We start from the raw sequence: 57671 nt of genomic DNA, 5'->3' as shown, positions 1-57671 counted from the left end.
CGAAACCGCGCTGGTGCAGTTGGGCAATGTGGCGGAGCTGTATATCACCTTCTTTGCGCTGCTCAAGCTGGGCGTCGCTCCGGTGCTGGCGCTGTTTAGCCATCAGCGTAACGAACTCAATGCTTATGCTAAACAGATCGCACCCGCGTTACTGATCGCCGATCGCCAGCATGCGCTGTTTAGCGGGGAAGATTTTCTCAATACCTTTGTGGCTGAACACAATTCAGTGCGCGTGGTGCAACTGCGCAATGATGAAGGCGAACATAACCTGCAAATGGCGATAGACCAGCCTGCGGCTGATTTTACCGCGACGCCATCGCCTGCTGATGAAGTGGCGTACTTCCAGCTTTCTGGCGGTACCACCGGGACGCCGAAGCTTATTCCTCGTACCCATAACGATTACTACTACAGCGTGCGTCGCAGTAATGAGATCTGCCGCTTCACCGGGGAAACGCGCTATCTGTGCGCGATCCCGGCGGCGCATAACTACGCCATGAGTTCGCCTGGTTCGCTTGGCGTGTTCCTGGCTGGCGGCACCGTGGTTCTGGCGGCTGACCCGAGCGCAACCCTGTGCTTCCCGCTGATTGAACAGCATCAGGTTAACGTCACGGCGCTGGTGCCGCCGGCGGTGAGCCTGTGGCTGCAGGCGATTGCGGAGTGGGGGAGCAATGCGCAATTGGCTTCGCTGACGCTGCTGCAGGTCGGTGGGGCACGGCTTTCCGCCTCGCTTGCGGCGCGTATTCCGGCGGAGATTGGCTGCCAGTTGCAGCAGGTTTTTGGCATGGCGGAAGGGCTGGTGAACTACACCCGTCTGGACGACAGCCCTGAGCGCATCATCAATACCCAGGGCCGTCCGATGTGTCCGGATGATGAAGTCTGGGTCGCCGATGCTGATGGTAATCCCCTGGCGCAGGGCGAAACGGGCCGCCTGATGACGCGAGGTCCGTACACCTTCCGGGGTTACTTCAACAGCCCGGAGCACAATGCCAGCGCCTTTGACGCCAACGGTTTTTACTGCTCTGGCGATCTGATCGCTATCGATCAGGATGGCTATATCACCGTACAAGGACGTGAGAAAGATCAGATCAACCGGGGTGGCGAGAAGATCGCAGCAGAAGAAATTGAAAATCTGCTGTTACGCCACCCATCGGTGATCCATGCCGCTCTGGTCAGTATGGATGACGAACTGATGGGCGAGAAAAGCTGTGCATGGCTGGTGGTGAAAGAGCCGCTGCGCGCGGTGCAGGCGCGCCGTTTCCTGCGTGACCAGGGCGTAGCGGAATTCAAATTACCTGACCGTGTGGAGTGCGTTGAGTCACTCCCGCTAACCCCGGTCGGTAAAGTGGATAAAAAACAATTACGTCAGTGGCTGGCGTCACGTTCACTGGCCTGAAGGAGAAAAAGAGATGGCAATTCCTAAACTGCAGGCTTATGCACTGCCTACGGCGCTTGATGTTCCAGCCAATAAAGTCGACTGGACGTTTGAACCTGAACGCGCCGCGCTGCTGATCCACGACATGCAGGACTATTTTATCGGCTTTTGGGGGGATAACTGCCCGATGATGGCGCAAGTGGTGGCTAACATTGCCGCACTGCGTCAGTTCTGCAAAGAGCACAACATTCCGGTGTATTACACCGCGCAACCCAAAGAACAGAGCGATGAAGACCGCGCCCTGCTGAATGATATGTGGGGACCAGGCCTGACGCGTTCGCCGGAACAGCAAAAGATCGTTGATGCGCTGGCTCCCGATGAGGCGGATACCATCCTGGTGAAATGGCGTTACAGCGCATTTCATCGCTCTCCGCTGGAGCAGATGCTTAAAGATACTGGCCGAAATCAACTGATTATTACCGGTGTGTATGCCCATATTGGCTGCATGACCACTGCGACTGACGCGTTCATGCGCGATATCAAGCCGTTTATGGTCGCCGATGCGTTGGCGGACTTCAGCCGTGATGAACACCTGATGTCGCTGAAATACGTGGCGGGACGTTCCGGTCGGGTGGTGATGACCCAGGAACTTTTGCCGACGCTGGTTCCGGCGAGTAAAGAGGCGCTGCGCAGCGTGATTCTGCCGCTGTTGGATGAGTCCGAGGAGCCAATGGATGACGAAAACCTGATCGACTACGGGCTGGATTCCGTGCGCATGATGGCGCTGGCGGCACGCTGGCGTAAAGTTCATGGCGATATTGATTTCGTGATGCTGGCGAAAAACCCGACCATAGACGCCTGGTGGAAGCTACTCTCCCGCGAGGTGAACTGATGGCCGGATTTGATTTTGCCGGGAAAACCGTCTGGGTGACCGGCGCGGGTAAAGGCATTGGCTACACTACGGCACTGGCATTTGTGAAAGCCGGCGCGCAGGTGACTGGCTTCGATCGCGAATTTCTTCAGGATAACTACCCGTTTGCGACCGAAGTGCTGGATGTGGCCGATGCCGGGCAGGTGACTGAGGTGTGCCAGCGTGTCCTTAAAGCGTGCGATCGGCTGGATGTGTTGGTCAATGCCGCCGGTATTCTGCGCATGGGGGCCACTGACGCACTGAGCATTGAAGAGTGGCAGCAGACGTTTGCCGTTAACGTTGGCGGCGCGTTCAATTTGTTTCAGCAGACGATGGCGCAGTTTCGTCGCCAGCAGGGCGGGGCGATTGTCACCGTCGCCTCAGATGCGGCGCACACGCCGCGGATCGGCATGAGTGCTTATGGGGCGTCAAAAGCCGCGCTAAAAAGCCTGGCGCTCACCGTCGGACTGGAACTGGCGGGCAGCGGTGTGCGCTGTAATGTGGTGTCGCCAGGCTCGACCGATACTGACATGCAGCGCACGTTATGGGTCAGTGATGACGCGGAGGAGCAGCGTATTCGCGGGTTTGGCGAACAGTTTAAGCTTGGTATCCCGTTGGGGAAAATCGCCAGACCGCAGGAGATCGCCAACACCATTTTATTCCTCGCCTCCGACCTTGCCAGCCACATTACGCTACAGGATATCGTGGTGGATGGCGGCTCAACGCTGGGAGCATGATGATGATCTGGAAACGCCATCTCACGCTGGATGAATTAAATGCCACCAGCCACAACACCATGGTCGCGCACTTAGGCATCCTTTATACCCGACTGGGCGATGATGTGCTGGAGGCCGAAATGCCAGTTGATACCCGCACGCATCAGCCGTTTGGTTTGCTGCACGGCGGCGCGTCGGCGGCACTGGCCGAAACATTGGGTTCAATGGCGGGTTATCTGATGACCCGCGACGGGCAGTGTGTAGTCGGTACAGAACTGAACGCCACGCACCATCGGGCGGTTTCGCAGGGCAAAGTGCGCGGCGTTTGTCAGCCGCTGCATCTTGGACGGCAGAATCAAAGCTGGGAAATCGTCATCTTTGATGAGCAAGGACGACGCTGTTGTACCTGCCGATTAGGTACTGCGGTGATGGGGTGAAGTCGCCCGACAAAGTAAAATGAAATTGCAGGGTTAACAGGTAAATGAAGTGATCTAGTTAACACTGCAATGTAAAAACTCAGTGATACTTCGGGTTTGTATGGTTGTCATGTTGTTAAATTCAGAAAAGATGTTATAGAAACAAAATGTAACATCTCTCTGACCTGGACAACGGATAATCAATATGAATAAATCAGGGAAGTACCTCGTCTGGACAGTGCTCTCCGTGATGGGAGCATTTGCCCTCGGCTATATCGCATTAAACCGTGGTGAACAGATCAACGCGTTGTGGATAGTCGTGGCGTCGGTCTGTGTCTACCTTATCGCTTACCGTTTCTATGGCCTGTACATTGCGAAAAATGTGCTGGCGCTGGACCCGACGCGTATGACGCCAGCTGTGCGCCATAACGACGGTCTGGATTATGTTCCTACCGATAAAAAAGTGCTGTTCGGTCACCATTTTGCGGCGATTGCCGGGGCGGGTCCGTTAGTCGGACCGGTACTGGCGGCACAAATGGGTTATCTGCCGGGGATGATCTGGCTGCTTGCCGGGGTGGTACTCGCGGGGGCTGTGCAGGACTTCATGGTGCTGTTTGTTTCTACCCGTCGCGATGGTCGTTCCCTTGGCGAACTGGTGAAAGAAGAGATGGGCCCAACGGCGGGCGTTATTGCGCTGGTAGCCTGTTTTATGATCATGGTGATTATCCTCGCGGTACTGGCGATGATCGTCGTGAAAGCGCTGACCCACAGCCCGTGGGGAACCTACACCGTCGCGTTTACCATTCCGCTGGCGATCTTTATGGGGATCTACCTGCGTTATCTGCGTCCGGGCCGCATTGGCGAAGTGTCGGTCATCGGTCTGGTATTCCTGGTGTTTGCCATTATTTCCGGCGGTTGGGTGGCCGAAAGTCCGACCTGGGCACCGTATTTTGACTTTACCGGCGTACAACTGACGTGGATGCTGGTGGGCTACGGCTTTGTCGCTGCCGTGCTGCCGGTATGGCTGTTGCTGGCCCCACGTGATTATCTCTCTACTTTCCTGAAAATCGGCACCATTGTTGGCCTGGCGGTAGGGATTTTGATCATGCGTCCGACGCTGACCATGCCTGCACTGACCAAGTTTGTTGACGGTACTGGCCCGGTCTGGACCGGCAACCTGTTCCCGTTCCTGTTTATTACCATTGCCTGTGGTGCGGTATCTGGCTTCCACGCGCTGATCTCTTCCGGTACCACGCCGAAGATGCTGGCGAACGAAGGGCAGGCCTGTTTTATCGGCTATGGCGGAATGTTAATGGAATCCTTTGTCGCCATTATGGCGCTGGTTTCCGCGTGCATCATCGATCCGGGCGTGTACTTTGCGATGAACAGCCCGATGGCGGTGTTGGCTCCGGCGGGTACGGCGGATGTCGTGGCTTCTGCGGCGCAGGTGGTCAGCAGTTGGGGCTTTGCTATTACTCCGGACACCTTGCATCAAATCGCCAATGAAGTCGGCGAACAATCCATCATTTCCCGCGCAGGCGGTGCGCCGACGCTGGCCGTTGGGATGGCGTATATTCTGCATGGTGCGCTGGGCGGCATGATGGATGTGGCGTTCTGGTATCACTTCGCCATTCTGTTTGAAGCCCTGTTTATTCTGACGGCGGTTGACGCCGGTACACGCGCCGCACGCTTTATGCTGCAGGATCTGTTGGGCGTGGTATCACCGAGCCTGAAACGTACCGACTCACTGCCTGCGAACCTGCTGGCTACAGCGCTGTGCGTACTGGCCTGGGGTTACTTCTTACACCAGGGCGTGGTGGATCCACTGGGCGGTATCAACACCCTGTGGCCGCTGTTTGGTATCGCCAACCAGATGCTGGCCGGTATGGCATTGATGCTCTGTGCGGTGGTGCTGTTCAAGATGAAACGTCAGCGCTACGCATGGGTGGCGCTGGTGCCAACGGCCTGGCTGCTGATTTGTACTCTGACTGCGGGCTGGCAGAAAGCGTTTAGCCCGGATGCGAAAATTGGCTTTCTGGCTATCGCCAACAAGTTCCAGGCGATGATCGACAGCGGTAATATTCCGGCGCAGTACACCCAGTCGCAGCTGACGCAACTGGTGTTTAACAACCGTCTGGACGCGGGGCTCACTATTTTCTTCATGGTGGTCGTCGTGGTGCTGGGGCTGTTCTCGATTAAAACTGCGCTGGCAGCGCTGAAAGAGGACAAACCGACTTCGAAAGAAACACCGTACGAACCAATGCCTGAGAATGTCGAAGAGATCGTGGCGCAGGCGAAAGGCGCGCACTAATATTCTCTTAACCAACAAGCCCTCTCCGGTACGGGGAGGGCGTTTGTACGACAGGGAATCACTATGTTTGAAACGCTCTCCAAAGCCGGGAAGTATTTAGGGCAAACCGCCCGCTTGATGATCGGTGTGCCGGATTATGACAACTATGTTGAGCATATGCGCGTCACGCATCCGGATCAGACGCCAATGACCTACGAAGAGTTTTTCCGCGAGCGGCAGGATGCGCGCTATGGGGGCAAAGGCGGCGCGAAGTGCTGTTGATTTTTTGCCGGATGCGCTGACGCTTATCCGGCCTACAACAATGCTTTGGCCGTAGGCCTGATAAGGCGAAGCCGCCATCAGGCAACCTGCACCATAGTCACACCGTCAACGATTCTACCTTCTCAAACGCTGCGCGCAGGGTATCTGGCGTTAACGTTACCGGCAGCGCATGAATAGATTCGACCGGGCGCAGGGTATGCGCAATCACCTTATCGATCTCAGCGCGATTTGCGATATCCACGTCTAACTGGGCCAGCCTGGTGGGGAGATTGAACCGCTGATAAGCGGTGACAAGTTGCGCCAGCACATCATCTTGTCCAAGCAGCGCGCACTGCACCAGAATGCCATACGCCACTTTGGTGCCATGGAGAAACTTCTCCGTTTGCGGGAGGACGGTCAGACCGTTATGGACCGAATGAGCCGCCGCTACACGGGTGTAGCGCTCGCCCAGGCCGCCGACCATACCGCCGCCGGCTATAATCGCATCCACCACGTCGCTAAACGCCTGGGTTAGTTCACCACGCTGCTTATCTGCCAGTGCCTGCTCGCTGCTTTCCAGCAGGACGTCGCGGATGGCCAGCGCGCCGTTGATGCCCAGACGTACGGTCAGAGGTAACGTTTCTGGCTGCGGAGCCAGCACCACTGCCTCATACCATTTCGCCAGCGTATCGCCAATACCGGCCAGTAAATACTCTTCAGGCGCGTTAAGTATGATTCGTGGCTCAACCAGCACCAAAAAATTGGCATCGTCGAATATTTCGAAATGCAGCGCCTGACCGGCATCGTTGTACCAGACGGAAAGCGGCGTCCAGGCCGCGCAGGTGGCGGCGATGGTTGGGATCGCCACGAAAGGTAAATCAAGGCGGCGAGCCAGCGCTTTAGCCGTATCGAGCAGTGTACCGCCACCCACGCCAATCACGATGCTGCGATCATCTCCCGATTCTTTTGCCAGTTGAGCAACATCGGTTTCGCTGCAATGTCCCTTAAACAGCAGGCGCTTAGCTTCGGCAAGATGAAAAGCTTCTGGCAGATAAGGACGCGCCGCGGCGATAGCTCGCTCACCGTAGACCCAGACGGCGTGTGAGAGTTGATCCGGGGTGAAAAAGTCGTGCAGTCTGGAGAGGCTACCGGTGTGGGAAAAGTAGTTAGCCGGGCCGGTGACGACGCGAATCTCGGTATTACTCATGTTGTGTTGTCCTTGTGCTGTCCTGATCTGGCAGGTTATTTTTATATAGACGTCTGAACGTCTTGATTGCCAAATACTAACATCGTGCTATAGTGGCTTCAACAACAACATCACACGTCGGGATAACAATAATGAGCAATAACCCACTGATTGTGCAAAGCAAACTCCCAAATCTGGGGACCACAATATTTACGCAAATGAGCGCGCTGGCACAGCAGCATCAGGCTATTAACCTCTCGCAGGGATTTCCTGATTTTGACGGTCCACATTTCTTGCAGGAACGTCTGGCATATCATGTCGCGCATGGCGCTAACCAGTATGCGCCGATGACGGGCGTGCAGCCGCTGCGCGAAGCCATTGCCGATAAAACCGCGGAGTTGTACGGTTATAAGCCCGATGCGACAAGTGAAGTCACCGTCACGGCAGGGGCCACAGAAGCATTGTATGCAGCCATTACGGCGCTGGTGCGGCCTGGTGATGAAGTCATCTGTTTTGATCCGAGCTACGACAGCTATGCGCCTGCGGTGGCGTTATCCGGCGGCGTGGTGAAACGTATTGCGTTGCAACCGCCGTCATTTCGTGTGAACTGGCAGGAATTTGCCACGTTACTCAGCGAGCGCACCCGGTTAGTGATCCTCAATACACCGCATAACCCATCTGCTACCGTCTGGCAGCGCGCTGATTTTGATGCGTTATGGCAGGCGATTAAAGAGCGCGAGATTTTTGTTATTAGCGACGAAGTGTATGAGCATATCTGCTTTGCCGCTCATGGACATGCGAGCGTGCTGGCTCATCCGCAGCTACGGGAACGCGCTGTTGCCGTTTCATCTTTCGGTAAAACGTATCATATGACCGGCTGGAAAGTCGGCTATTGCGTTGCACCCGACGCCATTAGCGCCGAGCTACGCAAAGTCCATCAGTACCTGACGTTCTCAGTCAACACACCGGCTCAGCTGGCGCTGGCGGATATGCTGCGGGAGAGCCCAATACACTACCGCGAGCTGCCCGCGTTTTATCAGAGAAAGCGTGATGTGCTGGTGAATGCGTTACGCGACAGCCGACTGGAAATTCTGCCTTGTGAGGGGACCTATTTTCTGCTGGTCGATTACAGTGCGGTCTCAACGCTTACTGACGTTGAGTTTTGTCAGTGGTTAACTAAAGAAGTGGGGGTTGCGGCGATACCGCTGTCGGTGTTCTGCGCCGATCCTTTCCCGCATAAGCTGATCCGCCTATGTTTTGCCAAGCAAGAATCGACGCTGTTAGCAGCCGCAGAGCGTCTGGTTTCGCTGTAATTATTTTACTGTCCAGGCTTTGGAAAACCGACGGTCGGCAAATAACTCCTGCAGGCCGTTGATTTGTTTCAGTCGCAACACTTCATCGTTATCCATGCCCAGTTCTTTAGCGATTTTTTCTTCACTCCAGCCCAGTTGCGATAATTCACGCACGATTTCCGACATGGCGTGGATTTGGTGGCGTCCGCGGGCGCGGTTATGGCGGATTGTCGCCGCCATACGTTCATGGCGATCGCGTTCCAGGCAGGCGACGGGCAGATAGCCTTTTAATCGTGGTTTTAGCGATGCTTTGTTTTTTCCTAATTCATGGCGGTGAAAGCCATCGATGATTTCATACTCTTCTTCCGTTGAGTGAACCACGACAATCGGCTGGGTGAAGCCATCCGCTTCGATGGATTTCAACAGCAGCTTTTTCTCCGGCGGCGCAACGTTATTAGGATTGTAATCATTGGGCGAAATGTGATCGCTTTTAATCCATAACACGCAATCTACTGGTTCTTCACGAAATGGACTGACGCTGTGGATTGCCATTCTGAATTCATTAATGGCTTCAATTCTATCTTTTTCTGGCAAACCAGAAAGAAAGCCGAGGAGTTCCTGTGTTAATCGTTGTTGCATAACAACCCCCATTCCTGACGTTTGGTTTTCATGCGTTCAGTATATCGCTGGTAGTTTTTCGTTTTTGTGGGGCTGAACGACAGTGCTCGACACCAGTAATCATTATTCAGGAGTACTTTGCAGATCCTTCTCCATGAGGGGATATCCCTGGAACCAATATCGCCTTCCTGACTTTCCGGGATATTGTCCATGCCTTTTTTCTTATACCACTGTATATAGACAGCGATTTTGTTGCGGTAATGTTCTGCGGTCTGTTCTGGCATGCTGTGTAATAGCAGCATGGCGTATTGCTGCCAACTTAAATGCTCTGGTTTGAGTATTTTCCGATGACCGTAAAAATGGTTGTCATGACCGGCGTAAATCCCGCCACTTTTAACGCCGCTGACGCGGGCGCACATAGCCGCCCATCGCTGTGGCTCAATGACATGGTACAGCCACAATCCCTGGCGTTGTTCCGGTCCAAAGGGCTCGCAAATACGCATATATCTTGTTGGGACCCCGGCCTGATACATCAGGTTATACAAGGGATTGCACGGCATTTTTGTCTTCGCAAACCATGTCCAGATATCGGCTGTTTTCCAGTCATATAACGGATAAATATACCAGGTGTGGCCACCTGGCGCTGCCGTCGTCCACGGCTTGTCATCGGCAAAACGTTGCTTACGCGAGTTGGCGATGGCCACAAAGCGGTTATAGGACTCGTCCGCGCGAATACCGACCATCATCGCTGCGGGACGCTTTTGTGAAAACCAATCTGCGAACTCGCGAACGAAGAGCTCAAAGGTCATACCGGGCTGATAGAAAGAAAAGAAATTGGGGTCGGTAATGGCATCGGCCGGTGGCTGACGCACCCACTGTATATTCGGCTCCCAGCACTGCCATTCGGGTTGATATTGTGAAAGCGCGTTTTGTGTGGTCAGAGGTAATGCGACCCAATAAAATTCTTCGATAACATCGGAATAACTCTCGCGTAGCGCCTGGACATAATCGATGGTGCAGGAAAACTGAGCTTCCCAGTCAATAAATAAGACGCTAATTTTTTTCTGTAACTGGCGGGCAAGGGTGGCCGTAAGATGGAGCATAAGACCGGAATCTTTTCCTCCCGATAATGAAACACAAATGCGCGGCAGCGTGTTGAGCGTCCATGTAATGCGCTCCTGTGCGGCTTCAAGTACATGTTGAGTTAGCGGTATTTTATAAACAGACATATCAAATCCATAGTGAGGAGCTGTTATTCCCCGCTATGGTAAATGGTCAGCATAAGAAATGCTAATCTATATGTGTTGTAATTTTCATAAATAATTCACCATTTCAATAAATGGCTTTTATGAATTATTAACATGAATTAATTACGCTCGCCGGGAAAATAATTAACAGGCGTTTATTCGCTATCTGGTGTGATTCTTTTTATATATGAGGCAAAGGAATCGTTAGAAAGCGAAGCGCGGTTATACATCAAATACAGTTTTGCTGACGGCAATTTTATACCGATGCTAATCTCTTTGAGATTAAAGACAGGGGAGAAAAATTCGTACATAATTCTGGGTATAATACCAATGATATCAGTGTTTGATATAACGTTAACGATTGAAATCAAAGAGTCGCTACTGAAACCAATATCACGATTGGCTAAAAGTTGATTCGTTTGTGACTGATACTCTTTCATCCCCTGTTCCTCAGTGAGGAGTAATGTAAATTTTTCCTTTAATAATTGTTCTACGGTACTTGAATCATCAATTCTGGGATGGTTACTGTTACGGACTAACACCCCTTCGAGCGTTTTGACCGGCGTGCATACAATAGAGCGGTTATGTACTGGTACGATTGTGAATACCAGATCCGCTTTGCGGTAAGATAGAATATTTTCAGCAGTTTCCGCGCTCATTAGAATGTCGTGATGTTCAATCTCAATATCAATATCAGAACCTTCTCTGAGAGAATGAACCATCTCGTATAAATTTAAATTGGTTGCCATTTGCGGGCTATAAATAATAAATTTTTTCTTTAAACTGGAGTTATGCATGATGTTAATTGTTTGCTCCAGTGAGTTGAGGTTTTGTTCCAGATGATGATGAAGATTGATGCCAGTTACTGTTGGCGTGATGCCTTTTCCCGAGCGAATGAACAATGGATCGTTAAACTGAGTACGAAGTCGTTGCAATGACTGGCTCACGGCCGAAGGTGTAATAAAAAGTGTTTCTGCAGCCTTGCTGATGCTCAGGTGCTGATAGATACATTCAAAAATAACAAGTAGGTTTAGACCGAATTTTTTAAGATCGTAAAGATTAGCCATGTATACTTTCCTCTGACGGTAAAATTTGAAATAATTAAATTATGAAATAGTTTGAAATGTACTTATTTACAGGCTTTATGTTTCAGTGCTTAATGAACGATTAATTTAAACTAACATAGCACAAAACACTTTATTTTCACGAGAAAAAAAGAAGTGTGGTGAGTGATTGAAATGAGAACGATAACAATCACTCATTTTATTACCTTTATTTATTTCCCATGATAATGTTTAATTTCTCCTGATCGGGTAACCCGACTTCCTGTTGCAGCGTATTGTCTTTACTCATGTAGTAGATGGCTGGCGTCACGTTAGCACCCAAATCATCCATCAACTTTTGATTGATATTGAGTATCTTCATCTGCTCGGGCGGGAGAGAGGCAGGAATTTCCAGCTTCATTTTGCCGCCGGAGGCTTCATAGTCATGCCAGGTTTTGGCCGGATCTTTTGTCGACAAGATTGCGGCAGCTGTTGCCGGGCTTTCAGGTTTGATTACGCCCACCAGTAGCGTACGCAACTGAACTTTACCGGAATCGACCCACGGACGCGCCTGCTGCCAAAACTGTTTGCAATAAGGGCAGAAGGGATCGGCGAACACGTAGACAATCACCGGGGCCTCTTTCTTACCATCCAGAATCCATGAGGCTTTTTCCATTCGCTGCCACATCTCGCGCCCTGCTGGGGCATAGATCTCTTTTTCTATCAGTGCATTACTGAGGTTTTCACCTTTCTCATTGTACATGTAGCCTGAGATAGCATGTTTGCCGTCGGGCGTGACGTAGATAGTGACGCCCATATCCTGATATTTACCCAGATAACCTTTCATTTCGCCAGGGGCATCGAAAGGTTTCAGAATAGTAATGCCCTGTTTCTCAATGGCTTTAACAGGGGCAGGTAGCTCTTCGGCATGAACGATAGCGGGAAGTAAGGATAAGAGTAAGGTACGCTTGAACATTGATTTTCCTTATAAAATCAGAAGGAAAGGGGACTGAATTGCAAAACCTATCACAGCCATAGGTAAGATCGACAGTCTGTCGATTGCCCTTTCTTTAGTTGGGTGATGTAATCCCAATCGCTGTTACGACCTTTGTTAAGGTAATGTAGAGCGCAACACATAGCCAGTTCTGCTGGTACTGAAGTTACCTGCGGGTAGCTCGGGTAATGAGGCTCCCTGCAAAGGGGGCCTTTTTTACTTTTGTCTTTTAGGTTCGATTGAGGAAGTTGTTAGTTAACGCTTATTGATTTGATAAAGGAAACGCATTAGCCCTTGGAAGAGATTTTCGTTAACTTATCTCTCAACGAAAACACGGAGGAAGTACAGATGTCTTTGATTAATACCAAAATTAAACCTTTCAAAAACCAGGCGTTCAAAAACGGTGAGTTCATCGAAGTAACCGAGAAAGATACCGAAGGTCGCTGGAGCGTCTTCTTCTTCTATCCGGCTGACTTCACCTTCGTATGCCCGACCGAACTGGGCGACGTTGCAGACCATTATGAAGAACTGCAGAAACTGGGCGTAGACGTTTACTCTGTTTCTACCGATACCCACTTTACGCACAAAGCATGGCACAGCAGCTCTGACACCATCGCAAAAATCAAATATGCAATGATCGGCGACCCGACTGGCGCCCTGACCCGTAACTTCGACAACATGCGTGAAGATGAAGGTCTGGCTGACCGCGCAACCTTCGTTGTTGACCCGCAGGGTATCATCCAGGCAATCGAAGTTACCGCTGAAGGTATCGGCCGTGATGCGTCCGACCTGCTGCGCAAAATTAAAGCCGCACAGTATGTTGCATCCCACCCAGGTGAAGTTTGCCCGGCTAAATGGAAAGAAGGTGAAGCGACACTGGCTCCATCTTTAGACCTGGTTGGTAAAATCTAAGCTAATTTGTAGGCCGGATAAACATAGTGCATCCGGCATTCCACAGGCGCAAATTTGCGCCTGTTTCATTCCAGCACCATGACGCAAGTTGCATTAATGCAGTCCCGCGAAGTCGGCTTGCATGATGATGTTTTCAGAGAGGGAAGAAGAATGCTCGACACAAATATGAAAACCCAGCTCAGGGCTTACCTTGAGAAACTGACCAAACCTGTTGAGCTGATTGCTACGCTGGATGACAGCGCTAAATCGGCAGAAATCAAGGAACTGCTGACTGAAATTGCTGAACTGTCAGAAAAAGTTACCTTCACACAAGACAATACTCTGGCAGTGCGTAAGCCATCGTTCCTGATTACCAATCCTGGCTCTCACCAGGGGCCGCGCTTTGCGGGTTCTCCGCTGGGCCATGAATTTACCTCGCTGGTGCTCGCGCTGTTGTGGATCGGTGGTCATCCGTCAAAAGAGGCGCAGGCGTTGCTGGAGCAGATCCGCGATCTCGACGGTGATTTTGAATTTGAAACCTATTATTCACTCTCCTGCCATAACTGTCCGGACGTGGTGCAGGCGCTGAACCTGATGTCGGTACTGAACCCACGCATTAAACATACGGCGATTGACGGCGGTACGTTCCAGAATGAAATCACCGATCGTAACGTGATGGGCGTTCCGGCGGTATTTATGAACGGTAAAGAGTTCGGCCAGGGTCGCATGACGCTGACTGAGATCGTGGCGAAGGTGGACACCGGCGCAGAGAAACGTGCGGCTGAAGAGTTGAACAAGCGTGATGCTTATGACGTACTGATTGTTGGTTCTGGCCCTGCGGGAGCGGCTGCGGCGGTGTACTCTGCACGTAAAGGTATCCGCACCGGTCTGATGGGCGAACGTTTTGGCGGTCAGGTTCTGGATACCGTTGATATTGAAAACTATATCTCGGTACCGAAAACCGAAGGCCAGAAACTGGCTGGCGCGCTGAAAGCACACGTTGATGACTATGATGTTGATGTGATCGACAGCCAAAGCGCCAGCAAACTGGTTCCTGCGGCGCAGGAAGGTGGGCTGCATCAGATTGAAACGGCATCCGGCGCGGTGCTGAAAGCGCGCAGCATTATCATCGCGACCGGTGCGAAATGGCGCAACATGAATGTTCCGGGCGAAGATCAGTATCGCACCAAAGGCGTAACTTATTGCCCTCACTGTGATGGCCCACTGTTTAAAGGCAAGCGTGTGGCGGTGATTGGCGGTGGTAACTCCGGTGTTGAAGCCGCTATCGACTTGGCGGGCATCGTGGAACATGTGACGCTACTGGAGTTTGCTCCTGAAATGAAGGCCGATCAGGTGCTGCAGAATAAACTGCGTAGTCTGAAAAACGTCGACATCATTTTGAATGCGCAAACGACAGAAGTAAAAGGCGATGGCAGCAAAGTCACTGGGCTCGAGTATCGTGACCGCGTGAGCGGCGATGTTCACAGTGTAGAACTGGCAGGTATTTTTGTTCAGATTGGTCTGCTGCCGAACACCAACTGGCTGGAAGGCGCCGTTGAACGTAACCGCATGGGTGAAATTATCATTGATGCGAAGTGCGAAACCAGCGTGAAAGGTGTTTTCGCTGCAGGTGACTGCACAACCGTACCCTATAAGCAGATCATCATCGCGACAGGCGAAGGCGCGAAAGCCTCGTTAAGCTCCTTTGATTATCTGATTCGCACCACAGTAGCATAAAAAAGTAAGACTCACCTGCAATGCCAAAACCGCCAGTCATCCGCTGGCGGTTTTTTATTTCGCTAAAGCGCGCACAACACGCTGACCTGCCATGTGATCCGTCAAAATGTGTACCGCCACAACCCATGCTGGTTGCACCAGGTATAGGCTGAAAATCCTCGTTTGCAGTTGAATTTACACTGTTTCCCTTTGCAAATTGGGCGATCGCAATAAACATAAGCATCATTGCCCGCGAGTGCAAAAGTGGCTTCTGGCGGCGCGCCTGGCGGCAGATATTTAAATTGCCCCCCCTGAAAGGTGTAAATAAAGATCCACTCCAGATAGTGATCTGCCGTCATTGGATGCGCCGGATTACCTACCGTTACGGAAAGCGTATTTGATTCAAATCCCCCGGAAATGGTCATCAGCGGTTGATGCTGTTGGGCGAGCGCATCGGTAGTAGTGGCATCATTGACCCGTAACGCGACGAGTGTTTTTCCACAGCAGGTTATCGGGGATGTTGCGTCACGTATAGCCATGGTGACAAGGAACGCCCCGCACTGAGGACAACGGTAGAAGTTCGGGTTAGGGCGGATAAAAGTGGGTTTGGTACTGTTTTTAATCCGGTTTGATACCCTGCGTACGTTGCGGGAATGTTCGGGAACAGTATGAGTTAGAGACATAACGCGCTCCTTCTTACGCCGAGGTTGTTAGACCAGTCGTTTCTTGCGAGAGGGATGCCAGACGCTGGAGAATATCCTGTCGGAGAATGTATTTTTGAATTTTGCCTGAGGCCGTACGCGGTAATTTGTCTATAACAACCAGATATTCCGGGTATTTATATTTTGCGATACGCCGTTGAGCGAAAAACGCGATGATATCAGCCAGCTGAAGCGTTTTTTGTGAATGACTCAGCACGACATAAGCGCAAGAACGTTCACCCAGGCGTTTATCCGGCATGCCCACCACAGCGGCATCGTGGATATCCGGATGAAGCAGCAGAATATCTTCTATTTCGCGACTACTGATGTTTTCACCGCCACGGACAATAACGTCCTTTTTTCGGCCAGTTATTTTGATATAGCCGTCTTTATCCATCCGGCAATAGTCGCCGCTGTAATACCACCCGTCGTCGTCAAGTACCTGGTCGGTCAGTTCCGGTTCATCAAGATAGCCGACAAAAACATTGGGGCCGCGAGAGGCTTCTTCGCCCTCATTATTTTCCGCCAGAGTCATCTTCTTCTGGTCGACCACTCTGATTTCAACGCCTGCAGCGGCTCTGCCATCCGTGTTCATTTGATGAGTCAGAGAGTCATGCGGTCGCACTATCGCATGGGGAGCACTTTCTGTACTTCCGTATACGCCAAGGAGTTGAATCCCTGCCTGGTGACATTCCTGCAGAAGTTTTCCTGGGATTGTGGTTCCCCCGCACAGAAAGAAGCGAAGAGAAGAGAGACTGCTGCGCTGTGCTTTGGAAGCATACAGCAGATCGCACACGAACGGTGTTGCCCCCATGATGCAGGTGCAGCGCTCTTGCGCCAGTAATGCCAGGCACTCTTGCGGAGAAAATATGTCCATCAACACGCTGCTGGCGCCCGTTAAAAAAGGGGCGGTCACGCCATGCAGAAATCCTGTTGCATGGGCTAGTGGAGCGGGCATGAGAATCGAATCCGTCCAGTTTATATTGAGCGCTGCGCAGAAGGTTCGTTCACTGGCGATGATGGTATTGTGTGTCAGCATCACACCTTTGGGATGACCTTCCGTACCGGAAGTAAAAAGAACTGCCGCCAGATCGTCGCTATGCGTTAGGACGTGATGCGCTATTGGCGGAGAATCATTGAGGATCTGGCTCAGAACGGGGCCTGTGGGCGCAGGCGCCAGCTTATCAACCGCCACCACCTTCTCAAGCCAGGGCAGATCGGAGCGGAGTGCGGCGATCCTATCTGCCGGGTTGTCGTTTTTAAAACTCGTTGGTGTAAACAGTATCCGGGCCCGGGATTTATTGAGTATCCAGGTCAGTTCACACTCCCTGAAAGCAGGCAGGAGCGGGACGATCACGGCTCCGCTTTTCAGACAGGCCAGATAAATTATCGTGAATTCACACCAGCCGGGCAACTGGAGCGCCACGCGATTGCCCGGGCGGATACCGGCGTCGATGAGCCAGGACGCCAGGCGTCCCGCGGCAATATCCAGCGCTTTATAAGTATAGTTATCCCCCCGATTATCGGTGACCGCCACTTTGTCTGCATACGCTTTGGCCGACAGGGACCAGTAATCGGCTAATGTCGCATCTCCCCAGTGGCCCTGTTGCCGGTATTGCGCTTTACGCTCGGCATTGATTTTTAGGTTCGTTGTCATTGGTTATGTCTCAGACTGAGTTCTTTTTTTGCAATACATCGCCAGTGCGCCAGCCAGTAGCGGCAGAGGCAAAAACAGAAAGACGTCACTGAATGTCCAGCCTGCTGCGAGCATGAGCGAACCCACGCCTGCGCTGGTAATCGCGCCCAGCCGACCAATGCCCGTTGCCCAACCAACGCCAGTTGCCCGTATTGAAGTCGGGTAAAAGTGCGCAGCCAGTGCATAGCAACCGGGGTTGATCCCGTTGAGAGTGAAGCCAAGAATAAGAACCAGGGCATAGAGCAGGAAAAGCGAAGGGGTGAACAGCCCCAGAACTAATGCGCCGCATATGCTGCCTGACAGCGTCAGAATAATCGCCTCGTGTTTGCCCCAACGATCCATTTCAATACCAATGCAAAAATTGCCTATCATGCCGCCTATCTGAAAGACAGACCCCATAATGACGGCCTGAGAGAGCGTAAGTCCGGCATCTTTTATCATCAGGGGTAACCAACTGGATAAAAGGTAAACGCTGAAGAGTCCGACAAAAAGCGTCAACCACAGCGCCACCGTTCCCAGCGTGTAAGGGGGATGCAGCAGTGACTTTGCCGTGCTGGCGCGGGCTTTTTGCGGCTCGGTGGTGTAAAAACGCGTATCTTTGTCTGCAATTCCGGGAATAAACAGATTTAGCAGGCGAACCAGGCGCGCATCGTTACCGGCGTGCTGCACCAGATACAACATCGATTCAGGTAAACAACGCAGTAAAACCAGTGCCAGCAATAATGGCAAAATGCCGCCTGCGATAAGCACGGCGCGCCAGCCAAACGTTCCGAGCAACTGTTGGCTAAGTATGCCTCCCAGCGCTGCGCCAGAATTAAAGCCGCAATGGATCACCGTTGACAGGCGAGAGCGATAACGGTGGGGGGCGTACTCTGCAACCAGCGTCGTGATGTTGGGCATGGCTGCGCCTAACCCGAGTCCGGTAATAAAACGAAAAAAAGTCAGGCTGGATAAATTCCAGGCCCCGGCAGAAAGCAGGCTGCTGAGACCAAAAAAGACAACTGACCCAATAATTAACTTTTTACGTCCATAGCGGTCAGCTAGCGGGCCAGAAATTAAAGAGCCTGCCGCCAGCCCCAATAATCCACTCATCATGACCGGGCCCAGATCTTGTTTGGATAGTTGCCAGTGATCTATTAATGCCGGAGCAATGTAGCCAATTGCCGTGACATCGAAACCATCAATACCCAGAACAAAAAAACCGAGAAAGACAATAAACCATTGCCGTTTGCTGATGGGGTGTTTGTCTAAAATCGTACTGATATCAATTTGATTCTGTACCGACATGGTCTTCTCCCTGAACCGCGAACACGAGGTATCTCCTGATACGGCGATATGCTGTTTTGCAGGGGGTTAGCCGAAGCGAAATTCAACGCCAAACGTTCCTTGTGGATATTCCCATTTTTGTAGAATGGTGTGTGAACACAGCACCCGGCATGTGCCGCATTCGAGGCAGCCAGCATAATCAAAGTGAATATTGCCAGCGTCATCCTGGCGATATAATCCGGCGGGACAGGCGAGGATCAGTTTACGGAACTGCTCTGGATCGGGGTTTTCCACCAGGACAATATGGGGATGGCTTTCATCGACCCTGAATTTATTCGTGCCCAATTTCACATCGACGTTCACGGTATTCATAATGCGCGAACTCCTTTAATGCCGTCTTTTAAGAGATTAATTAATCCGATTTTTTTGCCGTGCGCTAATACTGTCGAGCACAGTGAAGCAGGGGCCTTGCCGTTGACGGTAAACAGAGACGCCATGAGATCGGTTGCCATTTGCGGATATTGTTGAAAAATTCGCGGGTTCTCCATCATTGCAGGGAGGCGGCGGTAGTGGCGCATATCGCGTAACACCGCGCTTTTCTCCAGTGCGTTGGGATAAGCCTGGAGTTTTCCTTTACTGAAATCATTGGCATTTTTCGCGGCAATGACCGTTTGCGCCGCCACATTGGCTGCTGTGATGGCGAGATCCATGCCCCGCACGGTATAGCCCAGATTCAGACACATTCCGGCTGCATCACCGACAATCATCACTCCGTTCTCGACTAACGTTGGAACCATATCTATCCCGCCTTCCGGCACCAGATGCGCGGAATATTCCTGTAGCGTACCGCCTTCGATTAGCGGACGGATAGCAGGATGCTGTTTGAAGTCTTCCAGCATTTGCGGCACGGTTTTACGGGCATGCTCGATACCGTCGAGGCCACATACCAGACCCAGTGAAAGCGTATCGCGATTGGTATACAAGAAACCGCCGCCCATTAATCCGTCTGACGGTGAACCGGCAAACAGCCAGGCGGCGCCTTCGTTACCTGTTAGCCCGAAGCGCTGCTGAATTTGTGCGGATGGCAGTGAAATCACCTCCTTCACACCAACGGCATAATGGTGCGGCGATGATTCTGGCACCATACCGATAGCGCGGCCCAGCAGAGAATTTACACCGTCGGCGAGGAGAACCACATTTGCCTCCAGGGTATCGTCTCCGGCCTGAACTCCCGTCACTCGTCCATTTTGACGGATCAGTGAATCTACTCTGACGCCGGTGATGAACTGAGCGCCAACGGCTTCTGCTTGCGCCATGAGCCAACTGTCAAATGTGCGGCGAAGTACCGTCCATGATTCTGCGACCGGGGCCTGTTGGGGGAGGCTCGCGAGATAGTCCAGCGTGACAGCGCTTTCTGTTGTAAGAAAGGAAATTCGCTCCCTGACTACTTTTCTTTCAACGGGAGCTATATGGGTAAAACCCGGCATAATTTCTTCCAGGCTGTGCGTGTAGAGTCGTCCTCCGGTCATATTTTTACTGCCCGCAGTATCACCACGCTCAATGACCAGCACATCCAGTCCTGCTTTTGCCATTACATAAGCGGCGATGCAGCCTGAGATGCCTGCGCCGACAACAATGGCGTCAAATTTTTCGTCCGACATCGCTTTTGCTCCTGTTGCCGCCATTCGGGATGGCGGCGTTAAATGTTAGTGCTGTAGCAGTTCCGTTAATGCCGGGACGACTTTATATATATCGCCTACCAGCCCGTAGTCGGCGTACTGAAAGATTGGCGCATTCTTATCTTTATTAATGGCGACAATGATTTTGGCGCCATTACCGCCGACCATATGCTGTATCTGCCCTGAGATGCCCAGCGCCAGATACACATCGGTTTTAAGCAGTACGCCAGAAACGCCAATGTAACGTTCACGATCCATCCAGTGCTCACCTTCAGCAATGGGGCGAGAGCAGCCGACTTCCGCATTCAGCGCAGCGGCTAAATCCCAGATCATATGCAGATCGTCTTTGGCCGCTAAGCCACGCCCAATACCGACGACACGACGGGCTTTACTGAGATCGATGCTGCTGACCGATTTTGCCCGGCGCGCTTTGCATAAAAGCTCATGTTGCGGTGGGATATAGCTGACGGGCATGGGAGCAAGCTGATGCGGCGCATTTGCTTCCAGCGGCTCGAATACGCCACTCGAAACGGTCACGATAGCCGTAGGTGTGTTAATTTTTTCCCGACCAAACGCCAGACCGCCATACATTCGATGTTCGGCATACAGTTCGCCATTCTCCAGCGCCAGGCTTGTGGCATCATTAATCAGCGCTGATTGCAGCAGGATGCTAAGCCTGGCCGCCAGGCTTTTTCCTCGTCGGGTTGCCGCCAGCAGGATTAATGTTCCCGTCCTGAGCGCACTGTCGTCTTTTTCGGTATTTTGTATCAGGGCAACGAGGGTTTCTGCATAGTTTTCTAACCGTTGCTGTTCTGACTTTCCGCTCAGGACGTACACCGCGTCGGCATGTTGTACCTGCAAAGCCTCGCTCTCATCCCAGATGACCGCACTCACGTGTTCACCGAACTGCTTTGCTCCTGCAAGGAGATCCGCGTAACGGTCGGCGCTGTCACTCACTACCCATACCTGATTGATTTTGCTCATTCCCAGCTTCTCCGTTGTCTTCAGTTCAGCACTTTATTGAGATGCTCTGCCAGGCGAGCGATATCTTCTGCGCCGTCGCCTTCAATGATGATGTGTTTACGTTCTGCCTGCTGCGGGGCATAAATATTGACCATTTCGGCCTCGGGAGATACCGGCGACCAGCCGATGTCATCGGCCGTCCATTGGGTAACGGGCTTTTTCCCTGCGCCGAGAATCGCTTTCATGGAAGGAATACGCGGTTCATTAATATCTGACGTGACGCACAAGACGGCAGGAAGCGGCACATCAATAATCTCTATTTCATTTTCCAGTGTGCGTTCGACCGTAACGTAGCCGTCTTGGACTTCAATGTGGCTGACGGCATTGACGGTGGGCAGATGAAGCATTTCCCCGACACGCAGCCCGGTTTGCTGTGCATAGAGATCGCCAGAGCCTTCGCCACACAGCAGCAGATCAAAACCGATTTTCTTCGCTGCTGCGGCAATGACCCGGGAGGTTTCGTGCGCAAGCGCAGTTGACAGCCGCTCGTCGCGCACCAGGTAGAGTCCATGAGGACCTCGGGAGAGCAAATCTTTTCGCAGTTTGGCGTTATCCAGCGCCTGACCGCCAACGCACAGGGCTATGACTTCATCGTTTTCACCGGCCAGCAGGACGGCCTCTTCAATAGCATTGAGGTCGAATGGGCTGATTTTTTCTCCAGCACGCGTTGTGTCCAGCGTTCTGTCGGCGGTGATACTGATGTCTTGTTCTTCCGCGACCAATTTATAACAGGCAAGTAATTTCATGACGTATCCTATTATTTTTCATACTGTTTCAGGATCTGACGGGCTGAGATATACACCATAATCTCGTCAGTACCGCCACCGATGCGGTTAACACGGGTATCTCGCCAGAAGCGGGATACCCGGCTGTCATTGGTGTAACCAAGGCCACCTAAAATCTGCATCGCATCGTCAATGACTTCACAGGCTGACTGTGCGCAATACAATTTGCACATCGGCGCGGACAGGCGCATGGGTAAATCGTTGTCACATTCCCATGCCGTGCGATAGACCATGTTTTTCATGTTTTGGATTTTTATCGCCATTTGGGTCAGCTTGAGCTGAATCATCTGGAACTGGCCGATATTTTTATCGAACTGAATACGTTGGTTGGCGTAGCGGGCGGCATCTTCAAAGGCGCATTCCGCCACACCCAGCGAGTGTGCGGCGATGACGAGACGTTCAATATCGAAGTTTTCCATCATGTGAATGAAGCCGTAACCTTCGCGGCCCACCATCGCGCTTTCTTCCAGTTCAACGTTATCGAGAAAAACCTCACAGTTGCTGACCATGTGCCAGCCGATTTTGTGCAGGCTATTACGCTTAACGCCCGGCATGTTTGGATCCACCCACCACAGGGTGAAGCAACGCTTCGGATCTTCCGGTTCGGGATTGCGTGCCAGCACCAGCATGTATGGGTAATCTTTGGCGCCCGTGATGAACGTTTTTTGCCCGTTCAGATAAACTTTGCCATTTCTTCGGGTATAGGTTGTGGCGACGCGGTTATTATCCGATCCCGCCTGCGGCTCGGTGAAGGCGAGTGAATAGGCAGGGATCCCGGTCAGCCCGACTTCAGCCGTTTTCGCCAACTGTTCTGCATTGCCAAAGCGCTGCATATTATGGATGCATTGGCCTTCCGTCATAATGTAGGCGGGAGCTCCCATGCGCGCGATTTCCTCCAGAACCAGCACTTGCGTCATCATATCGGCGGGGATGCCGCCGAGTTCTTCTGGAATGCCTAACAGCCCCACGCCGCTTGCGGCCAATGCCTGAAAGAACTTGCTGGGGAAGGCGCCATTTTCATCACAGGTCTTGAAATATTCTTCGGGAAAATCTCGTGTTATCAGTTCGCGGATACTGGCTAAAAGCAGTTCCTGCTCTTCGGTCAGGCTAAAGTCCATGATGTCTCCTCAATGATGCCTGCTGATAAGAATTGATGTTTCGGACGATGTTCATTTCTTTATATTCTGATCGTGCCTGGACGCCGACTTGCAGAATAATTGGTATGAGGAGAATAAATTCAGCGGGCATTAATGATGCATAGACATATTTAACAACGTCCTGGACAAAACGAGCATTTAGTATGTTTTTGTGATGCGGGTTCAGAAATAAGCGCTGGGTTTTGGTGATGTTCGATTTGTCCTGTTTTTGGTTAAATCTGTCAATGTCAGGAGGACGAATTTTATTTTTATAATCCATCACGTTAATTCATGGAAACAGGTTGGTTAGAATATCTTATCTTTTATATATTCATATTCTTATGGCCTGCATTCTTACCTGAGTATTCAACGTGGAGTGGGGTTGGTATATGTCCATTTTATCTCAGCAGCAACTGGAAGCATTGAAGAAAAAAGTCAGAAAGGTTACCGAAACTGAGCTGGAAGAAATTCAACTGGAAGTTGAGCGGACGAATGTCTTTCCTGACTCTTATTACGACGTTTGCCGTAAAAACGATCTGTTTCGTCTGGCAATGCCTGAAGAATTTGGCGGTATGGGACTCAACTGCGAACAGTTCTTTTCGGTGATGGAAGAGTTTTGCCGCGGGCCTGGTGGGATGCGTATGAACCTGCACCACGCCAACGGATTGAACTGGCGAATTATGTACGATCATGGCGCAGAAGATTTGCGTGCTAAATGGTTACCGCTGCTGGCAAATAAAGATGCGTATATTAACTTTGCATTAACTGAGGCGGATTGCGGTTCGGGTGCAGATATTCGTACTACCGCGGTTAAAAAAGGGGATAAATATATTCTTAACGGAACTAAAACGTTGATATCTCATACGGATATATCCGATGGGAGCTATGTTATTGCGGTTACGGATGAGAATAAGCGTAAAAAGGGTGGCTTAACAGCATTCTTTATCGAAACGAATACCCCCGGTTATTACATTGATCCTATGCCGCATATGATGGGGTGCCGTGGTGCGGGTCATGCTTATCTGCGTTTTGAAAACTGCGAAGTCCCTGCGCATAACATTATGGGGAAAGAGGGCGATGGCCTGGATATTTTCATGAATGCGCTGGCGCATTCACGCGCCATGATTGCCGTAACCTGCCTTGGCATGTCACAGCGCTTCCTGGAGCTGGCGATTGCCAGAGCAAAAGATCGTGTGACTTTCGGTAAGGCTCTCGTTTCTCGCCAGGCGATTCAACAAACGCTGGCGGATATGGGCACGCAGGTACATGCGCTGCGCGTCATGCTGCGCGACTGTGCGCAAAAATTCGACCGTGGCGAAGATATTGAGATGGTTTCAGCCATGTGCAAACTGCACGGCATTGATACCGTGCGTACGGTATCGGATAGCTGTCTCGAAATCTTTGGTGGTATTGGCTATTTCGAAGATAACCCGTATGGCCCGGTAGAAAGGATGTACCGCGATGCTCGTGCCCTGTGGTTTGAAGAAGGCCCACGTACCGTGCAGCGACTGACTATCGCACGCCCATTGATTGCCGCAGGTGGTGAGATTCGCTAGTCCGGGGGCGTTTGCACCGTGTCAGAGGTTAGCCGATTGTACGGGACACTAACCTCAGTTTTGGTCGTACGTCGCTGTTTATCCTGTGGCTACGGCCATTTTTGCTTTTTTGCGAGAGTGACCTATGAGTACATCACCAGGGAACAGACGCTGGGGCATTATTGTCCTGCTCATTATTGATTATTTCGTCATGTTTGTGGCGCGAAGTGGGATGTCGATGTGTGGGCCTGCATTAATGCAGGAATATGGCTGGAGCGCTATGCAGTTTGGCTGGGTATCCACGGCGTTTTTCATTGGCTATGCCGTCACAATGTTACCCGCGGGTTTACTGGCGGACAGGTTTGGCGGCGGGGTCGTTTTGGTGACTGGAACATTATGGTGGGCAGTTTTCACATTTCTAACGCCGTTAGGATCAACGCTGGGCATTATGATGTTGCTGCGTATTCTGGTCGGGATTGGCCAAGGGTTGCTTGTGCCGGCTAACTTTTCACTGGCGGCAAAATGGGTACCTAAGCATGAAGCCGGAATGGCGACAGGATTATTGCAGATAGGTTGCCCTACTGGTATTGCCGTTGCCATGGTTCTGGCTGCATGGATAGTCCAACGCTGGGACTGGCAGGCCGTGTTTTACGTTGTATCGGTACCCGGCGTACTGTGGTGTCTACTGTGGTGGAAGCTCGGCAGCAACCGTCCGCAACAGGATACATTTATCACCCAGGGTGAACGAGACTATATTCTGGCTGGGCAAGTCTCTACTGAAATCTCTCCGGCCACACAAAATGAGCCGCTAAGTAAAGGCGATATTCTGGCAACCCCTTCAGTCTGGGCATGCGCCTTATGTTACTTTTGTACCAATTACCTCTTTTTTCTCTTCATGACCTGGCTGCCAACCTACTTTGCTATGGGGCGTGGAATCGATCTCAAACAAAGCGCGATTTTTTCTATGCTGCCGTATCTGGTGGCAATCTTTGCCTATCCGCTGGGGGGCGTAGTTACTGATGCCGCATGTCGTCGATTTGGACAAAACGTCGGACGTAAGATTTCTCCGGTACTGGGGTTATTATTAGCTGGGGTATTTTTGATCCTCGGCACTCAGGCAAATAGCTTGTGGAGTGCCGCCACGCTTATCTCTGCGTCGAACTTCTTCCTGTGCTTCACGATGGCTGCACACTTTTCAATTCCTATTATTTTCTCGCAAAAAGACACCGGTATGTTGGTCGGGCTGAACGGGGTGTTCGGGACGTTGGCGGGTATTCTCTCGCCTGTACTCGCTGGCTGGGTGATTGATGTCTCCGGTGGTCAGTACGAGTACGCACTGTATCTGGGCGCGGGCGTGGCGATTGTCGGAGCCTTCTTTATGTTAATTGCGCGCATTCGGCCAATAGAAAAGAAATCAGCACGCGTAAGCGCCGGTGGCCGTAAAGGATTTGCCGGTTAAACAGGCTACTCATTATTGAGGGAATATGACGTATGAGACCATTAGAGGGCGTTAAGGTCGTTGATCTGACATCATTTCTGGCTGCGCCAACGGTAGCGCGTATTTTAGGTGATTGGGGGGCGGATGTGATCAAAATCGAACCGCCCATCGGCGATCCTGGTCGTACGCAGGCGTCAGTTTTTAATATGCCGTATGAAGATGATGAGAATCCGGCATTTGATATTTCCAATGCCAATAAGCGTTTTCTGTGCCTGAATTTGAAACAGGAGCGAGCGAAAGAAATTGCCTGGCGTATTCTATCCACCGCTGATGTGGTAGTGACCAGCTATCGGACGAAAGCGCTGGAGCGGCTAGGGTTCTCATGGGAAGAGTTGCACCTGCGTTTCCCTCGTTTAATTTTCGCTCAGATTCTGGGGTACGGTGAGCAAGGACCAGAAAAAGATACCGCAGGGTTTGATGCGACGGCCTATGTTTGCCGGGGAGGGATCCTGGGGTCGACAAACGAACGGGGGGAAACGCCGATTAACTCAGTTAATGGGTTTGGCGATTTCCAGGCCTCCATGTGTCTGGTTTCGGGTGTCTGCGCGGCGTTATATGGTCGTACGCTCTCCGGACAGGGGGATAAGGTCACTGTGAGTCTGCATCATACCGCGTTGTTTATGATGAGTATTGCCGTCACATCGGCGCAATACGGCAACGTTTATCCTAAATCCCGTTGTGAAGTCGCGAACCCGTTCAACAATACCTATAAAACCCGTGATGGTCGCTGGATGGTAATTTGTATCCCAGAGTACGATCGCTTTTTCAATAAGTTCATGACGCTACTTGGTCGCGAAGATTTGGTCGACAGTCCCGAGTTTTGTCGTATTGCCGATGTCAATCTGCATGGACGTAACCGGGATATTATCAGGATCATCAGTGAGCAGGTCGCTAAACGCTCGCTTGATGAAATGATGCAGATGCTAAAACAAAACGACTTTGCTCATGAGAAAGGCTTCACGCCTGATGAAATCCTTGACGATGAGCAGGCGTGGGCGACGGACTGTCTGCGAAATGTTGAATATATCACTGGTAACCGACGCGTGCTGGTGACCCCTCCTGTGAACATTGGCAGTATGGGGCCTGCACAAATTCGTCCATCCCGCAGATTAGGGCATGATTCGCAGCAAATTCTTTTGGAATACGGATATTCTGTCGAGGAGATAGCGCGTTTGAATGCCGACGGCGCGGTCATTATGCCCGCATAACCTTAGCCCGCCAGGGGATGACACCGTTGCCGCCTGGTGGGTCCATTTGATTGGGTGGGGAAGCATTGATGACAACGACCATTCCTACTTATGCGTTATATGGCGAGCAGTCGGAACCAGGCTGGGAAAATTTCTTTAATGTAGAAATGATCTCATTGCGTTCAAAACCCCTGAACTGGAAAGCCAGCCCGCATATTCATGACTCATTGATTCAGACCCTCTTTATTCAGAGTGGCGAGGTTGATGTTTTAATGAATTACACCCGGATGAAGTTGAAGGGGCCGGGTCTCATCCTTGTACCTGCGCAGACCGTTCATGGTTTTGATTACCGACCCGGTACGGAAGGGATGACGATCACTGCCTCACAAGGGCCAATGGAGTCGGTAATGGGATTATTGGCGCCCAACGTTCTCACTCTGATGCATAAGCCCTGCGTAATCCCCCTCGATGGCTCCCCAGAAGACGGGAAAATTATTCAGGGTTTTTATCAGTCTTTACAAAAAGAGATGCAGAAACCGAGGGTTAATCATAAGGCAATGTGCATTTCGATTTTTATTTCCATCCTGGTTCACCTCACGCGTATCAGTACCCTGACAGAAGAACAGCAGAAATTTGATATCTGCTCGCGTAAAGCCTCCCAAATAAACAAATTCCTCCTGCTGGTGGATCAGCGCTTTCGCCAGCGGCTGACCGTTAATGATTATTCTGAAGAGATGGGTATGTCCCCGGGGCATCTGTCGCGCTTATGCCGGATAACATTAGGCATGTCCAGCCTGGATGTGATTAATATGCGCGTACTGCAGGAAGCCCAACAGGAACTGGTCTACACCTCTAAGACGATAAAGCAGCTTGCGGCTTTTTTAGGATTCAATGATGAAGCCTACTTTACGCGTTTTTTCCATAAACATACGGGTGTCAGCCCAGGACAGTACAGGGAGTTGGCCTTACAAAAAATATCTACAGGGGAGGTGTGCCAGGTTATGGGCGCTGCTGATGAGAAAGAGTGCATTACGCAATAACCCCCCACCCGTAAGACGGGTGGGGTTGTTACAGTAAATCAGACGCAGTTAACGGACAACCAGTACCGGCAGAGTGGCGTGGCGGACAACGCTGGAGGCGTTTGAGCCGAGCAGGTGGGTACTGATGGACGGGTTACGTGACCCAATGACCACCACATCCGCATTCAACTCTTCACCCAACTCGTTGACCACGTCACGGACGCTACCAAAGCGCACGTGTTGTTTAATGCGGGAGGGATCGATGCTGAAGTGACCGACCATTGTTTGCAGACGCGTTTCCGCTTCGTGTTGCAGATGCTCTTCAAAACGACGAACGTCTGCCGCAAAGCGGTGCAGGCTTAAGCTTGCTGAGCCTGGCAGCACATGCAGCAGATGGATAACGCCGTTTTCCTGTGCCAGGAATTCTGCATGGCGAATAGCCTTGTCACTCAGTTCCATTTCGAATACATCAACAGGCATTATGATTGTGTTGTACATAAACATTCTCCTTGTCATTACATGAACACATAACAGCATAGTATTAAAAATGATTCTGTCAGTCACGGCACAGATTTATGTTTTGCGAACAGGAAATAACGTGAGGAGCGGGGAGATGAGGAGTAACCGGAAAGAGGATGCAGATGCATCCCCTGCAAGATAAAGCGAATAGCTTTGATAAGACAGAGTTAGCGCAGGTAGTCGCCCGCAGCTTCTGGTTGGTACTCAAGCTCGATGACTTCGAGGTGTGTTGATGTACCGCCCGGCAGTTCCCAGTGAATGGTGTCGCCAACGCGCAGGCCCAGCAGTGCCGCGCCAACAGGCGCCATGACGGAAAGCTGTGTGCTGCTGTCAGTCATATTAGCCGGATACACCAGGGTACGCACACGGACTTCGCCATCACTCAGATTGCGGAATTTCACGCGGCTGTTCATGGTCACGACATCGTGCGGCATGGTTTCTGGAGAACACATTTGCGCGCGATCCAGCTCGGCGTTCAGGGCGTCGGCAATGGGTAAACCAGCAAACGCAGGTTGCTCCAACAGGCGGTCAATGCGTTCCGCATCGAGGTCGTTAATGATGATAGTTGGTCTGGACATTTATTACTCCATGTCGTCGATACTGCGGGTGCGCAGGTAAATAATCCCAAAAGAAAACCCTCACCGTCAGGCGGCAAGGGTTTAGCTTGTATGATGATACTGAGACTTACCCCATGTTTGAAGTGATTTAGTTCACATTCAGGTAAATCATCAATATTGTCGCATATGGTGTGATTTTAGCCGAAAAACGTGATCGTTCTCCAATTTGCATTATGCTTTTTAAGCGCTCGTTGCGGGTGCGTCAATACAACTCAGTGTTCCGCTACAGGAGATCTCATGAGCCAGTACGACAAACTTACCTTAAAAGACGGCAGCTATTTGCATTTTAAAGACTGGGGAAGTGGACAGCCCATCGTGTTCAGTCATGGTTGGCCGCTGACAGCAGATGCGTTTGAGGATCAGATGCTGTTTCTTGGGTCGAAAGGATTTCGTGTGATCGCCCATGACAGGCGAGGACATGGCCGCTCGGCCCAACCGTGGGATGGCCACAATATGGATCAGTATGCTGACGATCTGGCTGAACTTACCGCGCATCTCAATCTTAAAGATGCCGTGCATGTTGGGCACTCTACCGGCGGTGGGGAAGTGGCGCGTTATATTGGCCGCCATGGGACGCAGCGGGTGGCAAAAGTGGTGTTAATTGGCGCGGTGACGCCCATCATGATCAAGACCGACTTTAACCCGAATGGCGTGCCGAAAGAGGTGTTTGATGGCATCCGGGAAGGGGTAGTGAACGATCGCGCCGCCTTTTTCTATGAACTGACCGCGGCATTCTATGGTTATAACCGTCCGGGCGCAAAAGAGTCGAAAGCCGTCCGGGAAAGTTTTGTTGAACAGGGCTTACAAGGGTCCATCAAAGCGTTGTACGACTGCATTCATGCGTTTTCAGAAACAGACCTGCGTGGCGATCTCGAAAAAATGACCATCCCGACGCTGGTGATCCACGGCGATGACGATCAGATTGTCCCGTTTGAAACCTGCGGCAAGGTCGCGGCAGAAATATTGCCGGATGCGCAGTTGAAGGTATATGCCGGTGGTTCTCACGGTATTTGCACCACCCATAAACAGCAGATCAATGGCGATCTGCTCAACTTTATTCAGTCGTAATCTTTAACGGATTGTTCTACGCTGATCTTCTTTTTCCAGGGAGATGAGCGAAGCATAATTCGTGCTGCGCTACCGTTAATGACACCAGAGAAGGCTATGTATTTCTATCAACCATCACAGGGACACGGCTTACCGCACGACCCGCTAAATGCCATCATTGGACCGCGCCCCATTGGCTGGATTGCGTCGCGCGACAGTAACGGGCGACATAACCTGGCGCCATACAGTTTCTTTAATTGCTTTAACTACCATCCGCCGATTATTGGTTTTGCCAGCAGCGGCTGGAAAGACAGCGTGCGGAATATTGTCGAAACCGGTGAGTTTGTCTGGAACCTGACCACCCTTGAACTGGCTGGCGCGATGAATGAAACGTCTGCCAGCTTGCCGCACGGCGAGGACGAGTTTTTTGCCGCTGGGCTGAATAAAGCCGACAGCCGGATTGTCAGCGTGCCGCGCGTGGCGCAAAGCCCGGTTAATTTTGAGTGCCGTTTATCGCAAACTCTGCAACTGACCACTGCTGACGGCGCGCCTGTAGAAACCTGGCTGGTGCTGGGAGAAGTGGTGGGCATCCATATAGACGAAACGCTACTGGAAGAAGGCATCTACCAGACGGCGAAAGCGAAGCCGGTACTGCGTGCGGGTGGACCCACGGCGTACTATTCAATCAGTGAAACACACCGTTTTGATCTGGTTCGCCCGGACGCCCGTTTGCAACGCTAAGCATGCAGACCGACGCCCGGTTTGCGCGTCGGTCGTGATTTTCAGTATCCAGCCCTGTCGATAATAAACTGTTTACCGCAGTTACCCGGATGCGGCTGCGGTAAGAATGACTGCGCAGATAGCGGTTGATTGATGGTGTCGGCTTTCAGGGATAGCTGGATCTCTGTGAGATAAGCCGGATTGCCGTGGCAGCTTAGCTTCACGGCTTTGACATTCTCTTTGCCCCAGTTTTTGGCGATAGCGGCGTCAAATGCGTTGCGGCTGACGGTTTTGCCGTAGTTATCCGCGAGGAACTTGCCCGCTTCGCTGTTTTTGAATTCATTATTCAGCCGCACCATCGTGCCAAAGTACACGTCGGGATCAAAACCAAAACAGGCGCCGTGTTTGGCATACTCGTAGCGTTCCAGGCAGGATGTTCCGCCAGCGCCTGGCATCACCGCGCTCAGTTTCGCCGCGCTCTCCAGTGACAGGCCGGTTTCAGGCGCTGCGCATTTACGGCTGGCACGCGCTTCAGGCAGGTTAGGAATGGGGCGTGTTGCGCAGCCAAAACGCATCCAGCGGCGGTTGTCTACCCCGCGAGCGGCGATCGATTTTGGCAGGCTGGGCCATAAACCGTGAACGGTCAGGAAATCGGCTTTGTCTGCTATCTCTTTTTGCAGACGACATTCGTCGGGTTCCTGACGATTACGCTCGTGTTGGCTTTGACAGAAACCGGTTTGCCAGGAGAGGGCCAGCACGTAGCGGTCAAAATCAGCGTACTGTTTTGCCTGAAGTTCATCGGCCTGAGCCGCAGAAACTGGCAGCAGAAGCGCTGCCAGTAAAGAAGAATAACGCCACGTTGATGTCATGATGATTTCGGATACTTATATAAATTCTGAATATCATCTATTTAATCATAAAAAAATGCCAGTCAGGTTTAGCTGACTGGCATCATTTTCATCAGGCGTGAGCCGGAATGATTAGCTCCACATTGCCAGAATCGGCCAGCCGACCAGCAGAAGCATAGCGATGTAGATAACGCCGAAGATAGCTCCCAGACGCCAGTAGTCTTTAGACTTCACATAACCACAACCGTAGATGATAACGCCAGGGCCGGTTGCATACGGCGTCAGGCAGCCCATGATACCGATGGACAGCACCAGCAGGATACACAGATGTTCCATTGGAACGCCCGGGATACCTTTACCGACCGCCAGGATAACCGGCAGCATGGTGGCGGTGTGTGCGGAAAGGCTGGCGAACAGGTAGTGAGCAAAGTAGAACACCAGCACCAGCACGATCACGGTCGCGTTAGGTGAGAAGCCTTCCAGGTGCGTGCTCATGGTGTTAGCGAACCAGTCGATGAAGCCTGAACGGGTCAAACCATTTGCCATAACAACCAGCGTGGCGAGGTTTACCAGTGTGTTCCATGCGCTGTTATAGCGGGTAATATCTTTCCACGGTACAACGTGTAGCGCCAGCATCAGGGAAACCGCCAGCAGACCCACCGCGGTGGCATCAATCAGTTTACCCCCGAAGACCCACAGACCCAGGCTGAGCAGAACCAGACCGATCAGGGTCAGCTCTTTACGCGTCAGTTTACCCATGGTTTTCAGTTCTTCACCGGCCCATGCGGCAACTTCAGCACTGTGAGTGACTTCTGGTTTGTACAGAACATAGGACAGCCACGGCGCAACGATCAGCAAAATAATACCGACCGGCAGGAAGCTGAGGAACCATTGCAGCCAACTGATTTGAATGCCAGCAATTTTGTTGACGAATTCCAGACCCAGTACGTTCGGCGCCGCGCCGGTCACGAACATAGAGGAGCTCAGGCTGGTACTGATGACCATCATCCACATCAGATATCCGCCGATACGGCGCGCGGAAGGATCGTTCGGGAATGATTTAAACAGCGGCGGCAGGTTTTTGATAACCGGGAATACGGTACCACCGGTACGCGCGGTGTTGGACGGTGTAAACGGCGCCAGCAGGATGTCGATAATAACAATCGCATAGCCCAGCGTCAGGGTACGTTTACCCATGAATTTCACCATGAACAGCGCGATACGACGACCCAGGCCGGTAACTTCATAACCCAGTGCGAAAATAAACGCGCCAAACACCAGCCACACGGTGGTGCTGGAGAAGCCCGCCAGACCCCATTTCAGCGCTTGCTTACCCGCTTTGAATGCCGGGTCGGCCAGCTCGGATGCGTCAAACAGCAGATAGTTACTGCCGATAACGCAGATCGTCACTGCGATAAAGCTGATTGCCGTTGCCGGAATTGGCTCCAGAATCATCCCGACAATCATGGCCACGAACACGGCAAAATAGTGCCATGCCTGTGGGGGCATGCCATCAGGGACGGGGATAAGAAACATGACACCCATGACTACCAATGGGGCCAGTAACTTCCAAATTTTATCTTTTGCTAAAGACATGTGTGTGATTCTCCGGAAAGGATCTTTAATTGTGATAATGATGAACTTGTGAAATCTGAGCTAAGAACCATGTGACGATCAGCAGATCGGCGCAGCCTCCAGGACTGAGGTTGCGTTCAATGCACTGTTGGTCGAACTGGCGTAGGTATTCGAGATCGGCAGGGGTACGAATTCCGCCTTGTTGTAACAACGTGGAGGCCTGCTGCTGTAACCAGCGCAAACCTTCTGCGCCACCACGGGAAGCCACGTTGGTGTCGCCGTTGATAGACATCAGCAGCAGTAACGTATCGAGTAACGCCAGTTCAGGATCGCGGCCCTCAGCCAGCAGTGCACGGTAGTGCGGCAGAGCATGCTGAATGACGAGGGGATATCCTGCTTCGGCTTCGCCGCGTGCGCCGGTTAATCCCAGTTGCTGATAAAGACGTTGGCCAGCCGTGAGTTGTTGGTTGTTCTGGCGCAGTTCGCGCTCGGTCAGGCCACGGCAAAATGTTGCTGCCGTAGAGCAAAGGGTTTCAGCGGTAACGCTCAGGCGGAGCTGGAGCAGGCGGCCAATGGCGGCGCACAGTAATCCCAGCGAGAAGATGCTGCCTTTATGGGTGTTCACTCCGGCAGTAGCGCGAAACATATCGGCTTCGCAGGCCATGCCCAGCGGACGTAGTCCTGGCAGGACATCTTCCGGCGACTGCTGTGCGCTAAATGCGCCGTATTCGATAAAACGCGGCAGCCATGTCTGAATCGCTTCAGCACTGCGATAAAAATCTTCCAGCGCCATGTCTTTATGCGCGCCGTTATTAATACGATCCACCAGACCCGGTTTAGGCGACAGGTTGACTTCCGTCAGCATGGCGCGCCACGCCAGCGTGGCGTAAGCGTCAGGCAGATCCAGAGGAAGAACTGCGTTATGAGTTGATGTTGCGGGAATCGGCATCATGCAGCAGTGCCTCCATCTGAGTGAGTAAGTCGGAAAGCGCGTGAGTTTTACCCCGCGCGCATTCGGCAGCGCTTTGCTCGCATAGCAGACAGCGGCGGGCAGGGAGCGCGAAATGACGCCGGGACAGAATTTCCCCTTCAGGGTTCAGGACGTCGATGTCCCATAACCGTCCCAGCGGATGTGAATGCTCAAGTCCGATAGTGGCGAGCTTGAGGTACTGGGCCGGAGCCTCAATGGCCAGCAGGCCTTCCGGTCCGCTGGCAGAGACCAGCGCAGTTTGCTCCCTGACAATCCAGGCGGATTTTTCCGCCAGCGCGAGCAGGGCGGTGACGCCGTGATTAAAGATGCGACGGGTTAATTCGCTGTCTTTAATCGGACCTGGCGCGACCACGGTAAACGAGACCAGTGGCGCGTGATGATGCGTGAGCCAGGCATGCTGCCTTGCTTGTCTCTCATCTCGGCTGGCGAGCAGCTCAGGGATGGAAACCGCGTGGCAGGTGGCGTGTTCAGGGAGCAGGTGCATAGCTTATTCCTTCACCTGATGCACAACGTCAATTACCGAACCATCGCGGTAGCGCACAACGGCAATTACGCGATCGGTAAATTCGATGGCGCGCGGTTGACCGGTTAGCTGCTGTGCACGTTCGCGCAGCCATTCAATCGACACCACTTTCATGCCAGCTTCTTGCAGGCGTTCCGCCAGTTCAGGGCGAGCAGGGTTGACGGCGATACCGTGGTCGGTAACCAGAATGTCAACGCTGGAACCAGGGGTTACGCAGGTCAGCACGTTATCTACCAATGTCGGGATGCGTCCACGAACCAGCGGTGCGACGATGATAGAAAGCGCTGCGGCCACAGCCGTATCGCAGTGACCACCGGAAGCGCCACGCAGTACGCCGTCGGAGCCGGTCAGTACGTTAACGTTGAAGTTGGTGTCTACTTCTAATGCGCTCAGTACCACAACGTCCAGGCGGTCAACGGATGCGCCTTTCGAGCCCCAGTTAGCGTACTGGTTAGCGCTGATCTCAATGTGGTTTGGATTGCGGGCCAGAGATTTCGCGGCGGTACTGTCGAAGCTTTGTACATCCAGCAGTTTGCGGATTAAGCCTTTTTCATGCAGATCAACGATGGTGGCGGTAATGCCGCCCAGCGCGAAATCGGCATGGATGTCACGGCTACGCATTTTGTCTTCCAGGAAACGGGTAACGGCCAGAGACGCGCCGCCGGTTCCTGTCTGCAATGAGAAACCTTCATTGAAGTAACCGGAGTTAGCAATGACGTCTGCCGCGCTGCGGGCGATCAACAATTCACGCGGATTGGTGGTCATACGGGTCGCGTCAGCACCAATTTTGTCCGCATCGCCGACCTGGTCGATCTGCACGATCAGATCCACTTGATCCTGGGTAATGCTGGCCGGGTTGTGCGGATAGCTCAGCAGTTGTTCTGTCAGCAGAACAACCTGCCTGGCGTTCTCGGCATCGACGCGGGCATAGCCCAGTGAGCCGCAGCATGCTTTGCCGGTATAACCGTTAGCATTACCAAACTGGTCGCACGCCGGTACGCCGAGGAATGCGACATCAATGTTGAGTTCGCCACTTTGCACCAGGTGTACACGACCACCGTGGGAGTGGATTTGCACCGGCTCAGCCAGCAGACCACGAGAGATCTCTTCTGCCAGCGGGCCACGCAGCCCGGAGGTATAAATTCGGCTGACCACGCCCTGACGGATGTGCTCAACCAGCGGCGCGTGGCAGTCGCTCAGGGAGCTTGAGGCCAGCGTCAGATTTTTAAAGCCCATGTTGGCGATGGCGTCCATCACCAGGTTAATCGTCAGATCGCCACCGCGAAATGCGTGGTGGAAAGAGATAGTCATACCATCCTGTAAACCTGAACGACGAATGGCGTCTTCCAGATTAGCGCACAGCTTTTTGTCGCGCGGTTTTTGCGCCTGCAATTCTACTTTTGCGGTGCTCTGATAAGCGGAAAGCTCGCTTTCTGCATGACGGCTCCAGGTCGCCACGCGATCCTGGCGTTGAGACTGTTCGATTTTCTGCGTCATTTTTTTGCCTTATTCTTCGCGAATGCCGGAAAGTTCTGCACGGGAGATAACCAGAAGGGCGCGCTCGATAACCGGGCTGTCGACCATCTTGCCGTTCAGGGAAACCACGCCACGACCTTCGCGGGCGGCAGCTTCAGCGGCTTCCACCACCTGACGGGCATGAGCCAGCTCTTTGCGCGTCGGGGCATAGAGGTTATGCAGAAGTTCAATCTGGCGAGGGTTGATCAGCGACTTGCCGTCAAAACCCAGTTGCTTGATGTGTGAGGCTTCGTGCAGGAAACCTGCTTCGTTGTTGGCATCGGAATAGACGGTATCGAATGCCTGAATACCGGCAGAGCGTGCAGCCTGCAAAATAGAGCAGCGGGCAAACAGCAGTTCAGTGCCTTCCGGGGAACGTTCAGTGCGCAGGTTACGCACATAATCTTCAGCACCCAGTGCAATACCAATCAGACGCTCGGAAGCGTGGGCGATTTCTACCGCGCGGGTAATGCCTAACGGCGATTCGATAGCGGCTAACAGACCGGTGCTGCCGGGTTCGCGACCACAGGCGTTTTCGATGCGCAGGATTTCGCTTTCGATGTCGATGACATCCTGTGCGGTATCGGTTTTCGGTAAACGCACGATGTCGGCGCCGCCGCGCACAACGGCTTCGAGGTCATTGATGCCCCATTCGGAGTCGAGGGCGTTTACGCGCACGATGGTTTCTACGTCGTGATACAGCGGATGTTGCAGCGCGTGGTACACCATGCGGCGGGCGGTATCTTTTTCACGCAGCGCGACGGAGTCTTCCAGGTCGAACATCAGCGCATCAGCCGGGTAGATAAACGAGTTGCTGACCATGGCGGCATTGGCGCCCGGTACGAACAACATGCTACGGCGGGTACGGGTTTTACGTTGTTGTAAAGATTCGGCAATCACTGGCAATCCTCCCATGGCAGTGCCGGAATACCGCCAGCGCGGGCCAGTAGTGCTTCCAGTCGCGCACGTAAAATGCAGTCCAGTGCGCCTTTATCATCAACATTTAATTGCACGCCGCGTACGTTGTAGCGGGACAGTACGTCCAGAATGGTGGCCCGAATGGCATCACCGAACTGCTTTTCGACGCTACTGTTAACCTGCAGGTCAATATCCTGCGAATCGAGTGGGGCGATGCGAATCATCACATCACCGGACTCGAGTGTGCCTGCGACGGCTGCCTGGTTTATTTTCATTTTTCACCTGTTGCTAATGCGGGGGTATTTTGGCGGACTGCCGCACCCGATGAGGCTCGTTCAACCATGCTTTGCAGATAGCGCAGCGTGGCGTCAGGAACCAGGGATGCGATAGCCGTGAGATCTTTTTTAACCAGCAGCTTGCGCACCCAGGAGGCGGAAATCGGCATCTCCTGGAAGCACAGCCGCTCAATTTCCACCAGTTCAATCGGTGGGGCGGGAAGCGTTGGGGTCTCCAGCCAGTAACGCATATCGTTGTTGTACTGGGAGGTGACGGTGCAATACGGCTCGGTACCCACGAAACGGTGCGTAACACCGAGAGCCGGGGCCAGGTACTGGCGGAAGATTTTCAGGTCTATTTCGGTGTAGCAGTGGTTAATAACGCTCTGCTCTTTGATGAAGTAGCACGGGAACGTGGCGCGGGAAATGATGTATTCCGAACCGCGATGCACGGTTAAACGCGGAATGTCTTTTGTCCCTTTAAGTACCAGATCCAGTCGGTCTTCATACGGAAAACGCGAGGTATCTTCTTTCACCAAAAACAGATGCAGCCAATCACATTGCGCGGCCGCCTGTTGGATCAGAAAACGATGACCGTTGGTGAAGGGGTTGGCGTTCATGACGATACAGCCAATTTTTTTCCCTTCATGACGCTGTTTTGCCAGCGATTCGGCGTAGCGTTTCAGCCGCGTGGTGCTGTTTTCCATCAACACCATAATGCCGGGCACGCTGGTGAGTGTGGAAAAGCCGCACTGTTTAAACAGCGATTCGTACTCGGTTTTGGTATAGATGAAGAGGTGCGTACAGTGGCGCTCATAGGCGAGGTTGATGAGTTCTGTCGCCAGCGTCAGCGCCAGGCCTTCACCGCGCACGGACTCACAAATCGCGACGCACTTAATGATATTTCCGGCGATACCGCCACAGGCAATCAGGCGATCGTCACGGGTGACGGTGATAAATACTTCGACGGTGGTATCAACGCTCAGATCGTTCTCTTTCAGAAATTGCGCGATAGCCGCCATCTTTTTATTTTCTGAGCGTTTAACTTGCGTGAATATATTATTACCGAACATAGTAAATAGAGCCCCGATGCTATATTTGTTACTGGGTTTCTGTTTTTGTTGCTCTGATTAGCAACCTGATAACGTTTTGTTTGCAATTGAAGGGAATGGTTTTTTATTACGGAGTATTTCTTTTTTTCCCTGCTGCATACATCGTAAGGAGTATTTTGGAGGTAATTTTTGATTTATTTCACAATAAGTTAGAAGGTTTTAATGTGTTTTATGGTTTTAAGTTTTTTAATTAATTTAACCCGGAAATAGCGCGTGGTTTTAATTTGTTTAATTGATTTAAGGTGGGGAATCTGCAACGATCCTGTTTTATATCGTCACTTTTAAATAAAACATTTTTATTACAACTACAATAGAAAATAAGTTTCGGTAACGTCGGTGAGGAAAATTTATGGCAGAACAGAAAAATAAAACACGGTTTCCTTTTTTTCGCAGTCTGGCGTTTCCGTTACGCATTTTTCTGCTCATTCTGGTCGTTTCTGTTCTTATTATCGCAGCGTTAGCACAATACTTTACCGCCAGTTTTGAAGATTATCTGACGACACATGTCCGCGATATGGCAATGAACCAGGCCAAAATCATCGCCTCTAATGACAGCATCATCACGGCGGTGAAGCATCGTGATTACAAGCGTCTGGCGACTATTGCCGACAAACTACAGAGCGGGACTGATTTCGATTATGTGGTGATTGGAGATACCCACTCTATTCGTCTTTATCATCCGAACCCGGAAAAAATTGGTTACCCGATGCAGTTCACCAAGCCTGGCGCGCTGGAAAAAGGTGAGAGCTACTTTATTACCGGCAAAGGATCTATTGGGATGGCAATGCGCGCCAAAACCCCTATCTTTGATGACGATGGCAAAATCATTGGCGTGGTCTCAATTGGCTATCTGATCAGTAAAATTGATAGCTGGCGATCGGATTTCTTACTGCCAATGGCTGGGGTATTTATCCTGCTGTTGTTGGTACTTATGCTGCTCTCCTGGTTTTTTGCTGCCCATATTCGTCGGCAGATGTTGGGGATGGAGCCTAAACAAATCGCGCGGGTGGTGCGTCAGCAGGAAGCGCTGTTCAGCTCGGTGTATGAAGGGTTGATTGCCGTGGATCCTGACGGATATATCACTGCGATAAACCGCAGTGCGAGGAAAATGCTGGGGCTGTCATCGCCGGGCAGAAAGTGGCTGGGCAAACCGGTAAATGAAGTCGTTCAGCCAGCGGACTTTTTCACCCAGCAGATTGCGGAACAACGCCAGGATGCGATGGTTAATTTTAATGGGTTGAGCGTTATCGCCAACCGTGAGGCGATTCGCTCCGGTGACGAACTGCTCGGCGCCATTATCAGTTTTCGTAGTAAAGATGAAATTGCTACCCTTAATGCGCAATTAACGCAAATCAAACAGTATGTTGAGAGCCTGAGAACGCTGCGTCATGAGCACCTGAACTGGATGTCGACTATCAATGGCCTGCTGCAAATGAAAGAGTATGACCGGGTGCTGGCTATGGTTCAGGGCGAGTCACAGGCGCAGCAACAACTGATTGACAGCCTGCGCGGCGCCTTTGCCGATCGTCAGGTGGCGGGTCTGTTATTTGGTAAGGTGCAACGTGCGCGGGAACTGGGTCTTACGATGACCATTGTTCCTGGCAGCCAACTGCGCCAACTGCCTGAAGGGCTGGATAGCACAGAGTTTGCAGCAATTGTTGGCAATCTGCTTGATAATGCATTTGAAGCGAGTTTACGCACCCAGCAAGGCAACAAAGTCGTCGAACTTTATTTGAGCGACGAAGGGGATGATGTGGTCATCGAAGTTGCCGATCAGGGATGCGGTGTACCGGAAGCATTGCGTGAAAAAATATTTGAACAGGGTGTAAGCACCCGTACCGATGAACCAGGCGAACATGGCATCGGTTTGTATCTGATTGCAAGTTATGTGAGGCGCTGTAACGGGGTGATTACGCTCGAAGATAACTCCCCTTGCGGCACCTTATTTTCTTTATTTCTTCCGAAAGTGAAAAAAAATAATGACGGAACCATTAACGCTACTGATCGTTGAGGATGAAACGCTACTGGCGGAAATGCATGCTGAATATATCCGCCATATACCCGGCTTCAGCCAGATATGGCTGGCGGGTAATCTTGCGCAGGCAAGAATGATGATTGAGCGTTTTAAGCCCGGTTTGATTCTTCTTGATAACTACTTGCCGGACGGTAAGGGTATTACTTTGTTGCATGAGCTGACCCAAGCGCGTTATCCGGGCGGTGTGGTCTTTACCACGGCGGCCAGCGATATGGAAACGGTCTCCGAGGCCGTGCGCAGCGGCGCGTTTGATTATCTGGTCAAACCTATCGCTTACGAGCGGTTGGGGCAGACGCTGACGCGGTATCAACAGCGCAGACGTATGCTGGCAGGCAATGACAGCGCCAGTCAAAAGCAGATTGATGAAATGTTTAACGCCTATGCGCGCGGCGAGCCGAAAGGCGATTTGCCGACCGGGATTGATGCGTTAACGCTGAATGCGGTGCTGAAGCTATTTGCCGATCCGACGGTACATCATACTGCGGAAACGATCGCTCAGGCGCTCACCATCAGTCGTACGACCTCCAGACGCTATCTGGAGTACTGCGCCAGCCGCCATTTGATTATCGCGGAGATTATTCACGGGAAGGTAGGCAGGCCGCAGCGTATTTATCACGGCGGCTAATACACGTCATCCTTTAAGCTGCCTCTTTGTTGGCTGCGTGCAGAAACCCCAGTCACATAGTTATCTATGCTCCTGGGGATTTCTTTACTTGCCGCCGCGATGCAGCATAAATGATTTTGTGTATTAAGGTCAGGTATTGACAGGTATCGTTAACCGCCAATCAGGGCAGACATTGCCGGTACCATCACTTCGGTGGCGATAATCACCACCAGCAGTCCGACCAGCACCGGAACCGAGGTACGTTTCACAACTTCGAACGGAGAAATCTTCGCCATCCCAGCCACAGCCACAACGACGCCGGAGACTGGGGAAATGGTACGCCCGAGGTTGGAGGCCTGAAGCATCGGGATAGCGAGGTAAGCCGGGTTAATGCCGGAAGAGTGTGCCAGTTTCGGGATCATCTCAACGAAAGCATAGAACGGCGCGTTACCGGAACCCGTGGTCATTGCCGCCAGCATGGTCAGGATCACCAGTACCAGCATCAGAATAATACTCGCTGAGCCAAACGAGGTGGCGATAGAAATCAGGCTTTGAATAAAGCCGATGGTACTCAAGCCCTGGGCAAAAATACCCGCAGCGACGAGCAGCATCACTACGTTAGCAAAGGCGTCCGCCATGCCCCGGTAAGCGACCTCCAGGCCTGAAAACACCTTCTGAGTATTGAATCCGCGAACAAATTCCAGAACAGCGGCGATGAGCATGCATAGTACCAGGATAGTAATAATGTGCAGCTGCGGACCCCATTTACCATCAAAAATCAGAACGCCTACGATCGGTGTAAACGGCAGGATGGCGTAAAACGACGGCGCGGTAGTGGTGATTTCTGCTACGTCTAACATTTCGTGAGAAATGTTCTCTTTTTTATCCAGATAGCGCTGCCAGAAAAAGTGTGCGATCGCCATAGCAATGATGGCGGCAATGGAAATTGGCAGCGTGGTTTTAAACGCGAAATCAATCAACGGCATTTCTGCGGCTTTTGCCGCCAGCACCACATCACCGGATGTCGGTGAAAGAATGATTGCGGCAGGGGAAGCGCATATGGCCGCCGCGGCGCCACGGCTGATCCCAACGTTAACCATAACCGGGAAAAGCGTTGCCATCAGCAATACGCCCAGGCCGGTAGCTGACGAGACTGCCAGCGACATCAGACAGGCGACAAAATAGGCGGCAATCATCAACAGATAAGGTGAGTTGATATATTGCAGCGGTTTGGAGGCCAGCTTAACGACCATATCGTTCGCGCCAATATGCGTCATGTAGGCGGCAAAACCGCACAGCATCATAATCATCATGCCGAGATCGCCACCGCGGCTCATCAGCAAAATTTTAATGTATTCAACAATGTCTGTAGCAGTATAGCCCGTCGTTGCTGCGCTGGAAGGCAGAACTTTATGTCCCATCACCGCACTGATAATCAGCAAAACCAGACCGCCAACAAACAGTACGCCGGTGGCGGAATAACCTTTGATGATGTAGCGCGCTACACCCACAATAACCACAACCCCAATAAGGAGTTCAATAAATGTCAACATTGTTTCCCCTGTCGCATTGCTGCCCGGAAAGTAAAAAAACTAAAAAAAGTAAAAAGTGGTGACAGAATGTGCCTAATAAACCGATAACTATTGCTGATTGAAATCAATAAAAATACGGATTCAACCGATGGCCTGACTATTTTTTCAACATCGTGGTTTAAAAAAGAATATCCCCGGCAAAAACTGTGAAACAGCATTGCTGTTGTGTGTGTTTTGATATGAGAGTGTTAAATTATTGTTTCTTTATTTGTCCATCACGTTTGAAAAGAACAATTTATTAGCAATCAAGAGAAAATTATTCCTGTAATAAAGCCCAGCAAATAGGGGGGAATCATCTTATAAGTATTGCCCGAAGAATATTCTGATTTTTTATCTGCGCATTTTTGTTAAGTTAACATTAAGGTTGAGTTTGCTACAATTGCTAATAACTCCCAGGATGGTAATTAAGTTGTGATTGTCGCTAAACGATATTTTCTCATTTTTTCATTTCTTTTTATTCAGTTAGCTTTCATTCCCCAAGGGGCTGCTGAAGATAAAGGCTGGTTTGCCACGTTTAAAGATAATGTCAGTGAAACCTGGCAGCAGCCGGAGCATTATGACCTGTATGTACCGGCTATTACCTGGCATGCCCGTTTTGCCTACGATAAAGAAAAAACGGATCGCTACAATGAACGCCCATGGGGGGCCGGATTTGGCCAGTCCCGTTGGGATGATAAAGGTAACTGGCACGGGCTTTATATTATGGCCTTTAAGGATTCCTACAATAAATGGGAACCGATTGGCGGCTACGGCTGGGAGAAAACCTGGCGACCGCTGCCTGATGAAAACTTCCATACCGGCCTTGGCTTTACCGCTGGTTTTACCGCACGCGATAACTGGAACTACATTCCCGTACCGGTGCTGTTACCGCTGGCGTCAATCGGTTATGGTCCGGCAACGTTTCAGATGACCTACATTCCAGGAACCTATAACAATGGTAACGTCTACTTTGCGTGGTTACGCTTCCAGTTTTGATGGACTGCCTGTATTGTCAGTCAGGTTTTAAAAAAACCATTAAAAACATATGGATGGAAACGGTTACTGAAAAATAACGCGACATTTATCACTTTTTGATAAAGTTCGACTGGACAAAGCGCATCACAATTGTTGTACTGATACCCGACACAGCATTTGTGTCTATTTTTCATGTAAAGGTAATTTTGATGTCTAAGATTAAAGGTAACGTTAAGTGGTTTAATGAGTCCAAAGGATTCGGTTTCATTACTCCGGAAGATGGCAGCAAAGACGTGTTCGTACACTTCTCTGCAATCCAGACCAATGGTTTTAAAACTCTGGCTGAAGGTCAGCGCGTAGAGTTCGAAATCACTAACGGTGCCAAAGGCCCTTCTGCTGCAAACGTAATCGCTCTGTAAGCATACGACAGCAAGCATTCAAAACCCGCTTAATTGCGGGTTTTTTTCGCTCTAATGTGCGGGAGAGGCAGAAACCAGCCAGAATGCCAGGGCGGTCATCGCAAATGACCCCAGCAGATTAACCAGCACATTCACCATAGCCCAGCCAACGCGTCCTTCCTGAAGTAAAAACACGACCTCTGCCGAGAAGGTGGAGAACGTTGTCAACCCGCCGCAAAAGCCGGTAGTAATCAGTACTTTCCACATTGGATCGATGTTTGTCATGCGATTAAACCACGCCAGACCCATACCAATGATAAACGCGCCAAGTAAGTTTGCCGCCAGCGTACCGAATGGGATAGCCTGATGCAGTGGGTTGAAGCGCATGCTCAACATCCATCTTGCTACGCTACCTGTACCACCACCGATAAAAACCGCTAAAAGAAGTTGTAACACTGCTAAATCCTGCTATTTGATTGTATATAGGATGAGTGTAACGCTGAATAATCACTGTTGGCGAGCCTGACAAACTTTTCTGGAGGGAATATGTTCGTTGCAGCAGGGCAGTTTGCCGTGGGTCCTTCGTGGGAAAAGAATGCAGAAACCTGCGCTTCATTAATGTCTCAGGCCGCAGGAGAGGGAGTATCGTTGTTGGTACTACCGGAGGCGTTGCTGGCCCGTAACGATATTGACCCTGACCTGTCAGTGAAGTCAGCGCAATTGCTGGAGGGTGGGTTCCTGACGCGTTTACTCCGAGAAAGCGCGCAAAATGAGATGACGACAATTCTGACGATTCATGTTCCTTCTGTGCCAGGTCGGGCTTTTAATATGCTGGTGGCGTTGCGGGGAGGTCGGGTTGTTGCCCATTATGCAAAATTGCATCTTTACGACGCGTTTGCGATTCAGGAGTCGCGGAATGTCGATGCAGGAGACGCCATAGCGCCGCTGCTGGACGTAGACGGATTAAAGGTAGGGTTGATGACCTGCTATGACCTGCGTTTCCCTGAGCTGGCGTTAGCGCACGCTCTGCAGGGGGCCGACATTCTCGCTTTACCTGCCGCCTGGGTGCGGGGAGCGCTAAAAGAGCATCACTGGGCAACATTGTTGGCGGCAAGGGCTCTTGATGCCACTTGCTATGTTATTGCCGCTGGAGAATGTGGTAATAAGAACATTGGGCAAAGCCGGGTCATCGATCCCTTTGGGGTGACCATTGCCGCAGCGGCAGAAACGCCGGCGCTGATTATGACCGAGGTTTCAGCAGAGCGGGTAAAGCAGGTCAGGGCGCAACTTCCGGTGTTAATTAACCGACGCTTTGCGCCACCGCAATTATTATGACGTTTTTTTAAACAAGACTTGATTCACCTTGTTACAGATTGCTATTGTGTGCGCGCGTCGAAAGGCCGTTAATATTCTCAGGTTAATATGGCGCATTATGTAGCCTGGTTTAAGTTAAGAAGGTATCTATGGGTGAGATTAGTATTACCAAACTGCTGGTGGTTGCCGCACTGGTCGTTCTGCTGTTTGGTACCAAGAAGTTACGTACACTGGGTGGAGACCTGGGAACGGCAATTAAGGGCTTTAAGAAAGCGATGAACGACGATAATACCGATGCCAGGAAAGAGGCTGATGGTAGCGTTCAGGCGGAAAAGCTCTCTCATAAAGAGTAATATCAGGAGCATGATGCTCATACTGTGTGCTCTGTATGAAAAAAACCGGCAAATTGCCGGTTTTTTTATTGCTGATATGTAAGTGAGTATTACACGATTACTTCACTTCCAGCCCTTTGGCCTGCATATCAGCGTGGTATGAAGAACGAACAAACGGGCCGCAGGCTGCATGGGTAAAGCCCATCGCCATGGCTTCGGCTTTCATCTCGTCGAACTCATCCGGGCTGACATAGCGTTGCACCGGCAGGTGATGGCGGCTCGGCTGCAAATACTGCCCCAGCGTTAGCATGGTCACGCCATGACTGCGCAGATCGCGCATGACTTCAATAATTTCGGCATTGGTTTCACCCAGACCTACCATCAGACCCGATTTAGTCGGGATCTCCGGGTGCGCTTCCTTGAAACGCTCCAGAAGCTTCAGCGACCAGTTGTAGTCAGCTCCCGGACGTACGTTACGGTAAATACGCGGTACGTTTTCGAGGTTGTGGTTAAATACGTCCGGCGGCGTGGCCGTGAGGATATCCAACGCGCGATCCATACGACCACGGAAGTCAGGCACCAGCGTTTCGATTTTAATCGATGGGCTTTTCTCGCGGATAGCGGTGATGCAGTCAGCAAAGTGCTGAGCACCGCCGTCACGCAGATCGTCACGGTCAACGGAGGTAATGACGACATAGCGCAGCGCCATGTCCGCAATGGTCTGAGCCAGTTTCAACGGCTCGTTAGCATCAGGCGCAACCGGACGACCATGGGCAACGTCACAGAATGGGCAACGGCGAGTACAGATTGCGCCGAGGATCATAAAGGTTGCGGTTCCGTGATTGAAACATTCAGCCAGGTTAGGGCAGGAAGCTTCTTCGCAGACAGAGTGCAGGCCGTTTTTGCGCATTGCCGCTTTGATGCCCTGGATGCGGGTGGAGTCCGCTGGCAGTTTTATTTTCATCCATTCCGGTTTACGCAGCAGGGCTTCACGCTCTGTTGCCACATTTTTAACCGGGATAAGAGCCATCTTATCGGCATCGCGGTATTTAACACCGCGTTCCATCACAATGGGTTTACTCATAGCTTGCGTGTTCCAGTTGCGAATTACGAAGGAAAGCGTTTCAATTCAAGGGAATGTTGCATTTATCAACTATTTTTGAATTAGTGATACGCAGTATATCATTGAAACGGGCCAGAAAGCAGCCTGACAGGCTGGCAAAATGTAAAATAGTTGTTGTTTTGTGCCATTTGCCACAACATATGCCGTGGCAAAGTATGACAGCCTTTTTAGTCCACAACGTACTCGTGCGGTGGGTTACCCAACAGCGCCAGAATGTTGGCCAGCAGGCGTGGGCGAATGCTCTCAGTCGTGGCAGCGCTATCCCATTGCGATACTTTTGCCATCTCCATTCCGGCATAACCGCAAGGGTTGATGCGCAGGAAAGGCGACAGGTCCATATCCACGTTAAGCGCTAAGCCGTGAAATGAACATCCCTTACGAATACGTAACCCTAATGAGCAGATTTTCTTCTCACCGACATAAACGCCTGGCGCATCGGCTCGCGGGTGGGCGTCGATGCCAATTTCCGCAAGGGTATTGACGACAGTTTGCTCCAGCAGCGTAACCAGTTCGCGAACGCCCAGTTTGCGGCGTTTCAGGTTCAACAGCACATACATGACCTGTTGACCTGGTCCGTGGTAGGTCACCTGACCGCCGCGATCGCTCTGAATCACCGGAATATCTCCCGGCATCAGTACATGCTCGGCTTTACCGGCCTGACCCTGGGTAAAGACAGGATAATGCTCTACCAGCCAGATTTCATCATGACTGTTTTCATCGCGGGTATCGGTAAATTCGTGCATGGCCAGAGAGACTGGCTCGTAAGGTTGAAGACCGAGCTGGCGGACCAGAATTTTATCCTGATACAAAACGGCATCTCCGTAGATACTCACACAGAGTAGAGAATGTTAAAGAGGGGAAAAGTATATCACAGGAGGAAGGGGTTACCCGAGCGGGGATGCAGCGGGTAACCGACAGGTTTTTACAGCACCATGCGTACGATATCAATATTGCCTAATTCTTCGTACAGTGTTTCAACCTGCTCAATGTGTGTAGCCGTGATGGTGATAGAGACCGAGTGGTAGTTGCCTTTGCTGCTCGGTTTTACCGTCGGAGAGTAATCACCTGGCGCATGGCGCTGTACCACTTCAACCACCTGATCAACCAGCTCAGGCAACGCCTGCCCCATTACTTTGTAAGTAAATGGAGTAGGGAATTCAAGCAGTTCGTTAAGTTTGGTTTTCATGTCAGCTCCGGCGTTACATCAAAAAATAATAACTCCCACAGCGCGTGGGAGTTATCTGGATACCTAGTATATGGGGACGTAAATCGCACTTTCAAGTGTTCGATTTTTAGCCAAACCAGTGATGGAACATTAATTTAATGTAATCAATGATTTTCCCAAAGAAGTTGCCTTCCGGGATTTCCTGCAGCACGACCAGCGGGCGCTGCTCGATGGTTTTGCCATCAAGCTGGAAGTTGATGGTACCGACAACCTGGTTTTTCTGCAGCGGCGCGTGCAGTTCAGTGGTGTTCAGCACATAACTTGCTTTCAGATCTTTCATACGACCGCGCGGAATAGTCAGGTAGACATCCTTATCGACACCTAACGATGCGCGATCGGTGTTACCAAACCAGGCGGGTTCTGAGGCAAATTCTTTACCCACTTTCAGCGGGTTGACGGTTTCGAAGAAACGGAAGCCCCAGGTCAGCAGTTTTTTGCTTTCGGTTTCGCGACCTTTATAGGTGCGGCCACCCATTACGGCGGAGATCAGACGCATCTGGCCTTCGGTTGCGGATGCAACAAGGTTATAGCCAGCTTTATCGGTGTGACCGGTTTTGATACCGTCGACATTCAGGCTGTTATCCCACAGCAGACCGTTACGGTTTAACTGACGAATGCCGTTAAAGGTGAACTCTTTTTCTTTATAGATAGAGTATTCATTAGGTACATCGCGAATCAGCGCCTGACCAATCATCGCCATATCGCGGGCTGAACTGTACTGACCGTCAGCATCAAGACCATGAACGGTCTGGAAGTGGGTGTTTTTCAGACCCAGCGCGTTCACATAGCTGTTCATCAGGCCGACGAAAGCATCCTGGCTGCCGGCAGCGAAGTCAGCCATCGCCACACATGCGTCGTTCCCGGACTGCAGGTTAATACCACGGATCAACTGAGAGACAGGAACCTGCATGCCTGGCTTGAGGAACATCAGCGATGAACCTTTAAAGACCGGGTTACCCGTAGCCCATGCGTCATTGCCAACGGTGACCAGATCGGTTTCTTTGAACTTCCCGGCTTTCATCGCCTGGCCGATGACGTAGCTGGTCATCATCTTGGTCAGGCTGGCGGGGTCGCGGCGAGTGTCAGCATTCTGTTCTGCCAGAACTTTACCTGAGTTGTAATCAATCAGGATATACGACTCCGCATCGATCTGCGGAACGCCGGGGATCATGGTTTTAATATTCAGGTCATCGGCATAGGCAGCAGAAAGAGTAGCTGCGCAGAGAGCCGCGGTGAGCGCCATACGCTGCACGAAACGAGCGGAAAAAGTGGTCTTCATGGTCTGAACTACGACGTCCGTGATGAAATTAAAAAAAGTGCCCTACTATAGCAAATGCATAACGGGCAGGCATCTGACTTTCCGCGTGACTTTGTTAATGTCATTTACGGAAATTGACAATTCAGATACCCGGTTTACGTTATTACATGCCGGTGATGAAGGACTGTAATTGCGCCTCGGATTGAAGACGCTGCTGCAATGAGGAGGCTTCAGTTTTACTGGCGAATGGCCCCATCTGAATACGCCATACCGCGCCGTTTTGCACTACCCGTCCAGGGACGCCAAACTGCTGGCTTAAGCGCTTTTGATACTGCTGCGCACGGGTTTGATCGCTAACGGCACCGACCTGAACGACATAGCGTCCGTTGGTCGCAGCAGCTGGCGCGGCAACGGTCGCTGGCGCGGTTACCGTGGCAGTTGACGCTGCGGGAGCGGCGGTTACAGGCTGTGGCGCAGGCGTGGGTTCGCTGCCTTCAAGTACACCGGCAGCAAGCGTTGTCGGTGCGCCGAGGAAACCACTGCTGTTGACCGGCGCACCGCTGGTATCCTCGCTTTTCAGCGTGGAATTACTGATAGGGCGGATATCGTTTTGCGATTGACCCGCATCCGGTGCGGAAGACATCGCGCCGCCACCGCTTAAATCAGGACGAGCCGGCAGGGCATAGGTTTGTTTCGCCACAGTCGTGCAGGCCATTCCCGGGCCGGATAATGAACCATCCTGCGCGACGATAATAGGGTCGATACGCACTTTGGTGTTGTTAGACGTGTTCAGACGGTCGGCGGCGGCACGTGAAAGTGAAATGACGCGATCGTTGCCATAAGGGCCGCGATCGTTAATGCGTACGACGATCATCCTGCCGTTTGCCAGGTTGGTGATTCTGGCATAGCTTGGGATCGGCAGCGTCGGGTGCGCAGCGGTCAACTGCATTGGGTCAAACGCTTCACCAGACGCGGTTAAATTGCTTCCAGGCTCCGCATCATAAATAGCGGCAAGCCCGGCCTGGCTAAAGCGGGAGGGATCCTGGACTATTTTGTAGCTCTTACCATCACGCTGATAGTCCTGATTCGCCGTTGGGTTCAGGGGTTCAAAGCGCGGATCGGCCCCGCTGATTTCAACAATCGGACCATTACACACCGCAGGCTGCGGCGCGACAGCAACCTGTTGCTGACCATCATCATTCGAACACGCCGCGAGCATTCCTGCTGCGATGCAGATACCAAGCCACTGCTTACGCATTGCGTACCCCTTACACGCTTTTCGACAACATTTTTCTATGGGTGTGGATCGACATAACAATCCCGAACCCGGCCATCAGCACGATCAGTGCCGAGCCTCCGTAACTGACCAATGGGAGTGGAACCCCAACCACAGGTAGAATACCGCTCACCATACCAATATTTACGAAGACATAAACGAATAATATCAACATTAAACCACCCGCCATGACGCGACCAAAGGTGGTTTGTGCGCGAGCAGCGATCCACAACCCGCGCATAATCAGCAAAATGTACAGCGTTAGCAAAATCAAGATCCCCACCAGGCCCAGCTCTTCCGCTAAGACGGCGAAGATAAAGTCAGTATGGCGTTCGGGTAAAAACTCAAGCTGCGACTGCGTACCGTGCAGCCAGCCTTTACCGCGTAATCCGCCGGAACCAATAGCAATTTTAGACTGAATAATGTGATAGCCCGCGCCCAGCGGATCGGTTTCTGGATCAAGTAACATCATGACGCGCTGACGCTGGTAGTCATGCATCAGGAAGAACCACAGTATCGGAATAAACGCGGCGACCAAAACGACTGCCACACCGATTAAACGCCAGCTTAAACCGGAAAGGAACAGGACAAACAGACCAGAAAGGGCAACCAGAATTGAGGTGCCGAGGTCAGGCTGAGCGGCAACCAGCAGCGTGGGCATAAAAATCAGCACCAGCGCAATCGCGGTATTTTTTAGCGATGGCGGGCAGACGTCGCGGTTGATGAAGCGCGCGACCATCAGCGGCACGGCAATCTTGGCGATTTCAGAAGGCTGAAAGCGCACGATACCCAAATCCAGCCAGCGCTGAGCGCCTTTGGAAATAGCGCCGAAGGCGTCAACCGCCACCAACAGAATGATACAGAAGATATAGAGATAGGGCGCCCAACCTTCATAAACCCTGGGGGGAATTTGCGCCATCACCACCATGATGACCAGACCCATCGCGATCTGGCCGACCTTACGCTCCATCATGCCAATATCCTGGCCGCTGGCGCTCCAGATGACCAGCGAGCTGTAGACCAGCAGAGCCAGCAAAATAAGCAACATTGTGGGATCGATGTGGATTTTGTCCCAAAATGTTTTTTTGTTCGGATTATCCGTCACGATTATTGGTCCTCAGCTGCTGCAACCGCTGGGTTTTCCGCAGGCAGATTGGTGTTGTTGTCGCCCAACATAATGTGGTCAAGGATCTGGCGCATAATCGTCCCCACAGCCGGACCCGCGCCGCCGTTTTCAAGGATCATGGCGACAGCGACCTGGGGTTTATCATAGGGTGCGAAGGCCGTCATTAACTTGTGGTCACGTAAACGTTCGGCGATCTTATGCGCGTTATAGGTTTCATTCGCTTTCAGGCCAAAGACCTGTGCGGTACCGGATTTCGCCGCAATTTTGTAAGGCGCGCCAGCGAAATATTTATGTGCAGTCCCGTTAGGGCGGTTAGCGACACCGTACATACCGTCTTTGGCGATTTCCCAGTAACCGGAATGAATATCGCCCACGGGCGGTTCGTGCGGCTGAACCCATGGCACTTGCTTGCCATTTTCTGCCGTGCTCATCAGCAGATGCGGGACTTTTACCAAACCGTCGTTGATAAGGATCATCAGCGCTTTACTCATCTGGATAGGGGTTGCCGTCCAGTAACCCTGACCGATGCCGACCGGAATGGTATCACCCTGGTACCATGGTTTTTTAAACCGTTTTTGCTTCCATTCACGGGTTGGCATGTTCCCGGAACGTTCTTCGGCAAGATCGATACCCGTATATTGGCCATAACCAAACTTGCTCATCCACTCGGAAAGCCGGTCTATCCCCATATCATAGGCGATTTGATAGAAAAACGTATCCGCGGACTCTTCCAGGGAGCGGGTAATGTTCAGGTGGCCGTGACCCCATTTTTTCCAGTCGCGGTAACGTTTCTCAGAGCCGGGTAACTGCCACCAGCCCGGATCGAACAGACCGGTATTGCGGGTGATGACGCCCGCGCTTAACGCAGAAACCGCCACGTAAGGCTTAACCGTCGACGCCGGAGGATAAACGCCTTGCGTGGCGCGGTTAACTAATGGGGTATTCGGATCATTGAGCAACCCGGAGTAATCTTTACTGGAGATGCCATCCACAAACAGGTTCGGGTCGTAGCTTGGCATGGAAACCAGCGCCAGAACGCCACCGGTACGCGGGTCGGTGACCACCACGGCGGCGCGGCTACCCGCCAGCAGCGTTTCAATATACTGCTGGAGCTTCAAATCCAACGTGAGGTAAATATCATGCCCGGCCTGCGGCGCGACCTCTTTCAACTGACGAATGACACGACCGCGGTTGTTGACTTCAACTTCTTCATAGCCGGTCTGCCCATGCAGTACGTCTTCATAGTAACGTTCAATACCGAGCTTACCAATATCATGCGTCGCAGCGTAGTTAGCCAGTTTGCCGTCTTTGTCCAGGCGGTCCACGTCTTTATCGTTGATCTTCGATACGTAGCCAATCACGTGGGTCAGGGCGGAACCGTAAGGGTAGTAGCGGCGTTTATAGCCTTTAACTTCAACGCCAGGAAAGCGATATTGATTTACGGCAAACCGTGCGACCTGAACTTCCGTCAGGTTGGTTTTTACCGGAATAGAGGTGAAGCGGTGTGAACGGGCGCGCTCTTTTTTAAACGCGGCAATATCGTCATCCGTCAGGTCTACGACGTTGCGCAGCGCGTCGAGCGTATCCTGAATGTTGTCTACCTTCTCCGGCATCATTTCAATCTGATAAATGGTGCGGTTAAGGGCAAGCGGAATTCCGTTGCGGTCATAAATAATGCCGCGACTGGGAGGAATGGGTACCAGTTTAATGCGGTTTTCGTTCGAACGGGTCTGATAATCAGTAAAGCGAACGATTTGCAGATTATACAGGTTGGCGATCAGCACGCCGGTCAGCAGCAAAATCCCCAAAAAAGCGACCAGCGCCCGGCGCACAAACAGCGCGGACTCAGCCGAATAGTCGCGAAAAGAATTCTGTAGTTTCATCCGCTGCTTAATCTACTCAAGAATCAATGATCACTCACGGTGATAAGGATGGTTGGTGGTAATGCTCCACGCCCTGTACAGACTCTCTGCGACCAGAACCCGAACAAGAGGGTGAGGTAGGGTTAATGCAGAGAGTGACCAGCTTTGTTCCGCCGCGGCTTTACAGGCGGGAGAAAGACCTTCCGGCCCGCCGATCAGCAGACTGACGTCACGACCGTCCAGTTTCCAGCGCTCCAGTTCGGTCGCCAGTTGCGGCGTGTCCCAGGGTTTGCCCGGAATATCAAGGGTGACGATGCGGTTTTTGCCTGCGGCGGCCAGCATCTGCTCACCCTCTTTGTCGAGAATGCGTTTAATGTCCGCGTTCTTGCCGCGTTTTCCTGCCGGGATTTCGATCAGCTCAAAGGGCATATCTTTCGGAAACCGACGCAGATATTCGGTAAATCCGGTTTGTACCCAGTCAGGCATTTTCGTACCCACAGCGACAAGTTGCAGCTTCACGCATTAACTCCAGAGTTTTTCCAGTTCATACAGGCGACGGCTTTCTTCCTGCATCACGTGGACAATCACATCGCCGAGGTCAACGACGATCCAGTCAGCGACGTTCTCGCCTTCCACGCCGAGCGGCAGCAGGCCGGCAGTGCGGGACTCCTGAACAACGTGATCTGCGATAGACATAACGTGACGGCTGGATGTACCGGTGCAGATAATCATGCAATCAGTGATACTGGATTTACCCTGAACGTCTAAGGCGATGATGTCTTGACCTTTCAGGTCATCTATTTTGTCGATTACAAAATCCTGGAGTGCTTTACCCTGCAAGTGTTCCCCCTGGGTGAAAAGAGTTAAAAACGTCTGTTAGTATACCTGAACCAGAGGCGATATCGGGACAAATGTCTCCGAAAGCGCTTTTGAAGTGCGCTATCATCCCACCCCACGCCACAGAATGCATCGCCATTTTTGTAAAACAATTTCTGCAAAGCTCTGAAGGGCGGGAAAAGTCAGGTTGCGGAGGATAACAGCCTGTCAGGGGGTGTCAATGGGAGAGAGGCCCTTCGGCAGAAAAAACCGCGCATTCACTCCCCGTCGTGCCATACGGCCCGGCTATTAAGCACTTTCAAAACCGCGAAATCGTCACATAAATCTATTGCGCTCCAGCAGCCTTGTTCGACGCGGAAATGCCACATTGCCGCAGCCGGCATGGACAGCAGGCGGGCGATCAACACGCTCAGCACGCCCTGATGACTCACCACCAGCAGGTTTTGACACGCTTTATAATCGGCAAGTTGGGCAATGAAGCGTTCAACCCGCTGAGAAAATGCCTGAAAGCCTTCGCCATTCGTTGGCGTTGCGTTCTGCCAGTCATTACACCATAAGGCGTAATTTTCAGCGTCTTCGCGCGCTAAATCGCGATGGTGGCGCATTTCCCAGTCACCAAAAAACATCTCATTCAGTTCAGGCATAATGCGCACAGGGAGGTCGCGATCGCCTAAGATCAACCGGGTTGTATGGCGGGCGCGTTCGAGTTCGCTGCAAAGAACATTGTCGACAGGAAGATTGCGTAACAGCTTGCCCACTGTTTGCGCCTGTGCGATCCCCCGCTCCGTTAGCGAGGTGGGGGCGTGGCCGCTGTATAATCCGGCGACATTGGCGTCGGTTTCGCCATGCCGTACTAACCAGAGTCTCATGTTTTCCTCGTGAAGCTATTCGCACAAAATATGATGTTTGCCCTGATTGCGCAGAGTTTTTTCACTAAAATACCCTTTTTTACGTGGAGCGGCACGATGTCTTTATTGAAGAGCGCGCATGGTGGTAATACCCGAGAAGCCGCCGAATTGTTGGGGATCTCGCCTGAACAATTGCTGGATTTTAGCGCGAATATTAACCCGCTGGGTATGCCGGTAAGTTTAAAACGCGCGATTATCGACAATCTGGACTGCGCGGAGCGTTACCCGGATGTCGATTACGCTCAACTGCATGCGGCGCTGGCGCATCATCATCAGATCCCGGCCTCGTGGATCCTGGCTGGAAACGGCGAGACCGAGTCTATTTTTACCCTGGTGCATGGCCTTAAGCCACGTCATGCGATGATCGTTACGCCCGGATTTGCGGAATATCGTCGGGCGTTGCAATGGGGGGAGTGTGCGATTCATGAATTTGCGCTGCGTGAAGAGGATGGCTGGCAACTTACCGAGGCGATTCTTGATGCGTTAACCTCTGAGCTGGACTGCCTGTTTCTCTGTACGCCTAACAATCCTACCGGTTTACTGCCAGATAACCACCTGCTACGTGAGATTGCCACCCGTTGTGAGCGGCTTGGGATCAATCTGATCCTTGATGAAGCGTTTATTGATTTTATTGCCGGTGAGCCGGGATTTATCCCGCTGCTGCACGGGAATCCACATATTTGGGTGCTGCGCTCGTTGACTAAATTCTATGCGATACCGGGATTGCGTTTGGGGTATCTGGTCAACAGTAACCAGCACGCCGTTGCACAGATGCGTAGCCAACAAATGCCGTGGTCAATTAATGCGTTTGCTGCCCTTGCAGGCGAGATTATTTTACGCGATAGCGCCTATCAGCAGGCGACGTGGAAATGGCTGGAGCAAGAGGGCGCGCGGTTTGATCTACAGTTGCAAGAACTGTCCGGCCTGACGGTGTATCCCGGCCGGGCAAATTATCGTTTATTACGCTGCGATCGGGCGGATGTTGATCTGCAACGCGCCATGCTCGAACAACATGTTTTGATCCGCAGTTGCGCTAACTATCCGGGGCTGGATACGCGCTATTATCGCGTAGCCGTTCGCAGCATGGAAGAGAATAACCGACTGCTGGCGGCATTACGCAAGGCGCTTAGCGGTACAACCCTTGTTGATTGATATAGTCAAGCACAGCGCCCGGCAGTAAGTCGTCGCACGGCTCGCCTTTTTCCAGGCGCTCGCGGATCAGCGTGGCGGAGATGTTAAACCACGGCGTTTCGGCCAGGTAAATTTTCCCGCAGGGCAGGTTGTGCAGGTCTTCCGGCGAATGGGTCAGATGATCCTCCAGCCACTGCTGGTGCTTTTCCTGCGCCATCTCGAGTGGGTAGCCCGGGCGTCGGCACACAATAAGATGCGTGTTACCCAAAATCGTGTCGTAGTCATGCCAGGACGGAAAGGTTAGCAGCGAGTCCTGACCAATAATAAACGCTAACGGCACGTCCGGACCTTGCTCTTCACGCCACTCTTGTAGCGTTTGCGCGGTGTAGGAGGCGGTATCGCGTTTGAGTTCGCGTTCATCCAGAGAAAACAGTGGCTTATCAGCAATGGCCAGTTCAACCATGCGCTTACGTTGTTCGCCGGACGCTTCGGGTTGCGCGCGATGTGGCGGCACGTTATTGGGCATGATGATGACCCGGGAAAGGCCAATCAGATTAGC

At 51.8% G+C, this 57671-nt stretch carries 58 protein-coding genes (2 of these 58 only partly in view); 22 read left to right on the top strand and 36 right to left on the bottom strand.

Going from position 1 to position 57671, the window contains the following annotated elements; translation table 11 throughout:
- The 6 genes from entE to FDW97_RS11120 form a co-directional block, all read left to right on the top strand.
- Positions 1-1393, top strand: the 3' portion of a protein-coding gene (gene entE / locus FDW97_RS11145; protein ID WP_137347015.1) for a (2,3-dihydroxybenzoyl)adenylate synthase EntE. The gene continues 218 nt to the left of window position 1, outside the view; 1393 of the gene's 1611 nt are visible here — the last part of the coding sequence; its start codon lies beyond the left edge, outside the window; the stop codon is at positions 1391-1393.
- Between the two features lie 13 nt (positions 1394-1406).
- A complete protein-coding gene (locus FDW97_RS11140; RefSeq protein WP_137351053.1) occupies positions 1407-2264 on the top strand; it encodes an isochorismatase in 858 nt (285 codons plus the stop codon).
- Complete coding sequence (gene entA / locus FDW97_RS11135) at positions 2264-3019, top strand: 2,3-dihydro-2,3-dihydroxybenzoate dehydrogenase EntA (RefSeq protein ID WP_137351052.1); 756 nt, start codon at positions 2264-2266, stop codon at positions 3017-3019. Before FDW97_RS11140 ends, entA begins: the two co-directional genes overlap by 1 nt.
- Before the next feature lie 2 nt (positions 3020-3021).
- On the top strand, positions 3022-3435 hold the full coding sequence (gene entH / locus FDW97_RS11130) for a proofreading thioesterase EntH (RefSeq protein ID WP_085047763.1): 414 nt from the start codon (positions 3022-3024) through the stop codon (positions 3433-3435).
- Between the two features lie 184 nt (positions 3436-3619).
- Positions 3620-5725, top strand: coding sequence for a pyruvate/proton symporter CstA (gene cstA, locus FDW97_RS11125; RefSeq protein ID WP_006685575.1), 2106 nt, complete (start codon positions 3620-3622; stop codon positions 5723-5725).
- Positions 5726-5788: 63 nt separating this feature from the next.
- On the top strand, positions 5789-5986 hold the full coding sequence (locus FDW97_RS11120) for a YbdD/YjiX family protein (protein ID WP_006685574.1): 198 nt from the start codon (positions 5789-5791) through the stop codon (positions 5984-5986).
- Between the two features lie 97 nt (positions 5987-6083).
- Here the strand turns inward: FDW97_RS11120 and FDW97_RS11115 are convergent, their stop codons facing one another.
- A complete protein-coding gene (locus FDW97_RS11115; protein ID WP_137351051.1) occupies positions 6084-7172 on the bottom strand; it encodes an oxidoreductase in 1089 nt (362 codons plus the stop codon).
- A gap of 131 nt (positions 7173-7303) precedes the next feature.
- On the opposite strand from FDW97_RS11115, the gene FDW97_RS11110 reads away from it, so the two are divergent.
- Positions 7304-8464 carry a pyridoxal phosphate-dependent aminotransferase gene (locus tag FDW97_RS11110; RefSeq protein ID WP_085047541.1) on the top strand — a complete coding sequence of 387 codons (1161 nt, stop codon included), beginning with the start codon at positions 7304-7306 and terminating at the stop codon, positions 8462-8464.
- Here the strand turns inward: FDW97_RS11110 and FDW97_RS11105 are convergent, their stop codons facing one another.
- The 4 genes from FDW97_RS11105 to dsbG all read right to left on the bottom strand — a co-directional run bounded on the left by FDW97_RS11105 (position 8465) and on the right by dsbG (position 12327).
- On the bottom strand, positions 8465-9082 hold the full coding sequence (locus FDW97_RS11105) for a ParB/RepB/Spo0J family partition protein (RefSeq protein WP_038638649.1): 618 nt from the start codon (positions 9080-9082) through the stop codon (positions 8465-8467). It lies immediately after the preceding gene.
- A complete protein-coding gene (locus tag FDW97_RS11100; protein WP_038638652.1) occupies positions 9067-10290 on the bottom strand; it encodes a phosphoadenosine phosphosulfate reductase in 1224 nt (407 codons plus the stop codon). The genes FDW97_RS11105 and FDW97_RS11100 overlap by 16 nt, the downstream gene beginning before the upstream one ends.
- Positions 10291-10463: 173 nt before the next feature.
- A complete protein-coding gene (locus FDW97_RS11095; RefSeq protein WP_137351050.1) occupies positions 10464-11375 on the bottom strand; it encodes a LysR family transcriptional regulator in 912 nt (303 codons plus the stop codon).
- Between the two features lie 205 nt (positions 11376-11580).
- Complete coding sequence (gene dsbG / locus FDW97_RS11090) at positions 11581-12327, bottom strand: thiol:disulfide interchange protein DsbG (protein ID WP_137351049.1); 747 nt, start codon at positions 12325-12327, stop codon at positions 11581-11583.
- Positions 12328-12693: 366 nt separating this feature from the next.
- Here dsbG and ahpC point away from each other — a divergent pair, with 366 nt between their 5' ends.
- Both ahpC and ahpF read left to right on the top strand, forming a co-directional pair.
- The gene (gene ahpC / locus FDW97_RS11085; protein WP_004859485.1) at positions 12694-13257 is read left to right on the top strand and encodes an alkyl hydroperoxide reductase subunit C; all 564 of its coding nucleotides are present in this window, start codon (positions 12694-12696) and stop codon (positions 13255-13257) included.
- Positions 13258-13407: 150 nt separating this feature from the next.
- Complete coding sequence (gene ahpF, locus FDW97_RS11080) at positions 13408-14973, top strand: alkyl hydroperoxide reductase subunit F (RefSeq protein WP_137351048.1); 1566 nt, start codon at positions 13408-13410, stop codon at positions 14971-14973.
- Between the two features lie 101 nt (positions 14974-15074).
- Here ahpF and FDW97_RS11075 read toward each other — a convergent pair whose 3' ends face one another.
- The 8 genes from FDW97_RS11075 to FDW97_RS11040 all read right to left on the bottom strand — a co-directional run bounded on the left by FDW97_RS11075 (position 15075) and on the right by FDW97_RS11040 (position 23220).
- Positions 15075-15635, bottom strand: coding sequence for a desulfoferrodoxin family protein (locus FDW97_RS11075; protein ID WP_071888118.1), 561 nt, complete (start codon positions 15633-15635; stop codon positions 15075-15077).
- Between the two features lie 13 nt (positions 15636-15648).
- Entirely contained in the window at positions 15649-17310 is a 1662-nt protein-coding gene (fadK, locus tag FDW97_RS11070) for a medium-chain fatty-acid--CoA ligase (protein ID WP_137351047.1), read from the bottom strand.
- Between the two features lie 3 nt (positions 17311-17313).
- Positions 17314-18636 (bottom strand): aromatic acid/H+ symport family MFS transporter, encoded by a 1323-nt coding sequence (locus FDW97_RS11065; RefSeq protein WP_038638665.1) that lies wholly within the window; start codon positions 18634-18636, stop codon positions 17314-17316.
- Between the two features lie 66 nt (positions 18637-18702).
- Positions 18703-18987: a ferredoxin gene (locus FDW97_RS11060; RefSeq protein ID WP_069323141.1), complete on the bottom strand. Its 285-nt coding sequence runs from the start codon at positions 18985-18987 to the stop codon at positions 18703-18705.
- Positions 18984-20276, bottom strand: a complete 1293-nt coding sequence (locus tag FDW97_RS11055; protein ID WP_137351046.1) for an FAD-dependent oxidoreductase — start codon at positions 20274-20276, stop codon at positions 18984-18986. The genes FDW97_RS11060 and FDW97_RS11055 overlap by 4 nt, the downstream gene beginning before the upstream one ends.
- 45 nt (positions 20277-20321) lie before the next feature.
- Positions 20322-21278, bottom strand: a complete 957-nt coding sequence (locus tag FDW97_RS11050) for an FAD-binding protein (protein ID WP_137351045.1) — start codon at positions 21276-21278, stop codon at positions 20322-20324.
- 20 nt (positions 21279-21298) lie between these two features.
- Positions 21299-22063 carry an electron transfer flavoprotein gene (locus FDW97_RS11045; protein WP_137351044.1) on the bottom strand — a complete coding sequence of 255 codons (765 nt, stop codon included), beginning with the start codon at positions 22061-22063 and terminating at the stop codon, positions 21299-21301.
- 11 nt (positions 22064-22074) lie between these two features.
- On the bottom strand, positions 22075-23220 hold the full coding sequence (locus tag FDW97_RS11040) for an acyl-CoA dehydrogenase (RefSeq protein ID WP_085047531.1): 1146 nt from the start codon (positions 23218-23220) through the stop codon (positions 22075-22077).
- A 407-nt stretch (positions 23221-23627) separates the two neighbouring features.
- Here FDW97_RS11040 and FDW97_RS11035 point away from each other — a divergent pair, with 407 nt between their 5' ends.
- The 4 genes from FDW97_RS11035 to FDW97_RS11020 all read left to right on the top strand — a co-directional run bounded on the left by FDW97_RS11035 (position 23628) and on the right by FDW97_RS11020 (position 28498).
- Entirely contained in the window at positions 23628-24794 is a 1167-nt protein-coding gene (locus tag FDW97_RS11035; RefSeq protein WP_038638685.1) for an acyl-CoA dehydrogenase family protein, read from the top strand.
- A gap of 124 nt (positions 24795-24918) precedes the next feature.
- Entirely contained in the window at positions 24919-26232 is a 1314-nt protein-coding gene (locus FDW97_RS11030; protein WP_069323146.1) for an MFS transporter, read from the top strand.
- 32 nt (positions 26233-26264) lie between these two features.
- Complete coding sequence (locus FDW97_RS11025) at positions 26265-27479, top strand: CaiB/BaiF CoA-transferase family protein (RefSeq protein WP_038638690.1); 1215 nt, start codon at positions 26265-26267, stop codon at positions 27477-27479.
- Between the two features lie 68 nt (positions 27480-27547).
- Positions 27548-28498, top strand: a complete 951-nt coding sequence (locus FDW97_RS11020) for a helix-turn-helix domain-containing protein (protein WP_038638694.1) — start codon at positions 27548-27550, stop codon at positions 28496-28498.
- 48 nt (positions 28499-28546) lie between these two features.
- On the opposite strand, the gene uspG is transcribed toward FDW97_RS11020, so the two are convergent.
- Complete coding sequence (gene uspG, locus FDW97_RS11015) at positions 28547-28975, bottom strand: universal stress protein UspG (protein ID WP_016152215.1); 429 nt, start codon at positions 28973-28975, stop codon at positions 28547-28549.
- A gap of 188 nt (positions 28976-29163) precedes the next feature.
- Complete coding sequence (gene rnk / locus FDW97_RS11010; protein ID WP_005120853.1) at positions 29164-29574, bottom strand: nucleoside diphosphate kinase regulator; 411 nt, start codon at positions 29572-29574, stop codon at positions 29164-29166.
- A gap of 276 nt (positions 29575-29850) precedes the next feature.
- Here rnk and FDW97_RS11005 point away from each other — a divergent pair, with 276 nt between their 5' ends.
- Both FDW97_RS11005 and FDW97_RS11000 read left to right on the top strand, forming a co-directional pair.
- Complete coding sequence (locus FDW97_RS11005) at positions 29851-30681, top strand: alpha/beta fold hydrolase (RefSeq protein ID WP_137351043.1); 831 nt, start codon at positions 29851-29853, stop codon at positions 30679-30681.
- A 96-nt stretch (positions 30682-30777) separates the two neighbouring features.
- A complete protein-coding gene (locus FDW97_RS11000) occupies positions 30778-31401 on the top strand; it encodes a flavin reductase family protein (protein WP_087857129.1) in 624 nt (207 codons plus the stop codon).
- 41 nt (positions 31402-31442) lie between these two features.
- Here FDW97_RS11000 and rna read toward each other — a convergent pair whose 3' ends face one another.
- The 8 genes from rna to citC all read right to left on the bottom strand — a co-directional run bounded on the left by rna (position 31443) and on the right by citC (position 39098).
- On the bottom strand, positions 31443-32249 hold the full coding sequence (gene rna / locus FDW97_RS10995) for a ribonuclease I (RefSeq protein ID WP_137351042.1): 807 nt from the start codon (positions 32247-32249) through the stop codon (positions 31443-31445).
- A gap of 111 nt (positions 32250-32360) precedes the next feature.
- Entirely contained in the window at positions 32361-33824 is a 1464-nt protein-coding gene (gene citT / locus FDW97_RS10990; RefSeq protein WP_038638704.1) for a citrate/succinate antiporter CitT, read from the bottom strand.
- Between the two features lie 25 nt (positions 33825-33849).
- Positions 33850-34755: a triphosphoribosyl-dephospho-CoA synthase CitG gene (gene citG, locus FDW97_RS10985; protein WP_069323151.1), complete on the bottom strand. Its 906-nt coding sequence runs from the start codon at positions 34753-34755 to the stop codon at positions 33850-33852.
- A complete protein-coding gene (citX, locus tag FDW97_RS10980) occupies positions 34724-35278 on the bottom strand; it encodes a citrate lyase holo-[acyl-carrier protein] synthase (protein ID WP_137351041.1) in 555 nt (184 codons plus the stop codon). Before citX ends, citG begins: the two co-directional genes overlap by 32 nt.
- Positions 35279-35281: 3 nt before the next feature.
- The gene (gene citF / locus FDW97_RS10975; RefSeq protein WP_038638713.1) at positions 35282-36814 is read right to left on the bottom strand and encodes a citrate lyase subunit alpha; all 1533 of its coding nucleotides are present in this window, start codon (positions 36812-36814) and stop codon (positions 35282-35284) included.
- A gap of 9 nt (positions 36815-36823) precedes the next feature.
- The gene (locus FDW97_RS10970) at positions 36824-37732 is read right to left on the bottom strand and encodes an aldolase/citrate lyase family protein (RefSeq protein ID WP_137351146.1); all 909 of its coding nucleotides are present in this window, start codon (positions 37730-37732) and stop codon (positions 36824-36826) included.
- On the bottom strand, positions 37729-38025 hold the full coding sequence (gene citD, locus FDW97_RS10965; RefSeq protein ID WP_003831276.1) for a citrate lyase acyl carrier protein: 297 nt from the start codon (positions 38023-38025) through the stop codon (positions 37729-37731). The genes FDW97_RS10970 and citD overlap by 4 nt, the downstream gene beginning before the upstream one ends.
- On the bottom strand, positions 38022-39098 hold the full coding sequence (gene citC / locus FDW97_RS10960; RefSeq protein ID WP_038638718.1) for a [citrate (pro-3S)-lyase] ligase: 1077 nt from the start codon (positions 39096-39098) through the stop codon (positions 38022-38024). Before citC ends, citD begins: the two co-directional genes overlap by 4 nt.
- A gap of 388 nt (positions 39099-39486) precedes the next feature.
- Here citC and dpiB point away from each other — a divergent pair, with 388 nt between their 5' ends.
- Complete coding sequence (gene dpiB / locus FDW97_RS10955; protein WP_038638721.1) at positions 39487-41148, top strand: sensor histidine kinase DpiB; 1662 nt, start codon at positions 39487-39489, stop codon at positions 41146-41148.
- Positions 41117-41797, top strand: coding sequence for a two-component response regulator DpiA (dpiA, locus tag FDW97_RS10950; protein ID WP_003831279.1), 681 nt, complete (start codon positions 41117-41119; stop codon positions 41795-41797). Before dpiB ends, dpiA begins: the two co-directional genes overlap by 32 nt.
- A gap of 149 nt (positions 41798-41946) precedes the next feature.
- Here dpiA and dcuC read toward each other — a convergent pair whose 3' ends face one another.
- Positions 41947-43329 (bottom strand): anaerobic C4-dicarboxylate transporter DcuC, encoded by a 1383-nt coding sequence (dcuC, locus tag FDW97_RS10945; protein WP_137351040.1) that lies wholly within the window; start codon positions 43327-43329, stop codon positions 41947-41949.
- A gap of 450 nt (positions 43330-43779) precedes the next feature.
- On the opposite strand from dcuC, the gene pagP reads away from it, so the two are divergent.
- Both pagP and cspE read left to right on the top strand, forming a co-directional pair.
- Positions 43780-44343 carry a lipid IV(A) palmitoyltransferase PagP gene (gene pagP, locus FDW97_RS10940; RefSeq protein WP_038638726.1) on the top strand — a complete coding sequence of 188 codons (564 nt, stop codon included), beginning with the start codon at positions 43780-43782 and terminating at the stop codon, positions 44341-44343.
- A gap of 188 nt (positions 44344-44531) precedes the next feature.
- Complete coding sequence (gene cspE / locus FDW97_RS10935; protein ID WP_000034825.1) at positions 44532-44741, top strand: transcription antiterminator/RNA stability regulator CspE; 210 nt, start codon at positions 44532-44534, stop codon at positions 44739-44741.
- Positions 44742-44792: 51 nt separating this feature from the next.
- On the opposite strand, the gene crcB is transcribed toward cspE, so the two are convergent.
- Positions 44793-45176: a fluoride efflux transporter CrcB gene (gene crcB / locus FDW97_RS10930; protein WP_137351039.1), complete on the bottom strand. Its 384-nt coding sequence runs from the start codon at positions 45174-45176 to the stop codon at positions 44793-44795.
- Positions 45177-45266: 90 nt separating this feature from the next.
- Here crcB and FDW97_RS10925 point away from each other — a divergent pair, with 90 nt between their 5' ends.
- Together FDW97_RS10925 and tatE are read left to right on the top strand one after the other, a co-directional pair.
- Positions 45267-46055: a deaminated glutathione amidase gene (locus FDW97_RS10925; protein WP_137351038.1), complete on the top strand. Its 789-nt coding sequence runs from the start codon at positions 45267-45269 to the stop codon at positions 46053-46055.
- A gap of 128 nt (positions 46056-46183) precedes the next feature.
- The gene (tatE, locus tag FDW97_RS10920; RefSeq protein WP_038638735.1) at positions 46184-46387 is read left to right on the top strand and encodes a twin-arginine translocase subunit TatE; all 204 of its coding nucleotides are present in this window, start codon (positions 46184-46186) and stop codon (positions 46385-46387) included.
- Between the two features lie 97 nt (positions 46388-46484).
- On the opposite strand, the gene lipA is transcribed toward tatE, so the two are convergent.
- The 10 genes from lipA to FDW97_RS10870 all read right to left on the bottom strand — a co-directional run bounded on the left by lipA (position 46485) and on the right by FDW97_RS10870 (position 55942).
- A complete protein-coding gene (gene lipA / locus FDW97_RS10915; protein WP_003022702.1) occupies positions 46485-47450 on the bottom strand; it encodes a lipoyl synthase in 966 nt (321 codons plus the stop codon).
- A gap of 206 nt (positions 47451-47656) precedes the next feature.
- Positions 47657-48298: a lipoyl(octanoyl) transferase LipB gene (lipB, locus tag FDW97_RS10910; protein ID WP_038638740.1), complete on the bottom strand. Its 642-nt coding sequence runs from the start codon at positions 48296-48298 to the stop codon at positions 47657-47659.
- Between the two features lie 113 nt (positions 48299-48411).
- Positions 48412-48675, bottom strand: a complete 264-nt coding sequence (gene ybeD / locus FDW97_RS10905) for a DUF493 family protein YbeD (protein WP_003022706.1) — start codon at positions 48673-48675, stop codon at positions 48412-48414.
- A 106-nt stretch (positions 48676-48781) separates the two neighbouring features.
- Positions 48782-49993, bottom strand: coding sequence for a D-alanyl-D-alanine carboxypeptidase DacA (gene dacA, locus FDW97_RS10900; protein ID WP_137351037.1), 1212 nt, complete (start codon positions 49991-49993; stop codon positions 48782-48784).
- A 142-nt stretch (positions 49994-50135) separates the two neighbouring features.
- The gene (gene rlpA, locus FDW97_RS10895) at positions 50136-51230 is read right to left on the bottom strand and encodes an endolytic peptidoglycan transglycosylase RlpA (protein WP_137351036.1); all 1095 of its coding nucleotides are present in this window, start codon (positions 51228-51230) and stop codon (positions 50136-50138) included.
- A 10-nt stretch (positions 51231-51240) separates the two neighbouring features.
- Positions 51241-52353 (bottom strand): peptidoglycan glycosyltransferase MrdB, encoded by a 1113-nt coding sequence (gene mrdB, locus FDW97_RS10890; protein WP_006685529.1) that lies wholly within the window; start codon positions 52351-52353, stop codon positions 51241-51243.
- Between the two features lie 2 nt (positions 52354-52355).
- Complete coding sequence (gene mrdA / locus FDW97_RS10885; RefSeq protein ID WP_006685528.1) at positions 52356-54257, bottom strand: peptidoglycan DD-transpeptidase MrdA; 1902 nt, start codon at positions 54255-54257, stop codon at positions 52356-52358.
- 30 nt (positions 54258-54287) lie between these two features.
- Positions 54288-54755: a 23S rRNA (pseudouridine(1915)-N(3))-methyltransferase RlmH gene (gene rlmH, locus FDW97_RS10880; RefSeq protein WP_003022725.1), complete on the bottom strand. Its 468-nt coding sequence runs from the start codon at positions 54753-54755 to the stop codon at positions 54288-54290.
- A 3-nt stretch (positions 54756-54758) separates the two neighbouring features.
- Positions 54759-55076, bottom strand: coding sequence for a ribosome silencing factor (gene rsfS / locus FDW97_RS10875; protein WP_003022728.1), 318 nt, complete (start codon positions 55074-55076; stop codon positions 54759-54761).
- Between the two features lie 254 nt (positions 55077-55330).
- Positions 55331-55942 (bottom strand): adenosylcobalamin/alpha-ribazole phosphatase, encoded by a 612-nt coding sequence (locus tag FDW97_RS10870; RefSeq protein WP_085047519.1) that lies wholly within the window; start codon positions 55940-55942, stop codon positions 55331-55333.
- Positions 55943-56038: 96 nt separating this feature from the next.
- On the opposite strand from FDW97_RS10870, the gene cobD reads away from it, so the two are divergent.
- Positions 56039-57133 carry a threonine-phosphate decarboxylase CobD gene (cobD, locus tag FDW97_RS10865; protein ID WP_137351035.1) on the top strand — a complete coding sequence of 365 codons (1095 nt, stop codon included), beginning with the start codon at positions 56039-56041 and terminating at the stop codon, positions 57131-57133.
- On the opposite strand, the gene nadD is transcribed toward cobD, so the two are convergent.
- Positions 57108-57671, bottom strand: the 3' portion of a protein-coding gene (gene nadD / locus FDW97_RS10860; protein WP_087857163.1) for a nicotinate-nucleotide adenylyltransferase. The gene runs 78 nt beyond the window's last position; 564 of the gene's 642 nt are visible here — the last part of the coding sequence; its start codon lies off the right edge, out of view; the stop codon is at positions 57108-57110. The genes cobD and nadD overlap by 26 nt on opposite strands.

The organism is Citrobacter sp. wls708 (genome assembly GCF_005281255.1).
GTDB classification, from domain to species: Bacteria; Pseudomonadota; Gammaproteobacteria; order Enterobacterales; family Enterobacteriaceae; genus Citrobacter; species Citrobacter werkmanii.
This window is presented reverse-complemented; position numbering and strand designations above follow the sequence as displayed.

Bases quoted from the DNA above. Each gene is read 5' to 3' on its own strand.
- citT (WP_038638704.1), bottom strand. From the start codon at position 33,824: ATGTCTTTAGCAAAAGATAAAATTTGGAAGTTACTGGCCCCATTGGTA.
- ahpF (WP_137351048.1), top strand. From the start codon at position 13,408: ATGCTCGACACAAATATGAAAACCCAGCTCAGGGCTTACCTTGAGAAA.
- FDW97_RS10925 (WP_137351038.1), top strand. From the start codon at position 45,267: ATGTTCGTTGCAGCAGGGCAGTTTGCCGTGGGTCCTTCGTGGGAAAAG.
- rna (WP_137351042.1), bottom strand. From the start codon at position 32,249: ATGACATCAACGTGGCGTTATTCTTCTTTACTGGCAGCGCTTCTGCTG.
- tatE (WP_038638735.1), top strand. From the start codon at position 46,184: ATGGGTGAGATTAGTATTACCAAACTGCTGGTGGTTGCCGCACTGGTC.
- FDW97_RS11075 (WP_071888118.1), bottom strand. From the start codon at position 15,635: ATGTCTCTAACTCATACTGTTCCCGAACATTCCCGCAACGTACGCAGG.
- citF (WP_038638713.1), bottom strand. From the start codon at position 36,814: ATGACGCAGAAAATCGAACAGTCTCAACGCCAGGATCGCGTGGCGACC.
- mrdA (WP_006685528.1), bottom strand. From the start codon at position 54,257: ATGAAACTACAGAATTCTTTTCGCGACTATTCGGCTGAGTCCGCGCTG.
- FDW97_RS11065 (WP_038638665.1), bottom strand. From the start codon at position 18,636: ATGTCGGTACAGAATCAAATTGATATCAGTACGATTTTAGACAAACAC.
- ybeD (WP_003022706.1), bottom strand. From the start codon at position 48,675: ATGAAAACCAAACTTAACGAACTGCTTGAATTCCCTACTCCATTTACT.
- dsbG (WP_137351049.1), bottom strand. From the start codon at position 12,327: ATGTTCAAGCGTACCTTACTCTTATCCTTACTTCCCGCTATCGTTCAT.
- entH (WP_085047763.1), top strand. From the start codon at position 3,022: ATGATCTGGAAACGCCATCTCACGCTGGATGAATTAAATGCCACCAGC.
- citD (WP_003831276.1), bottom strand. From the start codon at position 38,025: ATGAAAATAAACCAGGCAGCCGTCGCAGGCACACTCGAGTCCGGTGAT.
- dpiB (WP_038638721.1), top strand. From the start codon at position 39,487: ATGGCAGAACAGAAAAATAAAACACGGTTTCCTTTTTTTCGCAGTCTG.
- FDW97_RS11100 (WP_038638652.1), bottom strand. From the start codon at position 10,290: ATGTCTGTTTATAAAATACCGCTAACTCAACATGTACTTGAAGCCGCA.
- FDW97_RS11035 (WP_038638685.1), top strand. From the start codon at position 23,628: ATGTCCATTTTATCTCAGCAGCAACTGGAAGCATTGAAGAAAAAAGTC.
- uspG (WP_016152215.1), bottom strand. From the start codon at position 28,975: ATGTACAACACAATCATAATGCCTGTTGATGTATTCGAAATGGAACTG.
- cstA (WP_006685575.1), top strand. From the start codon at position 3,620: ATGAATAAATCAGGGAAGTACCTCGTCTGGACAGTGCTCTCCGTGATG.
- FDW97_RS11055 (WP_137351046.1), bottom strand. From the start codon at position 20,276: ATGTCGGACGAAAAATTTGACGCCATTGTTGTCGGCGCAGGCATCTCA.
- FDW97_RS11005 (WP_137351043.1), top strand. From the start codon at position 29,851: ATGAGCCAGTACGACAAACTTACCTTAAAAGACGGCAGCTATTTGCAT.
- dpiA (WP_003831279.1), top strand. From the start codon at position 41,117: ATGACGGAACCATTAACGCTACTGATCGTTGAGGATGAAACGCTACTG.
- FDW97_RS11060 (WP_069323141.1), bottom strand. From the start codon at position 18,987: ATGAATACCGTGAACGTCGATGTGAAATTGGGCACGAATAAATTCAGG.
- cobD (WP_137351035.1), top strand. From the start codon at position 56,039: ATGTCTTTATTGAAGAGCGCGCATGGTGGTAATACCCGAGAAGCCGCC.
- FDW97_RS11050 (WP_137351045.1), bottom strand. From the start codon at position 21,278: ATGAGCAAAATCAATCAGGTATGGGTAGTGAGTGACAGCGCCGACCGT.
- citC (WP_038638718.1), bottom strand. From the start codon at position 39,098: ATGTTCGGTAATAATATATTCACGCAAGTTAAACGCTCAGAAAATAAA.
- FDW97_RS11000 (WP_087857129.1), top strand. From the start codon at position 30,778: ATGTATTTCTATCAACCATCACAGGGACACGGCTTACCGCACGACCCG.
- citX (WP_137351041.1), bottom strand. From the start codon at position 35,278: ATGCACCTGCTCCCTGAACACGCCACCTGCCACGCGGTTTCCATCCCT.
- FDW97_RS11140 (WP_137351053.1), top strand. From the start codon at position 1,407: ATGGCAATTCCTAAACTGCAGGCTTATGCACTGCCTACGGCGCTTGAT.
- FDW97_RS11120 (WP_006685574.1), top strand. From the start codon at position 5,789: ATGTTTGAAACGCTCTCCAAAGCCGGGAAGTATTTAGGGCAAACCGCC.
- FDW97_RS11045 (WP_137351044.1), bottom strand. From the start codon at position 22,063: ATGAAATTACTTGCCTGTTATAAATTGGTCGCGGAAGAACAAGACATC.
- FDW97_RS11030 (WP_069323146.1), top strand. From the start codon at position 24,919: ATGAGTACATCACCAGGGAACAGACGCTGGGGCATTATTGTCCTGCTC.
- ahpC (WP_004859485.1), top strand. From the start codon at position 12,694: ATGTCTTTGATTAATACCAAAATTAAACCTTTCAAAAACCAGGCGTTC.
- rlpA (WP_137351036.1), bottom strand. From the start codon at position 51,230: ATGCGTAAGCAGTGGCTTGGTATCTGCATCGCAGCAGGAATGCTCGCG.
- lipA (WP_003022702.1), bottom strand. From the start codon at position 47,450: ATGAGTAAACCCATTGTGATGGAACGCGGTGTTAAATACCGCGATGCC.
- FDW97_RS11105 (WP_038638649.1), bottom strand. From the start codon at position 9,082: ATGCAACAACGATTAACACAGGAACTCCTCGGCTTTCTTTCTGGTTTG.
- entA (WP_137351052.1), top strand. From the start codon at position 2,264: ATGGCCGGATTTGATTTTGCCGGGAAAACCGTCTGGGTGACCGGCGCG.
- FDW97_RS11115 (WP_137351051.1), bottom strand. From the start codon at position 7,172: ATGAGTAATACCGAGATTCGCGTCGTCACCGGCCCGGCTAACTACTTT.
- FDW97_RS11020 (WP_038638694.1), top strand. From the start codon at position 27,548: ATGACAACGACCATTCCTACTTATGCGTTATATGGCGAGCAGTCGGAA.
- FDW97_RS11110 (WP_085047541.1), top strand. From the start codon at position 7,304: ATGAGCAATAACCCACTGATTGTGCAAAGCAAACTCCCAAATCTGGGG.
- citG (WP_069323151.1), bottom strand. From the start codon at position 34,755: ATGATGCCGATTCCCGCAACATCAACTCATAACGCAGTTCTTCCTCTG.
- FDW97_RS11095 (WP_137351050.1), bottom strand. From the start codon at position 11,375: ATGGCTAATCTTTACGATCTTAAAAAATTCGGTCTAAACCTACTTGTT.
- FDW97_RS11040 (WP_085047531.1), bottom strand. From the start codon at position 23,220: ATGGACTTTAGCCTGACCGAAGAGCAGGAACTGCTTTTAGCCAGTATC.
- dcuC (WP_137351040.1), bottom strand. From the start codon at position 43,329: ATGTTGACATTTATTGAACTCCTTATTGGGGTTGTGGTTATTGTGGGT.
- rnk (WP_005120853.1), bottom strand. From the start codon at position 29,574: ATGTCCAGACCAACTATCATCATTAACGACCTCGATGCGGAACGCATT.
- fadK (WP_137351047.1), bottom strand. From the start codon at position 17,310: ATGACAACGAACCTAAAAATCAATGCCGAGCGTAAAGCGCAATACCGG.
- dacA (WP_137351037.1), bottom strand. From the start codon at position 49,993: ATGAAGACCACTTTTTCCGCTCGTTTCGTGCAGCGTATGGCGCTCACC.
- FDW97_RS11025 (WP_038638690.1), top strand. From the start codon at position 26,265: ATGAGACCATTAGAGGGCGTTAAGGTCGTTGATCTGACATCATTTCTG.
- cspE (WP_000034825.1), top strand. From the start codon at position 44,532: ATGTCTAAGATTAAAGGTAACGTTAAGTGGTTTAATGAGTCCAAAGGA.
- FDW97_RS10870 (WP_085047519.1), bottom strand. From the start codon at position 55,942: ATGAGACTCTGGTTAGTACGGCATGGCGAAACCGACGCCAATGTCGCC.